The sequence below is a fragment of the Streptomyces sp. NPDC003032 genome, assembly GCF_053591415.1.
In genome coordinates this window covers 53,858-110,035 of record NZ_JBSFTT010000001.1, presented here as the reverse complement: position 1 = coordinate 110,035, position 56,178 = coordinate 53,858, and the positions used below count along the sequence as shown (strand labels likewise).

The 56,178-nt window shown below is 71.6% G+C and carries 49 protein-coding genes, 1 tRNA gene and 1 pseudogene (2 of these 51 only partly in view); 31 read left to right on the top strand and 20 right to left on the bottom strand.

Translation table 11 applies throughout. From position 1 onward, the window contains the following. A protein-coding gene (locus ACWDZ7_RS00540) for a metallophosphoesterase (RefSeq protein ID WP_451793706.1) crosses the window boundary here: on the top strand, positions 1-1,131 show its 3' portion. The gene continues 102 nt to the left of window position 1, outside the view; only the last 1,131 of its 1,233 coding nucleotides appear in the window; the start codon falls outside the window, past its left edge; its stop codon occupies positions 1,129-1,131. Between the two features lie 55 nt (positions 1,132-1,186). On the opposite strand, the gene ACWDZ7_RS00535 is transcribed toward ACWDZ7_RS00540, so the two are convergent. After that, positions 1,187-2,473, bottom strand: coding sequence for an MFS transporter (locus ACWDZ7_RS00535; protein WP_451793705.1), 1,287 nt, complete (start codon positions 2,471-2,473; stop codon positions 1,187-1,189). A gap of 79 nt (positions 2,474-2,552) precedes the next feature. Here ACWDZ7_RS00535 and ACWDZ7_RS00530 point away from each other — a divergent pair, with 79 nt between their 5' ends. Beyond that, positions 2,553-3,131 carry a MarR family winged helix-turn-helix transcriptional regulator gene (locus ACWDZ7_RS00530; RefSeq protein ID WP_451793703.1) on the top strand — a complete coding sequence of 193 codons (579 nt, stop codon included), beginning with the start codon at positions 2,553-2,555 and terminating at the stop codon, positions 3,129-3,131. A gap of 25 nt (positions 3,132-3,156) precedes the next feature. Here ACWDZ7_RS00530 and ACWDZ7_RS00525 read toward each other — a convergent pair whose 3' ends face one another. The 6 genes from ACWDZ7_RS00525 to ACWDZ7_RS00500 form a co-directional block, all read right to left on the bottom strand. Continuing rightward, a complete protein-coding gene (locus ACWDZ7_RS00525; RefSeq protein WP_451793701.1) occupies positions 3,157-3,600 on the bottom strand; it encodes a VOC family protein in 444 nt (147 codons plus the stop codon). A 155-nt stretch (positions 3,601-3,755) separates the two neighbouring features. Beyond that, a complete protein-coding gene (locus ACWDZ7_RS00520; protein WP_451793700.1) occupies positions 3,756-4,526 on the bottom strand; it encodes a succinate dehydrogenase iron-sulfur subunit in 771 nt (256 codons plus the stop codon). After that, positions 4,526-6,280, bottom strand: coding sequence for a succinate dehydrogenase flavoprotein subunit (sdhA, locus tag ACWDZ7_RS00515; RefSeq protein ID WP_451514904.1), 1,755 nt, complete (start codon positions 6,278-6,280; stop codon positions 4,526-4,528). Before sdhA ends, ACWDZ7_RS00520 begins: the two co-directional genes overlap by 1 nt. Before the next feature lie 16 nt (positions 6,281-6,296). Beyond that, on the bottom strand, positions 6,297-6,791 hold the full coding sequence (locus ACWDZ7_RS00510; protein ID WP_451793699.1) for a succinate dehydrogenase hydrophobic membrane anchor subunit: 495 nt from the start codon (positions 6,789-6,791) through the stop codon (positions 6,297-6,299). An 8-nt stretch (positions 6,792-6,799) separates the two neighbouring features. Then, positions 6,800-7,180, bottom strand: a complete 381-nt coding sequence (gene sdhC, locus ACWDZ7_RS00505; RefSeq protein WP_076684883.1) for a succinate dehydrogenase, cytochrome b556 subunit — start codon at positions 7,178-7,180, stop codon at positions 6,800-6,802. A 147-nt stretch (positions 7,181-7,327) separates the two neighbouring features. Further along, positions 7,328-7,891 (bottom strand): 2-oxo-4-hydroxy-4-carboxy-5-ureidoimidazoline decarboxylase, encoded by a 564-nt coding sequence (locus ACWDZ7_RS00500; protein ID WP_451793697.1) that lies wholly within the window; start codon positions 7,889-7,891, stop codon positions 7,328-7,330. A gap of 851 nt (positions 7,892-8,742) precedes the next feature. On the opposite strand from ACWDZ7_RS00500, the gene ACWDZ7_RS00495 reads away from it, so the two are divergent. The 6 genes from ACWDZ7_RS00495 (at position 8,743) to ACWDZ7_RS00470 (ending at position 16,792) form a co-directional block, all read left to right on the top strand. Then, the gene (locus ACWDZ7_RS00495) at positions 8,743-10,344 is read left to right on the top strand and encodes a beta-N-acetylhexosaminidase (protein WP_451793695.1); all 1,602 of its coding nucleotides are present in this window, start codon (positions 8,743-8,745) and stop codon (positions 10,342-10,344) included. A 132-nt stretch (positions 10,345-10,476) separates the two neighbouring features. After that, positions 10,477-11,313, top strand: coding sequence for a DUF4328 domain-containing protein (locus ACWDZ7_RS00490; protein WP_451793693.1), 837 nt, complete (start codon positions 10,477-10,479; stop codon positions 11,311-11,313). Positions 11,314-11,438: 125 nt separating this feature from the next. Beyond that, positions 11,439-11,945, top strand: a complete 507-nt coding sequence (locus ACWDZ7_RS00485) for a hypothetical protein (protein ID WP_451794140.1) — start codon at positions 11,439-11,441, stop codon at positions 11,943-11,945. 147 nt (positions 11,946-12,092) lie between these two features. Continuing rightward, positions 12,093-12,695 (top strand): hypothetical protein, encoded by a 603-nt coding sequence (locus ACWDZ7_RS00480; RefSeq protein WP_451793691.1) that lies wholly within the window; start codon positions 12,093-12,095, stop codon positions 12,693-12,695. Between the two features lie 243 nt (positions 12,696-12,938). Further along, positions 12,939-15,149, top strand: coding sequence for a hypothetical protein (locus tag ACWDZ7_RS00475; RefSeq protein ID WP_451793689.1), 2,211 nt, complete (start codon positions 12,939-12,941; stop codon positions 15,147-15,149). 44 nt (positions 15,150-15,193) lie between these two features. Continuing rightward, positions 15,194-16,792, top strand: coding sequence for an amino acid ABC transporter substrate-binding protein (locus tag ACWDZ7_RS00470; RefSeq protein ID WP_451793687.1), 1,599 nt, complete (start codon positions 15,194-15,196; stop codon positions 16,790-16,792). Between the two features lie 42 nt (positions 16,793-16,834). Here the strand turns inward: ACWDZ7_RS00470 and ACWDZ7_RS00465 are convergent, their stop codons facing one another. After that, complete coding sequence (locus tag ACWDZ7_RS00465) at positions 16,835-19,396, bottom strand: FG-GAP-like repeat-containing protein (protein WP_451793685.1); 2,562 nt, start codon at positions 19,394-19,396, stop codon at positions 16,835-16,837. A gap of 360 nt (positions 19,397-19,756) precedes the next feature. On the opposite strand from ACWDZ7_RS00465, the gene ACWDZ7_RS00460 reads away from it, so the two are divergent. The 3 genes from ACWDZ7_RS00460 to ACWDZ7_RS00450 all read left to right on the top strand — a co-directional run bounded on the left by ACWDZ7_RS00460 (position 19,757) and on the right by ACWDZ7_RS00450 (position 22,230). After that, on the top strand, positions 19,757-20,704 hold the full coding sequence (locus ACWDZ7_RS00460; RefSeq protein WP_451793683.1) for a hypothetical protein: 948 nt from the start codon (positions 19,757-19,759) through the stop codon (positions 20,702-20,704). A 123-nt stretch (positions 20,705-20,827) separates the two neighbouring features. Then, positions 20,828-21,460: an RNA polymerase sigma factor gene (locus ACWDZ7_RS00455; RefSeq protein WP_451793681.1), complete on the top strand. Its 633-nt coding sequence runs from the start codon at positions 20,828-20,830 to the stop codon at positions 21,458-21,460. Then, the gene (locus ACWDZ7_RS00450; RefSeq protein WP_451793679.1) at positions 21,457-22,230 is read left to right on the top strand and encodes a hypothetical protein; all 774 of its coding nucleotides are present in this window, start codon (positions 21,457-21,459) and stop codon (positions 22,228-22,230) included. The genes ACWDZ7_RS00455 and ACWDZ7_RS00450 overlap by 4 nt, the downstream gene beginning before the upstream one ends. A 145-nt stretch (positions 22,231-22,375) precedes the next feature. Here the strand turns inward: ACWDZ7_RS00450 and ACWDZ7_RS00445 are convergent. Further along, a tRNA-Met gene (locus tag ACWDZ7_RS00445) sits at positions 22,376-22,449 on the bottom strand. A 339-nt stretch (positions 22,450-22,788) separates the two neighbouring features. Between ACWDZ7_RS00445 and ACWDZ7_RS00440 the strand changes: the two genes are divergently transcribed. Both ACWDZ7_RS00440 and ACWDZ7_RS00435 read left to right on the top strand, forming a co-directional pair. Further along, positions 22,789-23,511, top strand: coding sequence for an RNA polymerase sigma factor (locus tag ACWDZ7_RS00440; RefSeq protein WP_451793678.1), 723 nt, complete (start codon positions 22,789-22,791; stop codon positions 23,509-23,511). Then, positions 23,511-24,620: a hypothetical protein gene (locus ACWDZ7_RS00435; protein WP_451793676.1), complete on the top strand. Its 1,110-nt coding sequence runs from the start codon at positions 23,511-23,513 to the stop codon at positions 24,618-24,620. Before ACWDZ7_RS00440 ends, ACWDZ7_RS00435 begins: the two co-directional genes overlap by 1 nt. 245 nt (positions 24,621-24,865) lie before the next feature. Here the strand turns inward: ACWDZ7_RS00435 and ACWDZ7_RS00430 are convergent, their stop codons facing one another. Continuing rightward, complete coding sequence (locus ACWDZ7_RS00430; RefSeq protein WP_451793674.1) at positions 24,866-25,792, bottom strand: L,D-transpeptidase family protein; 927 nt, start codon at positions 25,790-25,792, stop codon at positions 24,866-24,868. Between the two features lie 134 nt (positions 25,793-25,926). Between ACWDZ7_RS00430 and ACWDZ7_RS00425 the strand changes: the two genes are divergently transcribed. Both ACWDZ7_RS00425 and leuE read left to right on the top strand, forming a co-directional pair. Beyond that, positions 25,927-27,507 (top strand): acyl-CoA mutase large subunit family protein, encoded by a 1,581-nt coding sequence (locus tag ACWDZ7_RS00425; RefSeq protein WP_451793672.1) that lies wholly within the window; start codon positions 25,927-25,929, stop codon positions 27,505-27,507. A gap of 84 nt (positions 27,508-27,591) precedes the next feature. After that, on the top strand, positions 27,592-28,251 hold the full coding sequence (gene leuE, locus ACWDZ7_RS00420) for a leucine efflux protein LeuE (protein WP_451793670.1): 660 nt from the start codon (positions 27,592-27,594) through the stop codon (positions 28,249-28,251). A 22-nt stretch (positions 28,252-28,273) separates the two neighbouring features. Here leuE and ACWDZ7_RS00415 read toward each other — a convergent pair whose 3' ends face one another. Both ACWDZ7_RS00415 and ACWDZ7_RS00410 read right to left on the bottom strand, forming a co-directional pair. After that, positions 28,274-28,744, bottom strand: a complete 471-nt coding sequence (locus ACWDZ7_RS00415) for a MarR family winged helix-turn-helix transcriptional regulator (protein WP_451793668.1) — start codon at positions 28,742-28,744, stop codon at positions 28,274-28,276. Between the two features lie 60 nt (positions 28,745-28,804). Beyond that, positions 28,805-30,256, bottom strand: coding sequence for an FAD-dependent monooxygenase (locus ACWDZ7_RS00410; protein ID WP_451793666.1), 1,452 nt, complete (start codon positions 30,254-30,256; stop codon positions 28,805-28,807). 38 nt (positions 30,257-30,294) lie between these two features. Between ACWDZ7_RS00410 and ACWDZ7_RS00405 the strand changes: the two genes are divergently transcribed. Continuing rightward, complete coding sequence (locus tag ACWDZ7_RS00405) at positions 30,295-30,954, top strand: TetR/AcrR family transcriptional regulator C-terminal domain-containing protein (RefSeq protein ID WP_451793664.1); 660 nt, start codon at positions 30,295-30,297, stop codon at positions 30,952-30,954. On the opposite strand, the gene ACWDZ7_RS00400 is transcribed toward ACWDZ7_RS00405, so the two are convergent. Genes ACWDZ7_RS00400 through ACWDZ7_RS00390 form a run of 3 tightly spaced genes read right to left on the bottom strand, consistent with a single transcriptional unit; the run spans position 30,926 to position 34,424 of the window. Next, positions 30,926-32,089, bottom strand: a complete 1,164-nt coding sequence (locus ACWDZ7_RS00400) for an acyltransferase family protein (RefSeq protein ID WP_451793662.1) — start codon at positions 32,087-32,089, stop codon at positions 30,926-30,928. The two genes, ACWDZ7_RS00405 and ACWDZ7_RS00400, sit on opposite strands and share 29 nt — an antisense overlap. Continuing rightward, positions 32,086-33,447 (bottom strand): polysialyltransferase family glycosyltransferase, encoded by a 1,362-nt coding sequence (locus tag ACWDZ7_RS00395; protein ID WP_451793660.1) that lies wholly within the window; start codon positions 33,445-33,447, stop codon positions 32,086-32,088. The genes ACWDZ7_RS00400 and ACWDZ7_RS00395 overlap by 4 nt, the downstream gene beginning before the upstream one ends. Then, a complete protein-coding gene (locus ACWDZ7_RS00390; RefSeq protein WP_451793658.1) occupies positions 33,447-34,424 on the bottom strand; it encodes a glycosyltransferase family 2 protein in 978 nt (325 codons plus the stop codon). Before ACWDZ7_RS00390 ends, ACWDZ7_RS00395 begins: the two co-directional genes overlap by 1 nt. A gap of 198 nt (positions 34,425-34,622) precedes the next feature. Between ACWDZ7_RS00390 and ACWDZ7_RS00385 the strand changes: the two genes are divergently transcribed. The 4 genes from ACWDZ7_RS00385 to ACWDZ7_RS00370 all read left to right on the top strand — a co-directional run bounded on the left by ACWDZ7_RS00385 (position 34,623) and on the right by ACWDZ7_RS00370 (position 39,794). Then, a complete protein-coding gene (locus tag ACWDZ7_RS00385; protein WP_451793657.1) occupies positions 34,623-35,978 on the top strand; it encodes a DUF6716 putative glycosyltransferase in 1,356 nt (451 codons plus the stop codon). A 347-nt stretch (positions 35,979-36,325) separates the two neighbouring features. Further along, the gene (locus ACWDZ7_RS00380) at positions 36,326-37,639 is read left to right on the top strand and encodes a cytidylyltransferase domain-containing protein (protein ID WP_451793655.1); all 1,314 of its coding nucleotides are present in this window, start codon (positions 36,326-36,328) and stop codon (positions 37,637-37,639) included. A gap of 14 nt (positions 37,640-37,653) precedes the next feature. Continuing rightward, entirely contained in the window at positions 37,654-38,616 is a 963-nt protein-coding gene (locus ACWDZ7_RS00375) for an N-acetylneuraminate synthase family protein (protein WP_451793654.1), read from the top strand. A gap of 38 nt (positions 38,617-38,654) precedes the next feature. Then, positions 38,655-39,794 (top strand): hypothetical protein, encoded by a 1,140-nt coding sequence (locus ACWDZ7_RS00370; protein WP_451793652.1) that lies wholly within the window; start codon positions 38,655-38,657, stop codon positions 39,792-39,794. On the opposite strand, the gene ACWDZ7_RS00365 is transcribed toward ACWDZ7_RS00370, so the two are convergent. From ACWDZ7_RS00365 to ACWDZ7_RS00355, 3 genes are all read right to left on the bottom strand, one after another. After that, on the bottom strand, positions 39,742-40,317 hold the full coding sequence (locus tag ACWDZ7_RS00365; protein WP_451793650.1) for a carboxymuconolactone decarboxylase family protein: 576 nt from the start codon (positions 40,315-40,317) through the stop codon (positions 39,742-39,744). The two genes, ACWDZ7_RS00370 and ACWDZ7_RS00365, sit on opposite strands and share 53 nt — an antisense overlap. Positions 40,318-40,369: 52 nt before the next feature. Then, the gene (locus ACWDZ7_RS00360; protein ID WP_451793648.1) at positions 40,370-40,828 is read right to left on the bottom strand and encodes a protein-tyrosine phosphatase family protein; all 459 of its coding nucleotides are present in this window, start codon (positions 40,826-40,828) and stop codon (positions 40,370-40,372) included. Positions 40,829-40,927: 99 nt separating this feature from the next. Then, positions 40,928-42,406 carry an MFS transporter gene (locus ACWDZ7_RS00355; protein ID WP_451793646.1) on the bottom strand — a complete coding sequence of 493 codons (1,479 nt, stop codon included), beginning with the start codon at positions 42,404-42,406 and terminating at the stop codon, positions 40,928-40,930. Between the two features lie 159 nt (positions 42,407-42,565). Between ACWDZ7_RS00355 and ACWDZ7_RS00350 the strand changes: the two genes are divergently transcribed. From ACWDZ7_RS00350 to ACWDZ7_RS00300, 11 genes and pseudogenes are all read left to right on the top strand, one after another. Next, positions 42,566-43,456 (top strand): LysR family transcriptional regulator, encoded by an 891-nt coding sequence (locus ACWDZ7_RS00350; protein ID WP_451793644.1) that lies wholly within the window; start codon positions 42,566-42,568, stop codon positions 43,454-43,456. Between the two features lie 317 nt (positions 43,457-43,773). Beyond that, a complete protein-coding gene (locus ACWDZ7_RS00345; RefSeq protein WP_451793643.1) occupies positions 43,774-45,021 on the top strand; it encodes an amidohydrolase in 1,248 nt (415 codons plus the stop codon). Between the two features lie 137 nt (positions 45,022-45,158). Next, entirely contained in the window at positions 45,159-46,244 is a 1,086-nt protein-coding gene (locus ACWDZ7_RS00340; protein WP_451793642.1) for a BMP family lipoprotein, read from the top strand. 217 nt (positions 46,245-46,461) lie between these two features. Then, the gene (locus ACWDZ7_RS00335) at positions 46,462-47,508 is read left to right on the top strand and encodes a BMP family lipoprotein (RefSeq protein ID WP_451793641.1); all 1,047 of its coding nucleotides are present in this window, start codon (positions 46,462-46,464) and stop codon (positions 47,506-47,508) included. A 252-nt stretch (positions 47,509-47,760) separates the two neighbouring features. After that, the gene (locus ACWDZ7_RS00330) at positions 47,761-49,350 is read left to right on the top strand and encodes an ABC transporter ATP-binding protein (RefSeq protein ID WP_451794138.1); all 1,590 of its coding nucleotides are present in this window, start codon (positions 47,761-47,763) and stop codon (positions 49,348-49,350) included. Beyond that, positions 49,347-50,504, top strand: a complete 1,158-nt coding sequence (locus ACWDZ7_RS00325) for an ABC transporter permease (protein WP_451514938.1) — start codon at positions 49,347-49,349, stop codon at positions 50,502-50,504. Before ACWDZ7_RS00330 ends, ACWDZ7_RS00325 begins: the two co-directional genes overlap by 4 nt. Beyond that, entirely contained in the window at positions 50,501-51,763 is a 1,263-nt protein-coding gene (locus tag ACWDZ7_RS00320) for an ABC transporter permease (protein WP_451793639.1), read from the top strand. The genes ACWDZ7_RS00325 and ACWDZ7_RS00320 overlap by 4 nt, the downstream gene beginning before the upstream one ends. Continuing rightward, positions 51,760-52,161, top strand: coding sequence for a cytidine deaminase (locus ACWDZ7_RS00315; protein WP_451793637.1), 402 nt, complete (start codon positions 51,760-51,762; stop codon positions 52,159-52,161). Before ACWDZ7_RS00320 ends, ACWDZ7_RS00315 begins: the two co-directional genes overlap by 4 nt. Positions 52,162-52,261: 100 nt before the next feature. Further along, positions 52,262-53,539, top strand: coding sequence for a thymidine phosphorylase (locus tag ACWDZ7_RS00310; protein WP_451793636.1), 1,278 nt, complete (start codon positions 52,262-52,264; stop codon positions 53,537-53,539). A 10-nt stretch (positions 53,540-53,549) separates the two neighbouring features. Then, positions 53,550-54,124, top strand: a pseudogene (locus tag ACWDZ7_RS00305) (Uma2 family endonuclease). Between the two features lie 66 nt (positions 54,125-54,190). Beyond that, positions 54,191-54,571, top strand: coding sequence for an STAS domain-containing protein (locus ACWDZ7_RS00300; protein WP_451793635.1), 381 nt, complete (start codon positions 54,191-54,193; stop codon positions 54,569-54,571). Here the strand turns inward: ACWDZ7_RS00300 and ACWDZ7_RS00295 are convergent. Both ACWDZ7_RS00295 and ACWDZ7_RS00290 read right to left on the bottom strand, forming a co-directional pair. Next, entirely contained in the window at positions 54,482-55,465 is a 984-nt protein-coding gene (locus tag ACWDZ7_RS00295) for a sigma-70 family RNA polymerase sigma factor (protein WP_451793634.1), read from the bottom strand. The two genes, ACWDZ7_RS00300 and ACWDZ7_RS00295, sit on opposite strands and share 90 nt — an antisense overlap. A gap of 150 nt (positions 55,466-55,615) precedes the next feature. After that, a protein-coding gene (locus ACWDZ7_RS00290) for an MFS transporter (RefSeq protein ID WP_451793633.1) crosses the window boundary here: on the bottom strand, positions 55,616-56,178 show its 3' portion. The gene runs 724 nt beyond the window's last position; 563 of the gene's 1,287 nt are visible here — the last part of the coding sequence; the start codon falls outside the window, past its right edge — the gene reads right to left on this strand; its stop codon occupies positions 55,616-55,618.

Here is a 56,178-nt window from a genome sequence, read left to right as displayed (position 1 = left end):
CCCGGCCTCGCCCGCCGCGCGGGCACGGTCGTCTTCGTCGCCGGTCCGCTGCTGATGTTCGCCGCGCTCGTGGCGGAACGGACCGGTGCGCCCTTCCTGCTCCAGCAGGTGCTCGCCTGGCCCGGCTTCCTGTGGCTGGCGGTCTCGCTCTATCTTCTGCTCGCGCTGCTGGCAGGGGAGTTGGTGCGTCCCTTGGTGCGGCGGTGGGCGGAACGTACGCCCTCCGGGGACGAGGGCGCGGCGGAGCCCTCCGAAGACGGGCCCTCCCAAGAGGCTGTCTCCGTAGAGGCCGCCCAGACCCCCGCCCCCTCCCGCCGTCTCTTCGTCTCCCGTGTCGTCGGGGGCGCCGCAGCGGCCGCCGCCGTGGGGACCGTCGGCTACGGGACGTACGGTGTGCTCCGTGGGCCCAAGGTGAAACGGGTCACCGTGCCGCTGGCCAAACTGCCGCGCGGGGCGCACGGGTTCCGGATCGCCGTGGTCAGCGACGTCCACCTCGGGCCGATACTCGGACGCGGCTTCACGCAGCGCGTGGTCGACACCATCAACGCCACGCAGCCCGATCTGATCGCGGTGGTCGGTGACTTGGTGGACGGCAGCGTCGAGGACCTCGGCCCGGCCGCCGCACCGCTCGCCGGGCTGCGGGCGCGGCATGGCGCGTACTTCGTCACGGGCAACCACGAGTACTTCTCCGGAGCCGAGCAGTGGGTCGAGCATGTGCGCGAACTCGGTCTGCGCCCACTCCAGAACGCCCGTACGGAGCTGCCCTGGTTCGACCTCGCCGGCGTCGACGACGTGGCGGGCGAGAGCGAGGGCGAGGGGCCCGACTTCGTCAAGGCACTCGGCGACCGGGACCGCTCACGGGCCTCCGTGCTCCTCGCGCACCAGCCGGTCGTCATCCACGACGCCGTCGAGCACGGCGTCGACCTGCAGCTCTCCGGCCACACGCACGGCGGCCAGCTGTGGCCGGGCAACTTCGTGGCGGACCTGGCCAATCCCACGCTCGCGGGTCTTGAGCGGTACGGCGACACGCAGCTGTATGTGTCGCGGGGCGCGGGCGCGTGGGGGCCGCCGGTGCGCGTCGGGGCGCCGTCGGACATCACGGTGGTGGAACTGGCCTCGCGAAACGCCTGAGCCGCGCGCCGACTCCCGAGGCGGGGCGCCGCCGGTCCACCGTCAGTGACGACCTCTAGCCGGCTCCGACGGCGCCAGGCTCCTTTGACGGAAGGTCCGGCTCCGGTCCGTCCGCGCGCGTGGGGAGGGTGAAGCGGCGCACGCCCGGCACCGCCGCCGTCCCCGCGCACGCCGTGCCCACGACCGCGGCGGCGATCCACAGCGGAGTCGCGGTGCCCCAGGCGCTCGCCATGAGCGGCGCCAGGACGTAGCCGAGCGGCATCGCGGCCATCGAGAGCAGCCAGTCGTACGAGGTGACGCGGGCCAGCACCGAGGACGGTATCGCCGCCTGCACCGACGTCGCCCAGACGGGGCTGAGGAAGCCGAGGCCGGCCTGGGCGAGGCCGTAGGCGGCGATGACGGCGGGCGCGGGGGCCTCGGCGGCGAGCAGCGCGAGCGGCAGCGCGTACGTCGCGAGGCCCAGATTGGCCATGAGGATCGGCCGCTTGGGCCGCGCCCGCCCGGCGAGCAGCGAGCCGAGCAGCAGCCCGACCGCGCCCGCCTGGAGGATGCCGATCCACACCTCCTCGCCGCCGAGCTCCGCGACGGCGAGGGCGGGACCGAGAGTCATGAGCACGGCGGCGGCGCAGTTCCAGGCGGCGTGGGCGATCAGGCTCGTCCAGTACCAGTCGCGGCGCCGCACCTCCTGCCAGCCCTCGACGAGGTCCTTGCGCAGGGAGCGGTGCGGTCCCGTCGGCACCTCGCGGCGGATGCGGACGGCCGAGAGCAGACAGGCGCTGACGGCGAAGGAGGCGGCGTCCAGGACGAAGGCCCAGCCGGGTCCCGCCGAGGTGATCAGGAGTCCGGCGAGGGCGGGGCCCGCGAGCGCGGTGCTGCTCCTGACGACGCCGAACAGGGAGTTGGCGCCGTGCCGGTCCTTCGCTGTCACCGTGCCGGTGATCAGCCGCGGCAGCGTCGGCAGGGCGAAGGCGGACGCGGCGCCGCCGACGGCCTCGGCCGCCGCGATGTGCCACAAGCGCGGGTCGCCGCCCAGCAGTTCGACGCCCACGAAGAGCTGGACCCCGCAGCGCAACAGGTCGGTGGTGAGGGCGATGGTACGGGCGTTGAAGCGGTCCGCGACGACCCCGCCGAGCGGCAGCAGGAGCAGCCGGGGCCCCATCGCGCAGCCGAGCACGAGGGCGAGCGCGGAGCTGGAGCCGGTGGCGCGGAGAACGGCGAGGGCGAGAGCCGCGGGGATGACGGCGTCGCCGATCAGGGACAGGGTGCGGCCGAGGAAGAGCAGCCGGAAGGGGCGGTTGCACAGCAGCGGAGACGACGGGATGCGGGGGAGCAGCAGCGGCATGCGGGGACAGTATTTCGCTTCCGAAGTATTCGTCAACGAAATATCCGATGCCGAAGGGGAGGGGGTTAGTGTCGTCGGCATGGCGGAAAAGCAGAGCCCGGATCACGGACCCGACACGGCGGATCAGCGGGAGGACGCGGCCGACGGGCAGCCGGCCCGGGACTGGACCGACGGGCACGTCGAGCGGTGGCTCCCCGTACTGCCCACGCTCGACCCGGACATCGAGGGCGCGGTCACCCGCATGAGCAAGCTCACCGTCCATCTGCGCCGCGTGCGCGAGCAGTCGCTCGCCGACTTCGAGCTGGACCGCCAGGAGTTCGACACCCTGCACAAGCTGGCGGGCCGCGGCGGCGCGGCGAGCCCCTCCGAACTCGCCGCGGACCTCGACCTGGCCCCGGCCTCCGTCACGGGCCGCCTGGACGGCCTGGAGCGCCGCGGCCTGGTCCGCCGTACGCCGTCCAGAAGGGACCGCCGCCGGGTCGACGTGGAGCTGACCGAGTCGGGCAGGGCGACGTGGCGCGGGGCGATGGCCGTCCTCGGCCACGAGGAGGAGCGCCTCCTCGGCGTGCTCGACGCGGCGGAGCGCACGCGGCTCTCCGACATGCTGCGACGGATCATGCTGGTGGCGGAGGCCGACGGGGGCGCGGGCTGGCGCTAGCTCCGCGCTTCAGGAACTCCGCGCTTCAGGAACTCCGCGCCAGCTCCGGGCGCTTGAGGTAGTCCGTGAAGCCGATGACGTTGCCCCACGGGTCGGCGATCTCCACGGTCCACCCGGTGGCGACGGAGAACGGCTCGGCGAGCAGCACGACCCCCGCGTCCGCGAGCGCCCGCGCCTTGGCCCGGGCGTCCCGGACCTCCAGCCACACGCGGGGCGAGGGCCACGGCGGCGTACGCGGCATGATGCCGTCCTCCACGCGCAGCAGTAGGCCCGGGGTCTCCTTGCCCACCTTCAGGATGGCGAGCCCGATCTCGTCGAGCCGGAACGAGACCGGGAACCCGGCGCGTTCGTAGAACCCGACGGCCTCCCCGAGGTCGCCGACGGGAAGCAGGACGTTGTCGAAGCCGAGCAGCTCCGCGGAGGGCTCAACGGACAGGCCGACCGACTGGTTGTCTGACATATCTGACATTCCGTCAGCGTAGGACGGCGGCCGCCGTGCGGGCGCAGGCGCGCGAGGACCATGCCGTGAGCGCCCCCATCTGGCCCGCACCGGAAGACGATGACGAAGCGGCCCCGCTCCGGAGGAGGAGCGGGGCCCACAGTGACGTACAGGCGGAAGCCGGGTCAGTAGCGACGCGTGATCAGCGCGCGCTTGACCTCCTGGATCGCCTTCGTGACCTCGATGCCACGCGGGCACGCGTCCGTGCAGTTGAACGTCGTGCGGCAACGCCACACGCCGTCCTTGTCGTTGAGGATCTCCAGGCGCTGCTCGCCCGCCTCGTCACGGCTGTCGAAGATGAAGCGGTGCGCGTTCACGATCGCGGCCGGGCCGAAGTACTGGCCGTCGTTCCAGAAGACCGGGCACGAGGACGTGCAGGCGGCGCAGAGGATGCACTTCGTCGTGTCGTCGAAGCGCTCGCGGTCCTCGGCGCTCTGCAGACGCTCGCGCGTCGGCTCGTTGCCCTTCGTGATGAGGAAGGGCATCACGTCGCGGTACGCCTGGAAGAACGGGTCCATGTCGACGACCAGGTCCTTCAGGACCGTCAGACCCTTGATGGGCTCGACCGTGATCGGCTTCTCGGGGTTGATGTCCTTGATCAGGGTCTTGCAGGCGAGCCGGTTGCGGCCGTTGATCCGCATGGCGTCCGAACCGCAGATGCCGTGCGCGCAGGAGCGGCGGAACGTCAGCGTGCCGTCCATGTCCCACTTGACCTTGTGGAGGGCGTCGAGGACGCGCTCCTTGGGGTCGATCTCCAGCTGGAAGTCTTCCCAGACGGCATCCGCCGAGACCTCGGGGTTGAAGCGGCGGACGCGGAGGGTGATCGTGATGTACGGGGAGTCGGCGAAGCCCGCCTCGGGCTTGGCGTCTTCCTTGTCGAGGGTCGGGGTTGCCATCAGTACTTACGCTCCATCGGCTGGTAGCGGGTCTGGACGACCGGCTTGTAGTCGAGACGGATCGTCTCCGTGCCGTCGTCGCCGACCTCGCGGTACGCCATGGTGTGGCGCATGAAGTTGACGTCGTCGCGGGTGGGGAAGTCCTCGCGGTAGTGGCCGCCGCGGGACTCCTTGCGGGCGAGCGCGGACTGCGCCATGACCTCGGCGAGGTCGAGCAGGTTGCCCAGCTCGACGGCCTCCAGGAGGTCGGTGTTGAACCGCTTGCCCTTGTCCTGGATCGAGACGTTGAGGTAGCGCTCGCGGAGTTCCGCGATCTTCTCCACCGCCGTCTTGATCGTCTGCTCGGTGCGGAACACCATGACGTTGGCGTCCATGGTCTCCTGCAGCTCCTTGCGGAGCTCGGCGACCCGCTCGGTGCCCGTGGCGTCGCGCAGCCGCTCGACCTGGGAGACGACCAGCTCCTCCGGGTTCTCCGGGAGCTCGACGAAGTCGGCCTTCGCCGCGTACTCGGCGGCGGCGATGCCCGCGCGCTTGCCGAAGACGTTGATGTCCAGGAGCGAGTTGGTGCCGAGGCGGTTGGCGCCGTGGACCGACACGCAGGCCACCTCGCCCGCCGCGTACAGGCCCGGGACGACCGTCGTGTTGTCCGCGAGGACCTCACCCTGGACGTTCGTCGGGATGCCGCCCATGGCGTAGTGCGCGGTCGGCTGGATCGGGATCGGGTCCGTGTAGGGCTCGATGCCGAGGTAGGTGCGCGCGAACTCCGTGATGTCCGGGAGCTTCGCGTCCAGCTGCTCCGGCGGGAGGTGCGTGAGGTCGAGGTAGACGTGGTCGCCCTCGGGGCCGCAGCCGCGGCCCTCACGGATCTCCGTGTAGATGGAGCGCGAGACGACGTCACGGGACGCGAGGTCCTTCATGACCGGCGCGTACTTCTCCATGAAGCGCTCGCCGTCCTTGTTGCGCAGGATGCCGCCCTCACCGCGGGCGCCCTCCGTAAGAAGGATGCCCATGCGCCAGATGCCGGTCGGGTGGAACTGGAAGAACTCCATGTCCTCCAGCGGCAGCCCGCGCCGGTAGCAGGCGGCCTGGCCGTCACCGGTGAGCGTGTGCGCGTTCGAGGTCACCTTGAAGAACTTGCCGGTGCCGCCCGAGGCGTAGACCACGGACTTCGCCTGGAAGATGTGGATCTCGCCGGTCGCCAGCTCGTACGCGACGACGCCCGCGCTCTTCTTGACCCCGTCCACCTCGACGATGATCTGGTCGAGGACGTAGAACTCGTTGAAGAACTCCACACCCTCCTTGACGCAGTTCTGGTAAAGGGTCTGGAGGATCATGTGGCCGGTGCGGTCGGCCGCGTAGCAGGACCGGCGGACGGCGGCCTCGCCGTGGTTACGGGTGTGACCGCCGAAGCGGCGCTGGTCGATCGTCCCGTCCGGGGTGCGGTTGAACGGCAGCCCCATCTTCTCCAGGTCGAGGACCGCGTCGATGGCCTCCTTCGCGAGGATCTCGGCGGCGTCCTGGTCGACCAGGTAGTCGCCGCCCTTGATCGTGTCGAAGGTGTGCCACTCCCAGTTGTCCTCCTCCACGTTGGCGAGCGCGGCGGCCATGCCGCCCTGCGCGGCGCCCGTGTGGGAGCGGGTGGGGTAGAGCTTGGTGAGCACGGCGGTGCGGCTGCGCTTCGTCGCCTCGATGGCGGCGCGCATGCCGGCGCCGCCCGCGCCGACGATGACGGTGTCGTACTTGTGAATCTTCACTGAGGTCGCCTCGGCTTTAGCGGATGTTCGGGTCGAAGGTGAAGATCACCAGCGTGCCCAGAAGGATGGTGAACACCGTGGCGGTGTACAGCAGGCCCTTGAGCCACAGACGCGTGTTCGGGCGCTCGGCGTAGTCGTTGATGACCGTGCGCAGGCCGTTGGCGCCGTGCAGCATCGCGAGCCACAGCATCAGCAGGTCCCAGACCTGCCAGAACGGCGAGGCCCAGCGGCCGGCGACGAACGCGAAGCCGATCTTCGAGACGCCGCCGTCGAGCACCAGCTGGATCAGCAGGTGGCCGAGGACGAGGACGACGAGCACGACACCGGACAGGCGCATGAAGAGCCATGCGGCCATCTCGAAGTTGCCGCGGGTCGAGCGCGGGGTCTTGGCGGTGCGCTTGCGAGGCGCCTCGATGAGCGGGGCCGGGTGGTCCACGTCGTAGAGCGAGGCACCCTCGACGGGGCCCACCCCGGACGAGCCGGACTTCTCAAGCGTGGTGTCAGCAGACATGTCTGGCGTCAGCTCCCGAAGACTTCGCGGACGGCGTGGCCGAGGACGGGGTAGAGCGCCCCGACCATCAGCACGACCCAGATGCCGACGACGGTCCAGAGCATCTGCTTCTGGTAGCGGGGACCCTTCGACCAGAAGTCGACGGCGATGACGCGCAGGCCGTTGAGCGCGTGGAAGAGGATGGCGGCGACCAGGCCGTACTCGAGGAGTGCGACGAGGGGCGTCTTGTAGGTGCTGACGACATCGTCGTACGCCTCCGGGGAGACGCGGACGAGAGCGGTGTCGAGCACATGCACGAACAGGAAGAAGAAGATGAGGACGCCGGTGACTCGATGAGCCACCCATGACCACATTCCTTCCCGGCCGCGGTACAGCGTTCCAGCCGGCACGGAAGAACCCTCCGGGAGCGGGGATTGGGGCCGGCCGGCTTCTTGTCGGACGAGCCCGGCCGGGTACGGTCCACCGGCCGCTCGTCATCGTATCGACGAGTTGTCGGTAGCCCTGCGCCGGGTCCGCAGGTGTGATCAAACAGGCAATCAAACAGGCACGTACGGGCTATCAGGGCGCGCTGCCGAGCGAGTGCCCTGGGCGGTGTGGCGCCTGGTCAGGCGCGTCAGACGGCCGCGGGCCAGCCGGCGCAGCTCTTCGGCGGCGACGGCGCGTTCCTCCTCCGGATCGTTGCCGAGGCGTGACCGGAGGGTGGAGAGCAGGTGGTCGAGGGCCTCGTTCGGGGCGACGTCGTCGAGACAGACCACGAAGACGTGACCGAAGCGGCTCTCGTACGCGGCGTGGGCGGCGCGGAGGGCGGTGTGGGCGGCGGTGTACGTGGCGTGGGGCGTCCCGGGGGCGGTGGTGTACGCCGTCCGGGGCGCCCCGTGGTGGGGTGCCCCGTGGTCGGGTGCCGGCGGGGTGAGGGGTTCGCGGGCCAGGGCCTCGGCGAGGTCGGCGGGTGAGAGGTCGTACGTCGCTTCGTCGGAGGCGGCGAGCAGCGCGTCGAGGTCCGGATAGGGCCGGTGGGCGGCGACGCGGCGGGCCCAGCGGAGGCTGCCGCAGCAGGTGAGCAGCGCGGCTTCGGCCGCGTGCGGCGTGGCGCGGTTCAACTGTTCCGGCGTGGCCTCCGGGGCGGCGGCGTGGGCGGCGTCGCCGGGGGATCGGGGGGAACGGTGCGGGGACAGCGGGTGCTCCTGGGCCGGGGGCGGGGTGGTGCGTGTGTCTTGTTGGGGGCGGTGCGTGGACGGGACTTGGACGGTGCGTATGGGGACGTAACGCTAGCCAGGGGCGGAGAGAGACGTCCGGTGGGTGAGCGAATTTTCACTCGGATGGGGGAGATTCGCTTCGCGGGTTGACGGGGGCTCGCGGGGGCGCCTCGCGGGGGCGCGTCGTAGCGTGGCGGTATGGCTGTGACTTCTGGTGCGGGGTGGTGGGGGCGGACGTGGACGTGCGCCGGCGCCGCGCGACGGGGCGCTTATCCGCCCGTTTGCCTGGGGGTGCCTGGTGGGCGTGTTCGATCTGCGGGTGGGTGGTCGGTTGCGCTGAGGGTGTCTCCCACCCACCCGCCCGTTTACCTCGGGTTGCCCGGTGGGCGTGCTGGGTCTGGGGTGGGTGTTCGGTCTGCGGGTGGGTGGTCGGTTGCGCTGCGGGCGTCTCCCGCCCACCCGCCCGTTTGCTTGGGGTTGCCTGGTGGGCGTGTTCGATCTGCGGGTGGGTGGTGGGAGGTATTGCGGGTTGCTCCTGCCCGCCCGCCCGTCTACCTCGAGTTGTCCGGTGGGTGTGTTCGCTTCGCCAGGCGGTGGTGGCTTGTGATACCGGGTGGACGGGTGCGTGGGTGGGGGAGGCCGCTGCGGAGCGGCCGGGTTTTTTCGGGGTGTGGAGGTTGCGGCCGATCCCATGCACCGCAGAGGCAGGACCGGGGCGCCGAGCCATCGCACCGGCACCCTCTGAGGAGGCGGCGGTGAAGCGTGGGCCCGTCGCGGCCGGCGGTGCCGTCGTCGTCGCCGGAGCCGTCGCGCTGACCGTGGCGTTCTGGCCCGGCGCAGACGCGGGTGGAGGCCGGACGAAACCCGCGGATTCGCCTCCCTCGGCCGGAAAGCCCACCGCGTCGCGCACACCGGGGCCCAGCAAGGGGTACCCCCTGTCGAAGGCCCCGGCCACCATCCCCGCCGTGCGCGAGCACACCGCCGCCCGCGGCCCCGGCTGGCGCCCCCAGGAGAACGCGGGCCGCGTGGTCGTCCGCCACCAGGATCTCGCCGACGAGGGCCGCCTGCTCGCCGGAGAGCTGCGGCTGAAGTACGCCGGTGAGAAGACGCCCCGGCGGGGGGACGTGGAACTGGCGCTCGCCCCGGACGAGGACGCGGACCCGGAGTCGTACACCCTCTCCGTGAAGAACCGCAGGGTCCGCATCACCGCCCCCGCCGAGGCCGGTGTCTTCTACGGGACCCGCACCCTCAAGCAAGAGGTGAAGGCGGGCCGGACGGCCCCCGAGGGCGTCGTGAGGGACCGGCCCGCCAAGCCGCAGCGCGGCTTCATGATCGACATAGCCCGCAAACACTTCGACGCGGAGTGGATCGAGGACCGCGTCCGCGAGCTGGGCGACCTCAAGTACAACCAGCTCGGCCTGCACTTCTCCGACGACCAGGCCTTCCGCATCGAGTCGGACTCGCACCCCGAGATCGTCTCCTCCGACCACCTCACCAAGGCCCAGGTCCGCCGCATCCTGAAGCTGGCCGCGAGCCGCCACATCACGGTCGTGCCGGAGATCGACTCGCCCGGTCACCTCGGCGCGGTCATCCGGAAGCACCCCTCGCTCCAGCTCCGCGACGCCCGCGGCACCGCGACGCCAGGCGCCGTCGACATCACCGATCCGGAGGCGGCGGAGATCGTCGACGACCTCCTGGAGGAGTACGCGGAGCTCTTCCCCGGCCGCTATTGGCATCTCGGCGCGGACGAATACCGCGCCCTCATGGTCAAGAACCCCGAGGCGTCCTACCCCCGGCTGGCCGCCGCCGCCCGCGAGCGGTACGGGCCCGAGGGCCGTGTGCAGGACCTGGCGACGGACTGGCTCAACGACCGGGCCGAGGCCGTACGCCCGTACGAGAAGAAGCTCAAGGCGTGGAACGACGGCTTCTTCCGCGGCGGCCAGGTCCAGCCCGCCGACGACCTGGAAGTCGCGTACTGGACGGGCAAGGAGATCGGCGCCCGCGACCCCGTGGAGTATCTCAAGGCCGGGCGCGAGCTGGTCAACTACAACGACGAGTACCTCTACTACGTACTCGGGCAGCCCAACGCCTTCCGCTACCCGACCGGACAGCGGATCTACGAGAGCTGGACCCCGCTGGTGATCCGCGGCACGCGGCCGGTGAGCGAGGAGTACGACGACCAGATCCTCGGCGGGTCGTTCGCGGTCTGGTGCGATCTCGCCGGGTCGCAGACGCAGGCGCAGGTCGCCGAGGGCATCCGCATGCCGCTGCGGGCCACCGTCCAGAAGCTGTGGGACCCGAGAAGGCCCGCGCTTTCGTGGAATGACTTCGTCAAACTCGCTGATACCGTCCGGTAGCCGCCGCCGGTAGCCGCCGGGCGCGCCCTGGGGAGGGACACGGGCGGCTCTTCGTATGTGTTCTGTCAATCCATTGTGTTCTGTCAATCCATGCTCGCGTATGCCCGTGAACCCGTGGGGGGTCGCTCAGTAATGCTGTGCACGTCATGTCAGTTCAACACGGCGACGACGTCGCAGGGGCTCTGCGACGTCTGCGTCCAGGCGGCCGCCGCGTCCGCGCCGCCGCCGGTCCCGCCGCCCGCCCCGGCCGGTGCCTGGCTGCGCTCGCCGGTCGGGCTCGGCCGGGCCGTCGCGGTGCTGCTCGGCGTCGTCATCGCCATCGACCTGTACGCGCTGTGGGCGGGCACCGTGATGCGCGACGTGATGAACGATGTGATCGCGGGCGAGTACGGGGCGGACATCGAGCGGGAGGCGGAGCACGCCGACGTGCTGTACGCGCACAGCGGGTCCGCGCAGATGGTGGCGCTGATCGCGACCTGCGTCGTCTTCCTCGTCTGGTTCCGCCGGGTGCGCGTGAACGCCGAGGTGTTCGAGCCGTACATCCATCGGAAGACGCGCGGCTGGACGGTGTGGGGCTGGTTCGTGCCGGTCGTGAACCTCTGGTTCCCGCGGCGGATCGCCCTCGACATCTGGGACGCGAGCGGCGACCGTTCCGTGGCCCTGGACCGTACGCTGACGCTCGACCCGTCGGCGGCGCGCGGCCCGCACCCGCTCATCAACGCGTGGTGGACGCTGTGGGTGGTGAACATCTTCGTCGGCCGCTGGGCGTCCCGGACGTACGGGGACGCCGAGGAGGCCGAGGAGATCAGGTCGGCGGTCAACGGCCTGATGCTCACGGACGCCCTCGACATCGCGGCCGCCGTGCTGGCCATCGTCTTCGTGCTCCGTCTCACGCGCATGCAGGACCGCAAGGCCAGGCTGGGCCCGCCCCTGGCGCAGCCGGCGCCGGAGCCCTTCGCCGCTCCGTGATCGCCCCCTTCCGGTGGCGAACTCGCGTAACCGCGTGGTGTATTCGGCCAGGAGGGGAGAACTGCCACCGGAGTGGGCAGAACGGCTTGAACGCGGTCGGTACGGAGTACAGCGGGGGGACGCGCATGGGCTACTGGGGCTACTACGTCGTGGGCAGGAGCGAGCGGCCGCTCGCGGAGTCCACGGCGCTCGCGGGCGTACGGGACGACCTCGCCCTCCTCGACCGGCGGGCCGACGGCTGGCAGGTGTGGGAGGTGCCGGGCGGCGACGGCGCGCGCGACGTCGGGAACATGAACGCGCTGGCCCTGGAGACGGGCGCGCCCGCGCTCTTCGGATACGTGATGGACAGCGACTGCGTGGTCATCGAGGCGGCGGCGCCCGAGAGCGGGGCGTGGACGACATGCCTGGCGCGGCGCGCGATGGCCGCGTACCTCGGCGACGGCGAGCTGACCGTGGAGGACTACTTCCTGGAGCCGCGCGACGCCGCCGGACGCGCGGTCGCCTGGGCCGCCGAGTCGGGCAGGACGGTGCGGGCGGCCGCGCTGCTCGACGTGCTGAACGCCGACGCCGAGCCGTCGGCGGAGCAGCTCTTCTTCCGCTTCCTGGACCGGCTCGGCGTCGTGCCGCAGTGACGGCCGCGGTGACGGCCGCGGTGACGGCCGCGGTGACGGCCGCGGTGATGACCGCGGTGACGCGGCATTGACGTGCAGTGACGTTCCCGGGGCAGCGCGCGCAGTAAGGATGAAGCGCAGGTAGGTCCGTGACGGGAGACATACAGCATGAGCCTGGTGGAGCTGATCGCTCAGGCCGACGAGCGAGGCCTCGCGGCCAGCGGGCTCGCCTGCCTCGACCGCTGCGTGCCGGTCCTCGGCGGCGAGGACGAACTGCTGCGGCCGCTGTGGGCGAGACTCGCGGAGGGCGCCGACTGGGGCGGGCCGCTGGCCGAGGCGCGCGCCGCGCTCACCTCCGCGCCGGGCACCCCCGGCCGGCCCTCCGAGGAGGCCGTCGCGCTCGCCCGCCGCATGCTCGACGCCGTACCCGCAGCGCGCTCGGGCCCGGCGGTACGGGAGTGGGCCGACGGCTGCTCCGTCGCGGCCCTCCAGGTCCACCGCCTGCTGGACACCGCGCCCACCGGCGGTGCCCGCACGGTGGCGGCGCGCTGCGAGGGCCGCACGGACGGCATGACGCCGCTGGTCGCGGCCGAACTCCGGCGGCAGGTGCAGATCCTGGAGCTCCTGTCCAACAAGGGCGCGGGGCCGGCGGGCGGTCTGCGGCAGGCGCTGGACGTCTCCATGGAGGGACGGCGGGTGCTGCGGGCGGTGGTGTCGCGGCGGGAGCGGGAGCGGGAGCGGGAGCGGGAGCAGGGGCTGAGGCGCGGCTGACGGGTGCGGCTCGACTCGCCTCCCCGCGAGCCGTACGTGGTGAATGCGGCGCAGATACCGAACAGCCCCGTGCCCCCTAAACCGGCGATTTCCTTGACGCCGGTTGCGTCGGCGCGCCGGTGCGTAAGCGTGAATCAGCCGAATTCCAGGGGGTTTTCAAAAGACTCCCTAAAGTCCGGGGGCTTGGCTAACCTGGCGTGCCACCAATTGACCAACTGGCCGCCATGGCCGCGGAGAGCGCCCGTGCCTGATGAACTCGGATTCGAAGAGCTGCTCGGTGACGGCGGCCTGGTCGCCCGGCTGCTCGGGAAGACCGCGGCCGGGCGCAAAAAGGAACCGCTCTTCGGGCCCGATCTGCCGGTGGTCCTTCTCGTGGGCGGGCCCGGAATGGGCAAAGGGCGGCTTCTGAGGTGTGTGCGGCGGCACTTCGGGCCGCGCGTCCCCACCGCGTACGTCGACTGCGCCCGGACCGAATGCCGCGAACAGGCCGAGCAGCGGCCCGGCAGCCGCTCCGAGGTGACCGAGGTGCTGCGCACCATCGCCTTGCAGTACGGCGACTGGGACGGGGACGGCGGCGCCATCGCCGTGCCCCGGCTGTACGCGGGACTCGCCGCCGCCGCGGGCAGCGACGGCCTCGCCAACCCCGCCGCCCTGGTGGACGAGGTGCGCCGCCTCGACGAGCTGCTGCCGCCGCGCTCGTTCTGGCGAGGGGTGGTCAGAGGGGCGGCCCAGAACTATCTGGGCTTCGTCGGCGGACTGATCGTCGATCCCGTGGTCGGGCCGTTCGTCAACGCCCTGATCGAAGGGCTGTTCGCGCGGACATCCGCCGAGGGCAAGGCCGCCCTCGCCGAGACCTACGGCGACTACCCCGGAGCGGGCGGCCAGCCGCGCGCCGGGCTGCGTGCTCTGGCCGCCGACTTCCAGCAGGGCTTCGAATCCCGCCGCATCGCGGAGAACTTCCTGCTCAGAGCCCTGCGGCAGGATGTCGACGCCGCCTACCGCTCGGTCCACGGCCGCCTGACACGTGTCGGCCGCCCCGCCCTGCTGCTCGACCACGCGGACAACCCGCTCGGCAGGAAGCTGGTGAAGCCGACCCTGGAGGACCGGGAGCTGGGGCGCCACGACCGCCTGATGGTCTTCGCCACCGCGCGCCGCGAGGACGGCGGCCGCTTCCTGCGGCACGCGGGCAACTCCCCGGCCACCCCGGCCGTGTGGGAGCCGGTCCTCGGCGGACTGCCCGAGTGGAGCCGTCCGGCGGCGCACGTGCCGGACCACGCACCACTGTGGCGCGGCGTCCTCCTCGTACGCATGCCCAAGCTGACGCGCGAGCAGCAGAAGGCCGAGACCGGCAGGCTGCGCACCCGCCAGGAAGGCGCGGGCAACGCCACGCGGCTCCGGATCGACAGCGGCATCCACCGGCTCAGCGCCGGGCGCCCGCTGTTCGTGACGCGGCTCGGCGAGGCCACCGCGTCACTGACCTTCGACGAGCCCGCCGACTGCGGCGACTGGGCGCTGCTCGACGCCCGCGTGCCCGCCGGGGAGGACGACCAGGGGCGCCCGGTGGCCGACCGGCCGGTGGCCGACGTACTCCTCGACGAACTCGTCGTCCGGCAGCTCCCCGAGGAGCTGCCCCCGGAGCACCGGGGCCACTGGCTGGACCTGCTCAGCCACCTCTCGGTGGCCCACGACGCGGAGTGCGCCCAGACCCTGATGCGGGCGGCGCAGGAGGGCCGCGACGAGCGCCTGTCCGCGTACCGCATCGCCGAGCTCCTGGAGGACAGCGGCTGGCCGCACTGTCCCCGGCACTTCATCGGCGACCTGGGCCTGCGCCGCCTGCTGATGCGCAGGCTCCACCGGATGCGCGCCGACGGCGCCGCCTGGCACGCCGACCACGCCCTGCTGCAAGGGCACTACCGCGACCTCGGCGACCACCACCCCGACGAGCTGTTCGTGACCGCCGCCGCACACCGCATGCACCACCTGCTGGCCTCCGACGGCGCGGAACTCGTCACGCGCTACCTCTCCGACACCTTCCTCGACCGCCCCACCCGCGACTGGTGCGGGGAGCTGCTCGCCATCGCCGACGCCCCCCTCATCGGGGCGCCCGACGACCGGCTCGCGCACGCGCTCGGCGAGACCCAGGTGCGCGGCGACACCCGGCGCCGGAAGGTGGACCGGCTGCTGCACGCGGCATGGCTGAGCGAGGAGCGGACCCGGCCGCTGGACGAGACCGTGCCGGGCGCCCTGCGCGGCCCGCTGCGTGAGCTGAGCGAGGAACTGGCGGGGGTCGCCGACGAGGCGGTACGGGACCAGGGGCCCGAAGGGGCCGACGCGGCAAGGGCGGCCGACGGGGCCGCGTTCCTCGTCCACGTGGCCCGCGACTGGGGGGACCGGGCCGACGACAAGCAGCCGCTGAAGCGGTGCAGGTGCACGGAGCACATCGGGTTCGGCTGAGCACGTCACCGGAAGTCACCGTCCGGAGAGGGAGGGCAGCGGCGTTGAGAGGGTTCAGGGACTGGCTGTACAACACGTTCTGGGCGACGTTGAGGCGCAAGATCCTCACCGTCCTCGGTCTCGTGACCGTGGGCGTACTCGCCTACCTCTTCCTGCCGCGCCCGTGGGAACAGGAGACCGAGAGCTGCGCCACCGGCGTGGAGAAGCACGACGGCGAGTGCATCGGTGTCAACGGCACCGGCTACGACTTCGGCACCCCGGAGATCACCGAGGTGGCCCGCGCGATAGCGAAGGAGAACGAGGAGTTCGTCGGCGACAAGCCGCACATCACCGTCGCCCTGATGCTGCCGCTCCAGTCCGACATGGCCGCCGAGCGCAAGCAGCTCCGCAGCGAGATCCAGGGCGCCTACCTCGCCCAGTACCGCGCGAACCGCGAGGAGAGCACGCCCCTGCTGCGTCTGGTCCTGGCCAACCCCGGTGACGCGTACGGTCAGCAGGAGAAGGTCGTCGACCAACTGGCGGACATGTCGACCGACAAGCGCGACAACCTCCGTGCCGTGACCGGCTTCAACCTCAGCCTGAACGCGACGAAACAAGCCATCAAACGCCTGACCAACGAGCTGCACATCCCCGTCCTCGCCGCCCGCGTCAGCGCCGACGAACTCGCCAATCCGGAGAACAGCACCGGCAAGGACCCCTATCCCGGCCTCGCCCGCATCATCCCCACCAACCGCCAGCAGGCGGACGCGCTGGCCAATTTCCACGGCAAGCTGGACGACGACCAGACCGTCCTGGTCAGGGACAAGCGGCCGCACGACATCTACAACGAGTCGCTCGCCAAGGCGTTCAGCCGCGACGAGAAGGGACCGCCGGGACCCAAGGAGCAGCCCTTCGAGTCCCCCTCGATCACCGACCCGGGGGACACGGGCAACGACTTCACGCTCATCGCCCAGAACATCTGCCAGTCCTCGGCGCACTACGTCTACTTCGCGGGCCGCCCCGTCCACCTGCGGCTCTTCGCCCTGAAGCTGGCCGACGTGCAGTGCAGGGGGAAGAAGTACACGATCGTCAGCGGCTCGGGCGCGGCCACGCTCAACCGCTATATGAGCGGCGACGACTGGGACAGGCTGCGCGGCGGCGGGAAGGAACCCGTCATCACGGTGCAGTACGCGGCCCCGGGCCACCCCGACGCCTGGAACCGGGAACTCAGCCACAAGGACGGCGCCAAGGAGCGCCCGGCCCGCTTCACGGAACCCCAGCAGGAGCTGAACGAGCTGCGCGCGCTGATCAAGAAGGGGAGCGCCGGGGACATCGGGGACGTACGCCTGGACGACTCCCGCACCATGCTGGTGTACGACGGCACACGCACCATCGCCCAGGCCGTGCTGCTCGCCAACGCCCAGACCGAGGGCACCGTGCCGCCGCTGAAACGGGTCTCCGACATGTGGCAGCGCCTCGAAGCGGTCAACCGGGTCCGCGGGACCAGCGGCTGGATCTGTCTGACCAACGCGGGCAACGCGTACGACAAGCCGGTGGCCGTGGTCGAACTCGACCCGCGTACCGAGGACTTGCGGTACGTCGGCATCGGCTGGCCGGAGGGCAAGGCCCAGCCCGCGGACTGCCGGGTGCCCAGCGACACGTGAGGCGCCGCTCCCGGGGCGGCCCGGGGAGCGGCGCGTGAGCTGTTACGGCGTCAGCGTCTGGCCCAGACGGGCACCTGCCGGGGTCCCCAGCGTCGTACGTCCGTAGTAGACGCCGCTCGATCCGGGCACGCCCGAACCGCCGCTGTCCAGCTGGAGAATCGTGCCGTCGCCGGCGTCCTCGCCGTCGACGCCGATGGCCAGGTCCGCGCGGCCGGAGCCGGACAGGTCCGCCAGCGTGACCGAGGAGCCGAGGCGGTCGCCGGACTCCGTGGAGCCGGGGACGCCGGGCTCGTCCTGCGAGAAGGCCTTCGCGCCCGTGCCGGTGAGGCCGGACGAGGAGCCCTTCAGGAGCAGCGACGTACCGGCGTCCTTGCGGCTGGCCCCCGAGCGGGTGATGTCCTCACCGGGGGCGCCCGTGAGGACATCCGCGTAGCCGTCGGCGTTGTAGTCGCCCGCCGCGACCGACCAGCCCATCGCGTCACCGGACTCGGCCGCGCCGACCACGCCGCTGGTCGCCTGGTCGACCGTCCTCATGCCCGCCGTGGTGAACCCCGTCGACGTGCCCGGGACCACCGTCACCTGGCCGCCCGCGCGTGCGCCCGACTCGGCGGTGTACGGCTGGCCGATGACCAGGTCGTCGTAGCCGTTGCCGTTGACGTCGCCGACGGCGACCGAGCGGCCGCCGGGCACGGAGAGGACACCGACCCGGCTCAGGCCCGAGCGGCCGCCCCGGAACCAGGTGACCTTGCCCTTGCCGGCCTGGTCGCGGTAGGTGAGGGCGACGTCCGCGTAGCCGTCGCGGTTGAAGTCGCCGGACGCGGCGTCCGCGTACGAGATCGCCGTGTCCCGCGAGGTGAGGCTGCCGCCCGACCCGCGGTCCTCGTCGAGCCGCGCGGCCCACGAGCCGCCCGTGCCCGTCGCCGCCGCGAAGACGTCCGCCTTGCCGTCGGCGTTGAAGTCGCCGGACGCGACCGCCGAGCCGAACCTGGCCTTGGAGTAGTGGAAGTCGTCCGAGAGCTGCATGTCCGTGCCGGACGTGAAGGACGGGCCGTACAGCATGGTGACCGCGCCGCGGTCGGTGTTGCCCGAGCCGTCGTCCTCGCCCGGGGCGCCGATGACGAGGTCCGCGTACCCGTCGGCGTTCAGGTCGCCCCACGCGGTGGCGGACGCCCACTCGTCGCCGCGCTCGGAGACGCCGGGGACGCCGGTGCTCGTCTGCGTCAGGGAGATCTTCGCGCCGCCCACCGGGCCGTCGAGACCGCCGGGTATGACGGTGAGGCGCCCGCGGTCGCCCGACGCCTTCGGGGTGCCCGCGACCAGGTCGGTGATGCCGTCGGCGTTGAAGTCGCCGGTCGGGACGGCGGAGTTCCGGCCCGCGCCGCCCGCGTAGCGGCGGATCTCGCCGAGCTGGGCGTACAGGTTCTTGCCGGGGCCCGAGGCCGCCTGGGCGTCGCGTTGGCCGGAGACCGTGTGCAGCGAGGCCTGCTCGCCCTTCTTCCACACGCCCGTGTCGTCGGAGGCGGTCAGCGTGACCTTGCCGGTCGGGCTGCCGTCGTACTGGCCGAGCTTCCAGGCCGCCACGCGCGCCACCGACTCCAGGGCGGCGCGGGTCGGCCTGCCCGCGGGCCTGCCCGTCGCCGGGTCGCCCTCGAAGTCGCCGAGGACGGCGATGCCCGCCGAGTCACCGTCGAAGCCGTGGGTGTGCGCGCCGCGCACGGGTATGTCGACGCCGCCGGCGCGGCCCTCGAATACGCGGCCGCACTTGTCCACGAGGAAGTTGTAACCGAGGTCGCTTTGGCCCTCGGTCTCCACCTGGTACGCCAGCAGGCCGCGGACCAGGGCCGGGGACTGGGCGCAGCTGTAGTCGTTCGAGCCGACCGTGTGGTGGACGAAGACCGCCTTGACCTTGTCGATGTACTCCGGCGGGCCCTCGACGAGTGACTCGTCGGCGCCCCAGGCCGCGCGGCTGATGATGGGTGGCTGGGTGACGGTGGACGGTGGGGGCATCGGGGGCGTCGGTGGCGTCCTTGGTGGTGCCGGTGTGTCGGACGGGAGCGGGGAGGAGGGCGTCTCGCTTCCGCTGCCGCTGCCGCTGCCGCTGCTTCTGCTTCCGGACGCGTCGGTCGCGCCGCCGTCCAGGGACGGGTTCTTCGCCTCCTCGGACGTCACACCCGGGTCCACGAGACTGACCTCAAGCCCCTCGGGAAGCCCCGTACTCGCCGTGCCGTCGGCCGCGACGACGCGGACCTCCACGCCGTCCGAGGGGCCCACCCACAGCGGCTCGGACGCGGCACGCATGCCCGCCTCCGCCTCAGCCTCCGCCTTCTCCGGCGGATGCGGTTCCAGATCCAGGCCGCGCCAGCCGCTCCACTCGCCGGAACCGAGCGCGCGCGTACGGACCTGCGCGCTGCCCTTCAGCTCCTCGGTGGCGCCGCTCCACGAGACGCCGAGCAGCGAGAACTGCTCGGTCGACGTGCGCGGCAGCTCCCGCTTCGCGGCGCCGTCGCCCTTCAGTGCGAGGTCGTGCACGCTCACCGGCCGCTTGGCGCGGGGATCGGCGCCGGTACGGCCGTCGGTGCCCGGGTCGGCCACCGCGTACGTCACCGCCCCCGCACCTCCCAGCACGACGGCACCGATCGTCAGCCACGCTCTGCGCTGGAGACTCAGTGGTCTGTACGCATGCGTGGTACGCGCCTTTTCACGCGGTTTGCGCGGGCTCAATTGCCCCACCCCTCAGCGAATTCCAAGTAAACGAGCAAGTAACCAAGCAAGTGACCAAGCGAGTTCCTACGACCGGCATGGCGGGCAAAGGGTTGTACCCGTGAGGGCGTTTTGCCGCGTGATGTTTGCCGCATGCCCGAGGTGTGACGCGGGGCCCCGTGAACGCGCTGGCTCGTGTGACAGTTGTGAACTGGTGGAGCGGCGGAGTGGGCGGGGACTCGGGTGACTCGGGTGAGGGAACAGATGGCGCGTCGCGTGAACGGCCGGGCGGGGACACGCAGACGGTGGATGCGGGTGGCCGCGCTCTCCGTCGCGATGGGCACGGCGGCGGGCACGCTGGTGTCCTGCGGCTCGGACGGCTCGGTGACGTACTCCGGCGGCACGTTGGAAGAGATGGGCCGGGCGGATTCGACGGCCGATAGTTCCGGTGGTGCCGGTCGTGCCGGCGGTGACGCGGAGCCCGCGTCCCGCGACGAAGCGCGTGGCAGGGAACTCGCCCTGAAAAGCATGGAACTGCTCAGAACCGCCGACACGGTGCGCATCGGCGTCGACAGGGTGACCCCCAAGGGACACCAGAAGGTCTCCCTGCACATGGACCGGCAGAGCAACTGCACGGGCACCTTCGACTCGGGCCCGACGCAGCGCGGCGACCTCATCATGATCGCGGGCGGTGCGACGTACGTACGGTTCAACGACGACGCGCTCGACGCGATCCGCGAGATGGGCGAGCTGCGCGGCCCCGAGACGGCGGCCCGCGTCCGCGAGCGGACGGCGTTGGCGCGCGGGAAGTATCTGAAGATTCCGGTGGGTTCGACCGGCGGCGGCCCGTCGATGCCGATGGGCAGCTGCGACCTCGACAAGATCACCGAGAAGATCGGCACGCCGGAGCTGGGCGGGGTCATCACCGCCCGGCCCACGGCCCGGCGGTACGGCACGGACGTCACCCCGCTCGTCGAGAAGAAGGACGGCGAGGAGACGAACGTGTACGTGGCCGCCTCGGGCAAGCCGTACATCCTCGGCGTCGAGGCGACGAAGGGCGGCGGCATGTTCTCGGGTGGCGACCAGACCATGAAGATGCGGATGTCCGACTACGACGAGCCGGTCGCCGCGGTGGCGCCGGCGCCCGCCCTGACCGTCGACATCTCGCGGATCAGCCCCGGCGGCGCGGGCGGCGGACTGTTCGAGGTCTGAGCGCGCCGAGGAAGTACGCCCCCGCACGCCCCCGCACTGTGACATTTCCGCGCTCTGCGACGCTGGTGACCGTGGGGGCATCGGCAGAGTTGACCGTGCCGCGTTCGGCCGGATGGGAGAGCGTTGGGCCAGGGTGGGGAGCCGCGTCGCGCGCGGGCGCACGACGTGGAGCTGGGCAGGGCCGTAGTGGCGGCCCAGGAAGGCGACGAGGCGGCCTTCGCGGTCGCGTACCGGATCGTCCAGCCGGGACTCGTCGGATATCTGCGCGGCCTCGTCGGCACGGACGGCGAAGCGGCCGAGGACGTCGCCGCCGAGGCCTGGCTGGAGATCGCCAGGGACCTCGGCCGGTTCCGGGGGGACGGGGCGGGCTTCCGCGGCTGGACCGCGACGATCGCGCGGCACCGGGCCTTCGACCACCTGCGCCGCCAGAAGGCGCGGCCGCGCCCCTCCGCGCTGGAACAGGACCTGCTCGAACTGCCCGGCGCGCACAGCACGTCGGCGTCGGCCCTGGAGGCGGTCTCGACCGAGCGGGTGCTCGCCCTGGTCGCGACCCTGCCGCGCGACCAGGCGGAAGCGGTACTGCTGCGGGTGGTCGTCGGCCTCGACGGCCCGGCGGCGGCACGCGTCCTCGGCAAACGCCCCGGGGCGGTGCGGACGGCCGCGTACCGGGGCCTGAAGAAGCTGGGCGAGCGGCTGGGGCTCGACGGCGACGGTGTGACGGATGACGGTCCTGGCACGCTGGGGGAGTCGAGATGAACGCAGACGAACCCTTGGGCCCCGACGGTGCACGGGACCGTCCCTCTCTCCTCGACGTGCTCGCCGAGGCCGTGCGGTCCGGCGCGGACGCCGGGGTGGACGCGGACGCGCAGAGGGACGCGGTCGCGGCGTTCCGCGCGGCGCGCGACGCGGGCGCACACGGCGCGCGGACCCGCCGCCGCGACGACTGGCGCCCCCGTGAGCGCCGCCGCGTCCGCTTCTCGCTGCGGGCGGCCGGGGGTGTCGTGCTGGCCGGGGGTCTCCTGGGCGGCGTAGCACTCGCGGCCTCGGGCACCCTCTCCGACGACCCGCCCCACGAGAACCGCCCCCGGCCGATTTCATCACCCCCGACGACCGGAACGACGGACACCCCGGACCGCAGGCTCCCTTCACGGCAGGGCTCCGGGCTCCCGAAGGAAACCCCGAAGCTTCCCGGGGACGGGCGCGAGGGGAAGCCCGGGGTGCGGGGGACGGACAATCCCGGCCCCGACGGGAAGGGCAAGCCCAGGGCCGAGAGAAAGGCCAATCCGGGAACCGAGGGCAAGGGCAAGCCCGAGGGGAAGGGCAAAGGCAAGGGGAAGCCGAAGGACGAAGCCAAGCCCAAGGCAAAGGGCAAGCCGCCTCAGGGCAAGGGCAAGGGCAAGTCCGAGGCCAAGAGCAGGTCCGAGGGCAAGGGCAAGACCGAGGGCAAGGGCAAGACCGAGGGCAAGGGGACGTCGAAGGACAAGGGGACATCGAAGGGCAAAGGCAAGAACGGAGCCAAGCAGTAAGTGACCGGAGCGCTCCCCGCAAGGCCGACGGCCGGTTTCCGCGCTGCTCACGCCTGGGAGCGGGCACGGCGAGGGCGGCACCGCGGCGGCGGCGCTCCAAATACTTCGGCCCCTCCCGACTCACGTCGGAAGGGGCCGGTTCTCGTAGCGGGGACAGGATTTGAACCTGCGACCTCTGGGTTATGAGCCCAGCGAGCTACCGAGCTGCTCCACCCCGCGTCGGTGACTCCACCCTACGTCACGAATGTCGGCGCGGGCGCCACTCAGGACTTCCCACTCCCTGGCCTCGGATGTCGCGCATCACCGCAGGCTGGAGCGGTATACCGGGGAACCGACCGGGGCCGCCACCCCCCACAGGAGAGGCCCCGGCCGGCACACGGTACGAACCGCGTGCGGTCCGTACTCCCTTCAGCGCCGCCCGTGCGTTTTCTGTCACACCGCGTTCTGTCACCCACTAGTTGCCCTTTGTACAAACATGGACGTGGGGCCGGACAAGGCCGTAGCGTGCTGCTTCGCGCCGGGGCCGGGCGCAGATCTCCGAGTGGCAGGATTGAGAGAGTGCTGGGGGACGACGCGGAGCTGACCGCCGCGGTGCTTGCGGCACAGGACGGGGACGAGACCGCGTTCCGGACTGTGTACCGCGCTGTGCACCCACGGTTGTTGGGATACGTACGTACGCTGGTCGCCGACCCGGACGCCGAGGACGTCGCCTCCGAGGCCTGGCTTCAGATAGCGCGTGATCTGGACCGGTTCAGCGGCGACGCGGACCGGTTCCGGGGCTGGGCGGCGCGCATCGCGCGCAACCGCGCCCTCGACCACATACGTATGCGTGGGCGCCGCCCCGCGATAGGCGGCGACGAGTCGGAGCTGACCGGGAGGCCGGGGGAGGCGGACACCGCCGGAGAGGCGATGGAGTCCCTCGCCACCGGCGAGGCGCTGGCGCTGATAGCGAAGCTGCCGCAGGACCAGGCCGAGGCCGTCGTGCTCCGAGTCGTCGTGGGTCTCGACGCCAAGAGCGCCGCCCAGACGCTGGGAAAGCGCCCCGGAGCCGTCCGTACCGCGGCGCACCGCGGCCTGAAGCGGCTCGCCGAACTGCTGGGCGCGGACCCCGCGGACCCCGCGGAGCCCCCTGGCGCGCTCGGCGCCGTACCCCCTCAAAGAGACCCGCAGAGAGACCCGCAGAGAGACCCTCAAAGAGACCCGCAGAGAGCACCGTGCGGCCGCGCGGTGACGTCCGCCGGTGTGACGCAATCGCGTACGCGGACGCAGAAGGACATGTGATGGCCGACGAGCAGGACAAGTGGCTGGACCGCGACGCGGCGGAGCGTTTGCTGCGCGGCGAGCCCCTCGAAGGCGTCGACCCTCACGCGCGCGTACAGGCCGACCGGCTCGCCCAGGCGCTCGGCGCCCTGGCCGCCACGGACCGCCCGGACGCCCCCGGCGAAGGCGCCGCTTCTGCCGAACTCCCGGGCGAGGCCGCCGCGTTGGCCGCGTTCCGTGCCGCCCGGGCGGCGGGCTCGGACTCCGCGGAGGCCGGTCACCGCTCGGCCGCGTACGCGACGTCCGCCCATGAGGCCGCCGCCGCCGAGACCGTACGCAGGAGCCGCGCCGCCGACCGGCCGAGACCGAGCCGCTGGGGAAGACCGGTGCGCCTCGGGCTCGCCGCGGCGCTCGCGGGCTGCATGGTCGGCGGTGTCGCCGTGGCCGCGGGGACGGGCGTGCTGCCCTCGCCGTTCGGCCGGCACGACGGGCCGAGCCCGGCCGCGTCCGCCTCGCCCGTCGCCTCCACCCCCGAAGAGCCGCGGGTCTCCCCGTCGGACGAGGCCCGGCAGCCCTCCGAGGAGCTGCTGCCGGACGACACCACGGCGCCCGACGACGGGCCCACGCGCGAGCCGCGGACCCATACGCCCCCCGAGGCGGAGGCCGGCGGCGACCACTCCGACGGCGCCACGCGGCTGCCCGGGGACGAGGGCACGCCCGGCGCCGACGGCGGCAAGAACTGGTACCGCAGGGTGGTGGCCGCCTGCCGCGACCACCGCAGCGGCGCACTCCAGGGCGAGAAGCGACGCCGCCTCGAAGAGGCCGCCAAGGGGCACTCGCGGGTGGAGGAGTTCTGCGGCCGCGTCCTCGGCGGCTCGGGCGGCGGCGGCCAGCAGGGCAACGGCGGCGGCCAGGGCGGTCGCAACGGCGGCGGCCAGGGCGGTCGCAACGGCGGGGGCAACGGCGGCGGCGGTGACGAGAACAACGGCGACGGCGACGGCGAGAACGGCTCGGGCGGCGAGGGGGACGGCAGCTCCGGCGGTGACACCGGCGGCGCCCCCGTCCCGCCCCCGGCCCTCCCCGCCCCGACCCCCACGGGCTCGTACAGCGCCCTTCCGGCCCTGCGCTGACGCTGAATCCGGACGGGACGAACCGCCGCCCGCCGCAAGGTGTGACGTTTTTCGACCTGGTGACGCAGTAAGAAGTGAGCCGACTGGTCATCGGCCCGCGCACGAGCCGGGGGTTCCCCCCGTACCTTCGGCTCCGTGCCATCGGCGTGGGCGGGATACGTTCCCCCGATCCCGCCCACGCCGCTTTTCGTATCCCTGTCCCCTGTCACCAGTAGATCTACTTGTAGCCCCTGTCACCAGTAGGACTACTTGTAGATGACGACCCGGTCGCCCATCCGCACCTGGGCGAAGAGGCTCGCGATCTTCCTCTCGTCCCGGACGTTCACGCAGCCGTGCGAACCGCCCGCGTACCCCCTGGCCGCGAAGTCCGCCGAGTAGTGCACCGCCTGGCCGCCGCTGAAGAACATCGCGTACGGCATGGCCGTGTCATAGAGCGTCGAGACGTGGTGCCGGGACTTCCAGTAGACGCTGAAGGTGCCTTCGCGCGTCGGCGTGTACTGCGAGCCGAAACGTACGTCCATCGTCGACACGGCCTTGCCGTCGACCATCCACGTCAGCGTCCGGCTGCTCTTGGCGAGGCACAGGACCCGGCCGGTCAGGCACCGCTTGTCCGGCTTGGCCGGCGGGATGCCGCCGCCCGCGTACAGCTCGTCCCGCGTCGGCTCGCGCGTCATGCCGAGCAGCCGCTGCCAGGTGACGGTGTCGGTCCTGCCGGTGGCGGGCAGACCGCGCTTGCCCTGGAACGCCTTGACCGCGCCGGCGGTGTGCGCGCCGTACGTCCCTGTGGGGTGCACGCGGAACCAGCCGATCTGCCGGAGCCTGGCCTGTAGCTCCCGCACCTTGCCGCCGCGTTCCCCCGCCCGCATGAGCGTCCGGGGGGCGGGCGCGGGATGAGCGCTGGGCCGGGAGGCCGAGGGGGCTGGAGGGGCCGGTGCGGGGGGCGGCGCGGTCGAGGCGCGCGTCGAGGCGCGTGGCGAGGGCGGGGGGAGCGTCGGCGCGGCGGAGACGTGCGGCTTCGCGCCGGCGCCCCGCGCCCCTTCCTCACCCGGCCGCCCGCCATCCGGGTCGACCACCACCGGCTTGCACCCCGCGACCAGCGCGAGCACCGTCACGGCCCCCACAGAGAGCGCGCCCTTACCCAGGCCGCCCTTTCCCATGCGGGGCTTCCTCATGCCGGGCTTCCCCATGCCGGGCTTTCCCGTTCCACTTCTGCCCATCACGCCCCCTGAGCTCCTGGACAACACTTCTCAGTGTTTCCCGGTTTGCCGCGCGTGACGCGTCCGGGAGCCGGGCGCAAGCTGGACGCATGACACACGAGTCGGAGTCCGGACTTCCCATCGAACCCGTGTACGGCCCCGAGGCCCTGGAGGGCTGGGACCCGGCGCGGAAGCTCGGCACCCCAGGTGCGTACCCCTTCACGCGCGGTGTCTACCCGACGATGTACACCGGTCGGCCCTGGACGATGCGTCAGTACGCGGGCTTCGGCACCGCCGCGGAGTCCAACGCCCGCTACCGGCAGCTGATCGAGCACGGCACGACCGGCCTCTCGGTCGCCTTCGACCTGCCGACCCAGATGGGCCACGACTCCGACGCGCCCCTCGCGCACGGCGAGGTCGGCAAGGTCGGGGTCGCCGTCGACTCGGTCGAGGACATGCGGGTGCTGTTCGACGGCATCCCGCTGGACAAGGTCTCGACGTCGATGACGATCAACGCGCCCGCCGCGCTGCTGCTCCTCATGTACCAGATTGTCGGCGAGGAGCAGGGAATCGCGGTGGACCGGCTCACCGGGACGATCCAGAACGACGTACTCAAGGAGTACATCGCGCGGGGTACGTACATCTTCCCGCCGCAGCCCTCCCTGCGTCTGATCGCGGACATCTTCCAGTACTGCAAGGCCGAGATCCCGCGGTGGAACACCATCTCGATCTCCGGCTACCACATGGCGGAGGCGGGCGCCTCGCCCGCGCAGGAGATCGCGTTCACCCTCGCCGACGGCATCGAGTACGTCCGTACGGCGGTCGCCGCCGGCATGGACGTGGACGACTTCGCGCCGCGCCTGTCCTTCTTCTTCGTGGCGCGTACGACGATCCTGGAGGAGGTCGCCAAGTTCCGCGCCGCCAGGCGTATCTGGGCCCGGGTCATGCGGGAGGAGTTCGGCGCGCGGAACCCGAAGTCCCTGATGCTCCGCTTCCACACGCAGACCGCGGGCGTCCAGCTCACCGCGCAGCAGCCCGAGGTGAACCTGGTCAGGGTCGCCGTCCAGGGCCTGGGCGCGGTCCTCGGCGGCACCCAGTCGCTGCACACCAACTCCTTCGACGAGGCGATCGCGCTCCCCACCGACAAGTCGGCCCGGCTGGCCCTGCGTACCCAGCAGGTACTGGCGTACGAGACGGACGTGACGGCGACGGTGGACCCCTTCGCAGGGTCGTACGTCGTGGAGAGCATGACGGACGACGTGGAGGCGGCGGCGCTTGCCCTGATGCGGCGGGTCGAGGATCTGGGCGGCGCGGTGCACGCCATCGAGCGGGGCTTCCAGAAGAGCGAGATCGAGCGCAACGCCTATCGCATCGCGCGGGAGACGGAGAGCGGCGAACGCGTCGTCGTCGGCGTCAACCGCTTCCAGCTCGACGAGGAGGAGCCCTACGAGCCGCTGCGCGTCGACCCCGCCATCGAGGCCCGGCAGGCCGCCCGCCTCGCCCGGCTGCGCGCGGAGCGCGACGGGGCGACGGTGAACGCGGCCCTCGCCGCGCTCCAGGCGGCGGCGAAGGGGGAGGCCAACGTCCTCCACCCGATGAAGGACGCCCTGCGCGCCCGCGCGACGGTGGGCGAGGTGTGCGGGGCGCTGCGGGAGGTGTGGGGGGCGTACGTCCCGGTCGACGCGTTCTGAGACGACGAGGGGCGTGACGGCGGGCTTGGGCCGTCTTCCGGATATCCCGCGCCCGATGTCGTACGCCCGTGCGAAACTCCGCCCATGCTGGGTGTCACCGAACTTCCGACCTATCTCGCGGGCCTCGTCCTGATCATTCTGCTGCCGGGCCCGAACTCGCTGTACGTGCTCTCCGTGGCCGCGCGCCGGGGCGTACGCACCGGTTACACCGCCGCGGCGGGCGTCTGGTGCGGCGACGCCGTGCTGATGACGCTGTCGGCGGCCGGCGTTGCCTCGCTGCTGCAGGCCAACGCGCTGCTCTTCGGGATCGTGAAGTACGCGGGCGCCGGCTATCTGACGTGGCTCGCGGTCGGCATGCTGCGGGCCGCCCTCGCGATGTGGCGGGCGCGGCACGAGAGGGCGGCGCGGGCGGACCCGGCGGGCGGCGGGGGCGAGGGCGCGGCCGAGCGGCCGTTCCGCAGGGCGCTGGTGATCAGTCTGCTCAACCCGAAGGCGATTCTGTTCTTCATCGCCTTCTTCGTGCAGTTCGTCGACCCCGGGTACGCCTACCCCGCGCTCTCCTTCGTCGTACTCGGCGTCCTCGCACAGATCGCGAGCTTCCTCTACCTCACCGTCCTGATCTTCGGCGGCACCAAGCTCGCGGCCGCCTTCCGCCGCCGCAAGAGGCTCTCGGCGGGAGCCACTTCGGCGGCGGGCGCGCTGTTCATCGGGTTCGCGGTGAAGCTGTCGCTCAGCAGCGTGTGAGGCCGCCGGGCCCGGCGTTCGCTCAGTGGTGCCAGGCCGAGCCGCCCACGTTGTGGATCATCCGCTGGAGGACCTTCAGCGTGCGGACGTACTCCTCGTCCGTGATGCCCTCACGGATCTCCGCGAGGATGCTCTGCTGCCGCTCGGCCACGCGGCCCCGCAGCGCGCGGCCCGCGTCGGTGAGGGCGAGGCGGCCCGCGGCGTCCTCGGTGAGCAGCCCGCGGTCGTGCAGGGCGCCGATGTTGTGCCGCAGGGAGCTGTCGCCGGTTTCGAGGTAGCCACGCAGGACCGCCACGACCTCGGCGCCGTCGCGGCCCTCCGGCGGTGCGTCCACGAGCTGGTTGAGGACCCACCACTGGGGCTGGGTGAGGCCGAGTTCCGCCAGGGCGGTGCGGATGTGGGTGACCACGGCTGTGGCCGTGGCGGAACTCCAGTAACCGATGGGCTGGTTGAGGAGGTCGGCGTCGCTGTGTGAGTACGTGAAGGTCGTCATGGGTGTGAAGGTAGGACCTCAAGTCTGCTTGAGGTCAAGCCGCACATCGCGGACTTGAGGTCACGCCGCACATCGCGTCAGGTACTCCACCAGGTCATCCCGCGCCTCCTCGCCCGCCCACCCGACGTACCCGTCCGGCCGGATCAGGAAGAGGCCCTTCCCGTACGGCTCGTACGCGGGTACGCGCTGGACCCGCACCACATCGCCGTCCACCGACGGCAGCTCCGCGTCCGTGCCCACCGCGAGCAGCGTGAAGTGCGGACCCCGGAACGCGTCGAACAGGGTCCCGGAACCGCACGGCCCGTCCGGTGCGCGGTCGCCCGCCCGCAGCGCCTCCTCCGTGAGGCCCTCGCGGGTCTCCACCGCCAGTGACGCCTCGCGGTAGCCGATGCCGAGCTGCCGGGTGGCCGCGCCGCGGCGGGCCTCGCCGCGGTGGATGCGGGTGGACAGGCCCAGCATGCGCGCGGCGTTGGGCAGCCGCTCCTCCTCGTAGGTGTCGAGCAGGGCCTCGGGCGCTCCGTGCCGCAGCACCGCGCCCAGCTTCCAGCCCAGGTTGTAGGCGTCCTGGACGCTGGTGTTCAGGCCCTGGCCGCCCGCCGGCGAGTGGATGTGCGCCGCGTCCCCGGCGAGGAACACCCGGCCTTCGCGGAAACGGTCCGCCAGTGCCGCGCGCGGCCGGAAGTCGGAGGACCAGCGGACCTCGGTGACGTCGTCGCCGCGCAGATGTGTGCGGGCGGCGACGAGGCCGCGTACGCCCGCGAGGGAGAGGTCGGGCGCCGTCCCGGCGGGGAACCGCGCGGTCAGTTGGAAGTCGTCGGTGCCGGGCAGCGGGCAGATCGCCGTGTACAGGCCGCTGTCGTCGGCGGCCGGGAACATGTGCCAGTTGTCGCGGTCCAGCGCGGGGACGCGGATGTCCGCCACCAGGATCGGGTTCGGGTCCACCGTCTCGCCCGCCATGGTGATGCCGAGCGTCCGGCGCAGCGTGGAGCGGCCGCCGTCCGCCGCCACCGCGTACGCCGCGCGCACCGTCCCGCCCGTCGACAGCGCGGCCGTGACCCCCGCGGCGTCCTGCGTCAGGCCGGTCACGGACGTGCCGAACGCGACGTCACCGCCGAGCCGGCGCAGGCGCGCGAGGAGGATCTCCTGGGTGCGCCACTGGGGGAGCACGCGGGGTTCGGTGTACGGGGCGGTCTCCGTCGGCTCCGGTTCGTCGAACATGCGGTACTCACCCTGCCGGCGCCCGCCCCGCCACACCATGCCGACCGGCATCGGGCCGCCCGCCGCGCGGACCGCGTCGGCCACGCCGAGGTCGTCGAAGACCTCCAGGGTGCGCGGCTGGAGGCCCTTGCCGCGCGAGCCGGGGAAGAGGACCGGAGCCCGCTCGACGACGAGGGCGCGGACCCCACGCCTGGCCAGGTCGCAGGCGAGGGTCAGCCCGGTGGGACCGGCGCCCACGACGAGCACGTCGCTCTCCACACACGGGCCGACGTCCTTAACGCTGTTAAGTTCCATGTGGAAGAGCCTGAGCTTAACGGTGTTAAATTGTCAAGGTGGCTACGACGAAGCTGGACCGCACCCGCGTGGCGCGCACCGCGCTCGGCCTGCTGAACGAGACCGGCCTCGAAGGGCTGACCCTGCGTGCCATCGCCCAGCGCCTCGACGTGAAGGCGCCCGCCCTGTACTGGCACTTCAAGGACAAGCAGGCGCTGCTCGACGAGATGGCGACGGAGATGATGCGGCGCATGGCCGACGACTTCCTGGCCATGCCGGCCGACGACTGGCGCGGCGCCCTCACCGGCGCGATGCGCGGGCTGCGCGGCCATCTGCTGCGCTACCGCGACGGCGCCAAGGTGTTCAGCGGCACCCAGTACACGGACCTGTCGTACGTGGCCCCCCTGGAGACCTTCCTGCGCACGCTCGTCGCGGCGGGCTTCGCACCGGACGCGGCCGCCCGCGCCTGGTTCACCGTGTACGGCTACACCATCGGGTACGTCATCGAGGAGCAGGCCACCGCCCCCGGCCCCGGCCGCGGAGAGAGCGGCTACGACCTCGCGGCGCGCGCCGAGCGCCTGGCCGCCTATCCGCTGGCCGCGGCGGCGGGCGAGGAGATGTTCCGCGGCCACGACCGCGGCTTCGAGGCGGGCCTGGCCGCGGTCGTGGCGGGGATCGGGGCGACGCTCCTCACTTCGGGGGCGTCGGGCTCCGATTGAGGCCCCTGCGGATCATTGGCGTCAGCCGCTCCTCGACGTACCGGTTCAGGAGCCACGCCAGGGCCAGCATCCCGGAGATCGTCAGGGCGAACGTCGCGTACGACGGCAGTCCGAGGCCCCGGTGCAGCGCCTGAACCGCCACCCAGCCCAGGTGCTCGTGCACCAGGTAGAAGGGGTAGGTGAGGGCGCCCGCGACCGTCAGCCAGCGCCAGTTCACCCGGTCCAGGTGGCCGAGCGCGATCAGGAGCACCGCCGCGAAGCCCGCCGTGACGACCCCGATGATCACGAGCGAGGAGCGGTACGAGAAGAAGTCCGGGTTCGGCGCGTGCCAGAGCCCGGAGACCGCGTAGTGCTGGCCGATCAGCCAGCTCACGCCCACGATGCCCCACGCCGTGAGGTCGCCGCGGTCGCGGTGGACGAGGTGGATGCCGATGCCGCCGATGAAGTAGGGGGCGTACTCCGGCATGAGGACCAGGTCGAGGAGCGGCAGGTCCGCGGTCGCCGCGACCGCCGCCGCCAAGGTCCACACCGCGCAGAACAGCACCACCCGGGCGCGGGTCGCGCCCGGCAGTACGACACACAGCGCGAACAGCGCGTAGAAGCGCAGCTCGGCCCAGAGCGTCCAGCACACGCCGAGCACCCGGTCCACGCCGAGCGGCTGCTGGAGCATGGTGAGGTTGACCAGCGCGTCGCTGGGCGAGACCGCGTCGTACGCGACGACCGGCAGCGCGAAGACCGCCGTCACCAGGACGATCGCCGCCCAGTACGAGGGCAGCAGGCGGGAGGCCCTGGACGCGAAGAACGAGCGCAGGGGCCTGCCCCAGCCGCTCATGCAGATGACGAAGCCGCTGATCACGAAGAAGATCTGCACGCCGAGGCAGCCGTACGCGAACCACTCGTGGGCGGTGGGGAACTGGAGCCTGGGGGAGCTGCCCCAGGCCCTGGATATCTCGCCGTCGCGGCCGCCGTAGTGGTAGGCGGCGACCATGAGCGCGGCGACCAGGCGCAGCCCGTCCAGCGCGCGCAGCCGGGGCTTCGCGCGGGCGGGAACGATGGTGGCTGTGGGCGTGGCCGTGCGCGCCGAGGTGCCCGCTCCCGGGGACGCGCGCGGGAGCGTTTGTGCGGGGGCCGTCATCCGAGCGCGGTCCGCTTGATGGAGCGCCGCACCGAACGGGCGCGGCGCGCGACACGACGTACCGCCGCGTTGCGCGGGATGAACGCGAGCTGCGAGGGCAGCGCACCGGGCAGGGCGAGCGCGGTGAGGCGGCGCCGCTTGAAGTAGCGCCAGGTGCGGGCGGAGAGGTTCCGGGCGAGATAGCGCTCGGCGTCGGGGCGCAGCCGGGGGTAGATCTGCGGCTGCATCGCGAAGCCGACGGCCTTGAGGAGGTTCGTCAGCTCACCGGTGCCCATGCCCGCCCGCCGCTCCGAGACCGCCGCGCGGTCGGTCAGCTCGGGCAGCAGCGCGTCGACGATCGTGACGGGGACGCGGTTGCTGTTCTGGTAGGGCGCGAGGCGCTCCAGGAGAAGGTCCGTGCCGGTGCGGGCGACGGGCAGGTCGTAGAGCGCGGATGCCGTGACCAGCGCCGTGGAGAAGCAGCCGACGACGAGCGCGGGCCGCGTCCGCTGGTAGAGCACCTCGGCGAGCACGGGCGATTCGAGCACCGTCAGCTCGACGCCGATCGCCCGCGCCTCCTTCTCCAGGGTGCGCGACCAGCGGGCGGGCGCCGTGGGGTGGGGCTTGAACACGACCTGGGTGTACCCGAGTCCGGCGGCGCCGCGCACCATGCGGACGTGCAGCTCCTCCTCTTCCTCGGCGGTGAGGATGGAGAGGGCGGAGAGGTACTGGCCGAGGACGAGGACGGGCGCGTCGAGGCTGGGCAGCGCGTCGCCCGCCGCCTCAGCCTCTTCGTCAGCCAGTTCGGCGAGCACCTTCACGAACGCGTCGGCCGGTACGATCTCCGGCTCGACGCCGAACTCGGTGAGCAGCAGCGGGGTGAGCCCCGGCACCAGGTCCAGGTGGAGCAGGCGCCGTACGCGCGTGCCCACCAGGGGGTCGAGCTTGTTGCGGGTGGGGCCGTAGCTCATCAGGCCGTCGGCGTAGACGTCGACGGGCGCGCCGGTGAAGATCTGCGTGAGCGCGAGCGCCGGATTGACCTGGATCGACTCGACGGCCAGCTCGACGTCGTCGTCGCCGAGATCCCAGAGCATCCGCACGTACCGCTCCCACAGCACGACGTCGTCGCCGCGCGGGGACCAACCCCCGGGGTGGAACGGGGCGATGGCCTCGTTCCAGGAGCGTACGTCGTCGAAGCGGCCGCGCAGCCGCGCGAACCCCGGCATCGCGTCGAGCGAGGTCGTGGTCTCCGGGGTCGCCGCGTTGTTGCTGATGAGCAGGATGCGGCGGTCGGCGGGGCCGAAGCGGTCGGCGTCCAGGGCGGCGGCGAGCGTCGCGGCGCCGTACAGCGTGGACGCCAGGAAGATCTGGGTCGCCATTACGCGGCCACCTCCGGCGACACGGGCCGGCGGCGCAGCCTGCGCAGCCGGGTCGCCCGCTGGACGTCCATGGAGTCGAGCGCGTCGTCCAGCACGCCCTGCGGCATCCGCTTCAGCGCGGCCGCACTCATTGACTTCAATTTGCGCGCCACGGGTGGCTCGAACCTTTCGATGGATCCCAGATGGTGGGAGATGATCGCGCAATAGGTGCGCACGGCCTTCGGCAGGAGTCTGTCGGCGTCCCGGTCCGCCGCGGTTTCCCGTACCACCTGGTCGAATGCCTTGATGAAATCGAGCTGCCGTACGTCGCCGATCTGGGTGAGCGACGAGGCGACCCCGCGCCGGTAGAACACGCCGAGAAGGCCCACCGCGGCGAAGGATTCCGCCTCGCGGTGCAGCCGCCAGATCCAGGGCCGGTCCTCCGCGGTGCGCAGGCCGTCGGTGAAGTGCAGCAGGCCCGCGTCGGCGAGCCGGCGGTGGTAGATGCCCGCCCAGGCGTACGCGTAGTCGACGGACGTCGACCGGTCGGCGGGGAGGATCACCTCGCGCGGGTCCAGCACGACGCCGCGCCTGCCGTGCGGGACCCGGTGGACCGAACGGGCCCGCGCGGTGCACTGCACATGGTCGGTGCGGACGAAGTCGCAGCCCAACCCCTCGATGGAGGCGAGGAGTTGTTCGTAGTAGCCGGGAGCGAGCCAGTCGTCACCGTCCAGGAAGGTGAGGTACTCGCCGCGCGCCGCGTCGAGGCCCGTGTTGCGGGCGGTCGCGAGCCCTCCGTTCTTCTCATGTCTGAGGTGGACGGCGCCGGGAAGCTCGCGCGCCGCACGCTCCAGGATGTCCGGGGTCTCGTCGCGCGAACAGTCGTCGACGAGAATGAATTCGAAGTCGTCGCGCGCGTTCGCGCGCAGACTCTTCAAGGTGTCGGGCGCGTATTGCTGCACGTTGTAGAACGGCACGATGACGGAGAGCTTAACCACGAGGGTGACGTTAGGTGTCGGTCCGTCATTCGTCTCGACCCGCAGTGGGATGCCAGGTGAACGACGCGTGGCGGAATGGTTAACCGGGCTGCCGGGAAGGCGTTTCACGGGCCGATTAGCCATTCGTCGGCATGCTGTTAACCGTTTGTTGCACCTGAGTTGGGCCGCGAATCGAAATGGCTTCCTAGCGTCTGGGACGTGCCAGCAAGTAACCGAAACCCGCTGCGGGTGGCCGTGCTCGCCGATTCCGATACGCGATGGAAATGGGGCGCTCTTACCGCGAACCGCATCGTATCGGACAGTCGGCCCGAGTCCGACGGTCACCGACTCAGCGGGTACCTGCTCCGCGGCCGGGCCACCCCCACGCCCCGGCAGCTCGAAGAGGTGGGTGTGCGCGCGGACTCCCTGCGCGAGGTCACCGTCGTCGAGTTCCTGCGCGGGATGGAGCGGGACGCGCCCGACGTGATCGTGCTCGCCCTGGTGGGCGGGGCGGTCCAGGCCGTGCTGCACGGACTCGCCCGCGTCACCGAGGACGCCCGCCTCACGGGCGCCGCCAAGAAACGTCCCGTCGTCGTCACCGGCTATGTCGGCGTCGTCTACGAGAAGCTCGCCGACGGCCTTCTCCTGCGGCACGGGGCGGACGTCGTCCTCGCCAACTCCCGCCAGGACGCCGAGCGCTTCCGCGCGGTGTACGAAGGGGTGGGCGCCGACGCCTCGTCGGTCACGGAGGCCGCCCTGCCGTTCCTCGGCGGCGCGCCCTACCGCACCGAGAACGACCCGTACACCGTCGTCTTCGCCGCCCAGCCCTCCGTCCCGGACAGCGCCGCGCACCGCACCTACCTGCTGCGCCGCCTCGCCGAGCACGCCCGGCTGCACCCCGACCGCGAGGTCCTGCTCAAGCTGCGCAGCAAGCCCGGCGAGCACACCACGCACATCGAGGAGCTGCCCTACCAGAAGCTGGCGCAGCGGATCGACGGCGGACTGCCCGCCAACTGCCGCCTCGTCTACGGGCACATGGGCGAGGTCCTGGACCGCACCGACCTGCTGGTCACCGTCAGCTCCACGGCCGCCCTCGAATCCCTGCACCGGCGCATCCCCACCGCCGTCCTCACCGACCTCGGGGTGCGCGAGGCGCTCGGCAACCACCACTTCACCGGTTCCGGATGCCTCGCCTCCTGGGACCAGTTGGACGCGGGCCACCTGCCCGTGCCCGACGAGCGGTGGCTGGCCCGGCAGGGCGTCGCCGCCGACGGGGCGTACGAGCGGGCCTTCGACGAGGCGAGGCGGAAGGTCACCGACCTCCTCGCCGACGCGGCGGCCGGCCGCATCCCTCCCCTGAAGCCGTACTACGGCCTCACCACCGCCCGCGGCTATCTGCCCGGCATCCTCGCCCGCCACCACCTCGGCCCCGACGGCTCCCCGCTGCCGGGCGCCCCCACGGCCGACAGGGACCCCGGCCCCGTACGACAGATCGTGCGCCGCGCGGCCCGCGGGGCCTACCGCCACGGGGTACAGCGCGTGGCCCCCGTCATCCGACGGATGGGCGAACTGTGACCCGCGACGACCGCCCCGCGGCCGAGGAGCCCGCTGCGACCCGCCACGACCGTCACCGGTCGGAGGAGCCCGCTGTGGCCTCCTACGACCGTTCCGCGGCCGAGGGGCGCGCTGCGACTCCCCGCGGCTGTCCCGTGGCGGACGGGCGCGCTGTGGCTTCCCGTGGCCTTCCCGCGGCGGAGGAGCCCGCTGGGACCTCCTACGACCGTCCTGCGGCCGAGGGGCGCCCTGTGGCCTCCCACGACCGTCACCGGGCGGCGGAGCCCGCTGTGACCTCCCGCGGCCGCCCCACGGCGGACGGGCCCGCCGCGACCTCCCCCGACCTTCTCCCACTCCCAGGAGCCCCCATGTCCCACCCCGGCCCAGCGAGTACGCCGGTCCGTCGAGTCCTCGCCGTTATTCCCGCCCGCGGCGGCTCCAAGGGTGTGCCCGCCAAGAACCTCGCGCCGGTCGGCGGCGTGCCGCTGGTGGCGCGTGCCATCCGGGAGTGCCTGGGCGCCCGGCTCGTCACGGACGTCGTGGTCTCCACGGACGACCAGGTGATCGCCGAGGCAGCCCGCGCCGCAGGCGCCGAGGTGGTGCTTCGCCCCGCCGCGATCGCCGGGGACACCGCGACCAGCGAGGCCGCCGTCCTGCACGCGATGGACGCCCACGAGGCCCTGCACGGCGCCCGCGTCGACGTCGTGCTGCTCGTGCAGTGCACCAGCCCCTTCCTCACCCGCGAGGACATCGACGGAGTGGCGGCCGCCGTCGTGGAGAACGGCGCGGACACGGCCGTCACGGTCGCCCCCTTCCACGGCTTCATCTGGCGGGACGCGGCGGACGACGCGGACGGCACGGACGGCACGGCCGATGTTCCCGCGCAGCGCACGGACTCCGTGGGCGGCACGGCGACGCTCGCCAACTCCACCCGCACCCGCGGCGGCTACGGCGTCAACCACGACAAGTCGTTCCGCCCGCGCCGCCAGGACCGCCCCCAGGACCTCCTGGAGACCGGCGCCGCCTACGCGATGGACGCGGCCGGTTTCCGTACCCACAAGCACCGCTTCTTCGGCCACACCGAGCCGGTCCGCACCGACCCGGCCCGCGTCCTCGAGGTCGACGACCCGCACGACCTCGCGCGGGCCCGCGCGCTGGCCCCCCTCTTCGACACGGGCCACGCGAAAGCCCGGCCCACCGCCGCCGACATCGACGCGGTGGTCCTCGACTTCGACGGCACCCAGACCGACGACAGGGTGCTGATCGACTCCGACGGACGGGAGTTCGTCTCCGTGCACCGCGGGGACGGCCTCGGCATCGCGGCCCTCCGCAAGAGCGGCCTGCACATGCTGATCCTGTCCACGGAACAGAACCCGGTCGTCGCCGCGCGCGCCACGAAGCTGAAGCTTCCGGTCCTGCACGGCATCGACCGGAAAGACCTCGCACTGAAGCAGTGGTGCGAGGAGCAGGGCATCGCTCCCGAGCGCGTGCTCTACGTCGGCAACGACGTCAACGACCTCCCGTGCTTCGCCCTCGTGGGCTGGCCCGTGGCGGTCTCCAGCGCCCACGACGTCGTACGCGACGCGGCCCGCGCGGTCACCACCGTCCCCGGCGGTGAAGGCGCGATCCGAGAGATCGCCACCTGGATCCTCGGCCCCTCTCTCGACTCCCTCCACAGTTAAGGAAAGTTCCCGCCATGAGCACCCTCACCTCCGTCACCCCCCTCGACGCCAACTCCCGCCTGCGCCGGTTCGGTTCGAAGACGGCCGGTCCCGGCCGGCCCGTGTACATCACCGGCGAGATCGGCATCAACCACAACGGTGACCTGGAGAACGCCCTCGCGCTCATCGACGTGGCCGCCGACGCCGGCTGCGACGCGGTCAAGTTCCAGAAGCGCACCCCGGAGATCTGCACCCCGCGCGACCAGTGGGACATCGAGCGCGACACCCCCTGGGGCCGCATGACGTACATCGACTACCGCCACCGCGTGGAGTTCGGCGAGTCCGAGTACCGGGCGATCAGCGAGCACTGCGCCAAGCGCGGCATCGACTGGTTCGCGTCCCCGTGGGACACCGAGGCCGTCGCCTTCCTGGAGAAGTTCGACCTGCCCGCCCACAAGGTCGCCTCCGCGTCCCTCACGGACGACGAGCTGCTGCGCGCCCTGCGCGCCACCGGCCGCACGGTCATCCTCTCCACCGGCATGTCGACGCCGAAGCAGATCCGCCACGCCGTCGAGGTCCTCGGCTCCGACAACATCCTGCTCTGCCACGCCACGTCGACGTACCCGGCCAAGGCCGAGGAGCTGAACCTGCGCGTCATCAACACCCTCCAGCAGGAGTACCCGAACGTCCCGATCGGCTACTCCGGCCACGAGACCGGCCTCCAGACCACCCTCGCGGCCGTCGCCCTCGGCGCCACCTTCGTCGAGCGCCACATCACCCTGGACCGCGCCATGTGGGGCTCCGACCAGGCCGCCTCCGTCGAGCCGCAGGGCCTCACCCGCCTGGTCCGCGACATCCGCACCATCGAGGCCTCGCTCGGCGACGGCGTCAAGAAGGTGTACGAGTCGGAGCTGGGCCCGATGAAGAAGCTGCGCCGCGTCGCGGGCGTCGTCGCGGAGGCCGACTCCTCGGCGGCCACCGAGCAGGTCGCGGTCTGAGCCCCCGGCCCGCCTTAACGGGAGACGGACAGACGACGATGAGCCCCCGAGTCGGCCGAGCCGCCGACACCGCAGCGGCAGCCGCGCCCGAGCGCACCACGCTCGCCTTCGTGGAGAGCCCGGTCCAGCTGCTCAACGTCCTGGAGTGGGCGCACGCCGCGGCCGCGACCGGCCCGACCGGGGGCCTCACCGTCGTCGTCCTGTCGCCCAACGACCCCATGACCCGCGGACAGTTGCGCCGCATGGCGCAGCTCGCCCGCGACGAGGGCGTCGAGGTGCGCTGGGAGGAGGCACGCGGCGGCGCGAGCGCCCCCTTCCAGACGATAGGAGGCCTCGCGGGCGCGCTGCGCAGGGCCGACCGGATCGTCATAGGCGACCCGTTCTCCCGCTACGTGCAACTGCTCCTGACGATCACCCGTGCCCGCTCCCTCGTCGTGGTGGACGACGGCACGGCGACGATGGAGTTCATCTCCCAGCTCGCCCGCGGCGAACGCCTGGTGCGCTGGCACCGCAAGGGCGGCCGCCCCGGCCCACGAGACCTGGTCTTCGCGCCGGTCTCGGCCTCGGCACGGCGCCGCCTCACCCCCGGCGCGTCACGCACGGTGGAGGTCTTCTCCGCCATGCCGATCGACCAGGTGCCGCCCGGCGTCGACGTCACGGTCAACGCCTTCGCCTGGACCAGGGAGCGCTTCGGCCCGCCCCGCATCACGCGCGGCGCCGACCTGGTCGGCACCTCCCTCGTCGAGACGGGCGTGGTGGACCCCGACCGCTATGTCGAGGCGGTCCGGGCGCTCTCCCTCACCCACGGGGCGACCCGCTACTTCGCCCACCGCCGCGAGAGCTCCGAGAAGCTCCACCGGCTCGCGGTGGAGACGGGCCTCCAGGTGGTCCGCCCCGACCTGCCCCTGGAGCTGATCGCCCGCCGCGGCCCCATCGGCCGTACGATCCTCAGCTTCCCCTCCACGGTCGTCCACACGCTGCCGCTCGCCCTCGCGGGCACGGAGGTGAAGGTGGCGGTCTGCGACATCGACCCGTCCTGGCTCACGGAGAACGCGTCGCCGCGCGCGCAGGGCTTCCTGTCCGGGGTGACGGGGACGGCGCGGGACGTGCACCGGCTGACGTCGGTCATCTCTTCGGCAGGTAGTCCTCGAAGCGTGGGGTCCCCGGCTCCGGGGTGAGCCGGGTGGCGCGGGCCACGAAGCTGATCGCGTGGTACCAGCCGGCCAGCATCAGCAGGTCGAGCAGCTGCTCCCGGGTGAACTCGGCGGCGAGCCGCCCCCACAGGGCGTCGTCGATGTCGCCGCCCGCGTGCACCGCGTCGCTCAACTCGACGAGCAGCCGGTCGCGTGCGGTGGTCCAGCACGGGTCCGTGCTGGACCCGTGGGTCAGGGACGCGACCTGCTCGTCGCTCAGTCCGGCCTTCGCGGCGAAGCGGGCGACGTGGACGGCCCATTCGTACTCGGAGCGGCACAGGGCGCAGACGCGGTCGATGACGATCTCCCGGTCGCGCAGCCCGGCGCTGAAGTTCCGCCCCAGTTCGTAGGAGCCCCAGCCGTGCATCGCGGCGGCCATCGGCACGTTGTGCGCGAACATGCGGAACAGGGCGATGGGTTCCTGCCCCGGCGGCATCATGCGGCGCAGGACGGCGGCGGCCTCCGGCGGGTAGGGGGCTCGGAGGGGCGGTATCCGCTCGTCGGTCACGGCTTCCTCTCGGCTGTTCCTGGTGTTCCTGCGGGCCTTGCGGCCCGGTTCCTCAAGCCTGCCCCGCGAAGCGCTCCACGTACCGCCGCTGCCAGGGCGTCTCCACCGCACGCCGGTCGTAGTGCGTACGTACGAAGGCGACCGCCTCCCGGGCAGGCACCCCGTCGAGTACGGCGATACAGGCGAGGGCGGTACCGGTCCGCCCGCGCCCGCCCCCGCAGGCCACCTCGACGCGCTCCCCGGCCGACCGGTCCCACACCTGGCGCAGCAGCTCACGCGCCCGCGCGCGGTCACTCGGCAGCCGGAAGTCGGGCCAGCGCAGCCAGGCCTGCTCCCAGGGGAGTCGCTCCGGCTCCTTGCCGAGCAGATAGACGCCGAAGCCGGGCGCCGGTCCGTCCGGCAGCGGCCGCCGCAGCCCACGCCCGCGGACGAGCCGCCCGGAGGGCAGTCGAAGGACTCCGGGGGCAGTGGGCTGCCAGGTCGCTGTGATCGCGCTGCGGTCCTCGGTCATGGCCGGTCGGTGCTCCCCGTGGCGTGGTGGCGGTGGACGCTCATTCTCACGCCCGAATCCGTCCGGCGTACAGCAATCTTCGGACCCCGGTCCGGGCCATCAGCCCGCCACCGGAAGATCGGCGCCGGCGCCGTCCACGGCGGGCGCGCCCGAGGCCACCGGCACGCTCTTCCTCGCACGCAGCCCGAAGGCGCTGATCAGCGCGGCCAGCAGGGCGGCGCCGAGCGGCACCCACAGGGCCGCCCGGTAGCCGTCGAGCAGGTCCGCCGGCGAACCGGACGCCGTGGCAGCGACGTTGACGGCCGTGACCGCCGAGAGGCCGAGCGCGGCGCCGAACTGGAAGGACGTGTAGAGCAGCGCGCCGGCCAGGCCCTGCTCCTCCTCGGTGATCCCGTCCGTGGCGACGATGGTCAGCGGCCCGTAGGCCAGCGAGAACGCGACGCCGATGACGATCATGCTCGGGAGCATCATCGCGTACGTCCAGTCCGCGCCGACCGGCAGGAACAGGGCGTACGCGAGCGCGGCCAGGAGCAGCCCACCGAAGATCACCCGGGCGTTGCCGAAGCGGTCGACGAGCTTGGGGGTGAGGAGAGGGGAGAGGATCGCGTCGACGCCCATGATGAGCATGGCGAAGCTGGTCTGGAGCGTCGACCAGTCCCGCAGCTCCTGGAGATAGAGCACGACGAGGAACTGGAAGCCGAAGAAGCCCGCGGCGAAGAGCAGCCCGGAGAGGTTGGCGCGGACCAGGTTGCCGTTGCGCAGGATGCCGAGGCGCACCAGCGGGGCCGCCGAGCGGCGTTCGATGGCGACGAACGCGGCGAGGAGGGCGAGACCGGCGCCGATGGTGGCCGCGGTCCAGCCGGGCGAGGCGTGCGTGGCGCGCTCCACGCCGAGGACGAGCAGCACGATGGCGGAGGTGACGGTCAGGCCGCCCGCCAGGTCGAACCCCTGCCCGGCCACCCGCTGCGGACGTGCCGACTTCGGTACGAAGGCGAGGGCGGCGGACAGGATCAGGGCGGAGAGCACGACCGGCGCGAAGAACACCCAGCGCCAGCCCACCGAGGTCAGCAGCCCGCCGACGACGAGCCCGACGGAGAAACCGCCGGCCGCGGTACCGGAGTAGAAGAGCAGGGCCTTGTTGCGCTGCGGCCCCTCCTCGAACCCGGTGGTGATGATCGAGAGCCCCGCGGGCGTCATGAAGGCGGCGGCGATCCCGGTGGCGAACCGGGCCACGATCAGCATCCACCCCTCGGTGGCGAACCCGCCGAGCCCGGAGAAGACGAGGAAGACGGAGAGCCAGAACACGAACATCTGACGGCGCCCGAAGAGGTCGGCGGCGCGCCCGCCGAGCAGCATGAACCCGCCGTACCCGAGGACGTACGCGCTCATCACCCACTGGAGGGAGCCCGTGGACAGGCCGAGGTCGGCGCGGATGGAGGGCAGGGCGACGTTGAGCATGGCGACGTCGATGCCTTCGAGGAAGATCGCCCCGCACAGGACGAGGAGGACGCCCCATTGGCGCGGGGTCCAGCTGGTGGTGGGCCGTTCTCCGGCGGATCTCCGGGCACTGTCACTCATGGCGACTCAACTCTCCTGCTACGGGCAGCCGTTGCTGCCGGTGCTGCCGTTGTTGTTGTCTGCTCAATCACCCTCGGTCAGGCGGGGGAGAGGAACAACGGCGAAGATCGCAACGTTCGTTCAATCAGGCTGAACGATCCGACGATCACGGGGGCACCGATGCCGATCGAGCGCGATGAACTGGAGTGCTTCCTCCTCCTCGCCGAAGAGCTGCACTTCGGCCGCACCGCCGAGCGGATGCGGCTCTCCAAGGCCCGGGTGAGCCAGCTCGTGCAGCGGCTCGAACGGCGCGTGGGCGCACCGCTGTTCGTCCGCACCAGCCGCCGCGTCGCCCTCACCTCGCTCGGCCGGCAGCTGCACGCCGACCTCGCGCCGCATCACCGCGCCATCGAGGAGGCCCTGGAGAGGGCGGCCGCCACCGCGCGCGGCATCGACGCCGTGCTGCACGTCGGCTTCTCCAACCCGCTCACCGGCGAGATCGTGATGAAGGCGACGGAGGCCCTGCGTGTCAGCCACCCCGGCCTCGCCGTGGAGGTCTGCGAGGTGCCGCTCGGCGACCCTTACGGGCAGCTGCGCAGGGGCGAGTTCGACGTGCAGCTCACCGAGCTTCCCGTACGGGAGGACGACCTGGGCGGCGGACCGCCGCTGCTCGCCGAGGAGCGCGTACTGGCCCTGCCCGCCGCCCACCCGCTGGCCGCGCGGGACACGGTGACGCTGGAGGATCTGGCCACCGTCCCCCTCCTCACCCTCGCGGGCGAGGTCCCCGACTACTGGCTGGAACACCACGTCCCCGCCCGCACACCGAGCGGCCGCCCGATCGAGCGGGGCCCCGGCGTGATCAACCTGCAGGAGGGACTGATGCTGGTCGCGGCGGGCCGGGGCGCGCTGCTCGTCCCCGCCCACACGGCGACGTACTACGCCCGCCCCGGCGTCACGTACGTCCCCTTCGCGGACGCGGCGCCGACGGGCTACGGCCTGGTGTGGCGCCTGGGGCACGACACAGGGGCGGTGGCGGCGTTCGCACGGACGGCACGGGAGGTGGCGGGGTGACCTGATTCGAATGCGTGTTCCCATCTGGAGCAGGGGGATGGGCCGGGTGTGACCCGCGGTACAGCGCGGACCCCGTTTGTCATGTTTTGCTGTAGAGAGCTGATCGCCCGGCCGCCTCTTCCGGGAGCGGTCGCCCGCGCCCCCTACAGGCGTCGGACGACTTACGCATCCTCCATGGCGGCGTGAAAGTTTACCCATCCCGATCGGCGGCCATGCGCCACGAGGCCACTATTTCTTCCCCTATCGGGCTGAACTTTTGTTGATCGTGGGTTAGTTGGCCGTTGCGTCGCCCTACCCTTCAAAGGGTGAACCAACTGATGTCCCGTGCGTCCGAAAAGGTGTCCGACGGCATGTCCGGAATGGAGTCCGCGCCCGCGGAAACACTCCCCGGCGCGCTGCCCGAAGCGCTGCGCGCCGAACTCGTCGCCTTCCGCCGCGACCTGCACATGCACCCGGAGCTAGGCAAGCAGGAGTTCCGTACCACCGCGGCCATCAAGGCCCGCCTCGAGGAGGCGGGTCTCGCGCCCCGTGTGCTGAGCGCCGGCACGGGCCTCGTCTGCGACATCGGCGAGCCGGACGGGGCACGCCCCATGCTCGCCCTGCGCGCCGACATCGACGCCCTGCCCATCCCCGACACCAAGCTCGGGGTGCCCTACCGCTCCACGGTGCCCGACCGCGCCCACGCCTGCGGGCACGACGTGCACACCACCGTCGTCCTCGGCGCCGGTCTGGTCCTCGCCGGTCTGGCGAGCAAGGGGCGGCTGCCCTTTCCGGTGCGGCTGATCTTCCAGCCCGCCGAGGAGGTCCTGCCGGGCGGCGCCGCCGACGCCATCAAGGAGGGCGTCCTCGACGGCGTGGGGAAGATCATGGCCGTGCACTGCGACCCCCGCGTCGACGCGGGCCGTATCGGCCTGCGGCACGGCCCCATCACCTCCGCCTGCGACCGCCTGGAGGTCTCGCTCGACGGGCCCGGCGGCCACACCGCCCGCCCGCACCTCACCACGGACCTCGTCACCGCCGTCGCCAAGGTCGCCACCGAGGTCCCCGCCCTCGTCGCGCGCCGCGCCGACGCCCGCTCGGGCCTCTCGCTGACCTGGGGCCGCATCGAGTCCGGACACGCCCCGAACGTCATCCCGCAGCACGCCGAGCTGTCCGGGACCGTGCGCTGCCTGGACCTCAGGACCTGGCGGGAGGCGCCCGACCTGGTGCACGACGCCATCCAGGAGATCGCCGGCCTCTACCGCGCCGTCTCCGAGGTCGACTACGTCCGCGGAGTCCCGCCCGTCGTCAACGACGGCGGCGTCGCCGACCTGCTGCGCGACGCCATGGTGGAGCGGCGCGGCCTCCATTCGGTCGAGGACACCGAACAGAGCCTCGGCGGCGAGGACTTCTCCTGGTACCTGGAGCACGTGCCCGGCGCCATGGCCCGGCTCGGCGTCCGCAAGCCGGGCGAGCGCACCGTCCGCGACCTCCACCAGGGAGACTTCGACGCGGACGAGTCGGCCATCACGGTCGGCGTCGAACTCTTCACCGGGGCCGCACTGTTGGACGCCGCGCGCACGTGACCCGGGACATGACCGGCGCTCGGCACGAATAGGTAACGGCCGGGCGGAAACCCGTTCCCCCGCCTTTCTACGCGCGTTAATGTGCGCCGAAATCAGCGCCGTCAACGGTGCGTTGGGGAACGTGAGGAGTACGTCCTATGCGTCGTGTATCAAGACTTTCCCAAGTGGCCGTGGCGGTGGCGTCACTCGCCCTCGCGGCTTCCGCGTGCGGCAAGACCAGCAGCGAGGCCTCGCAGGAGGACGGCGGCAAGGAGAAGGGCTCCGGCAACTCGTCGTCGTACAAGGGCAAGGGCATCGGTCTGGCGTACGACATCGGCGGGCAGGGCGACCAGTCGTTCAACGACGCCGCCTACGCGGGCTACTCCAAGGCCCGCAAGGAGTTCAAGATCGGCGGGGTGGACATGGAGCCGGGCGACGGCGAGTCCAGCGCCGACAAGGTCCAGCGGCTCGAACAGCTCGCCAGGCAGGGCTACGACCCCGTCATCGGTGTCGGTTTCGTCTACGCGCCCGCGGTGGAGGCGGCCGCCAAGAAGTTCCCGAAGACCACGTTCGGGATCATCGACGACAACACCGTGAAGGCGGACAACGTCGCGGGCCTCGTCTTCCACGAGGAGCAGGGCTCCTATCTGGCGGGCGTCGCCGCCGCGAAGGCCAGCAAGGCCAAGCACGTCGGATTCGTGGGCGGCGTGGACATTCCGCTCATCCACAAATTCGAGGCCGGATTCGTACAGGGCGCGAAATCCGTCGATCCCAAGATCGAAATTGAGAAGCGGTATCTGACGGAGAAGCCCGAGGAGGGCGGATTCTCCAGCCCGGACAAGGGGCAGAACGCGGCGAGCGGTCAGATCGAGGCCGGCGCTGACGTGATCTACCACGCGGCGGGGCTCTCCGGGCAGGGCGTCATCCAGGAGACCGGCTCCCAGAAGAAGTGGGCGATCGGCGTCGACTCCGACCAGTACCGGCAGAAGGCCCTCGCCAAGTACAAGGAGTACATCCTCGGCTCGGCCCTCAAGGACGTCGGCGGCGCGGTGTACGACCTGACGAAGTCGGTCGTCGAGGGCAAGCCGATGAAGGGCGAGCAGCGCTACGACCTGGGCTCCGGCCGCGTCGGCTTCTCCGACTCGAACCCGAGGTACACGGCGATGAAGGACGTTGTCGCCGCCGTGGACAAGGCGAAGAAGGACATCATCAGCGGCAAGGTGAAGGTCAAGACCGTTCCGTAGGGCGTTGTACGTAGTACGTCGTGTGGCGACTGGGCGCCTCCCATCCGGGGGGCGCCCACCGCGCGTTCGCCCCCCGGACGCCTCGTGGCCACAGCTCGATAACGGACCGGACAGAAGGGTTCTTATGTGAGGTCTACGCGCGTTACGCTGCGGCGAAATCAGCGCCGGGTGTGGCGCGTACGTGCTTGTGCTTGCTTGTACTAAGGAGTTCTTCTCTATGCGCCGGGTGTCTCGAATAGCTGTCGCGGGCGCCGCGACCGCAGCCCTCGCCGTCTCCGCCTGTGGCGGCACGTCAAGCGACGCCGCCGCGACCAAGGACGACAAGAACAAGGGCGTCGCCATCGCTTACGACGTCGGCGGCGCCGGCGACCAGTCCTTCAACGACGCCGCGACCGAGGGCATGAAGAAGGCCGCCAAGGAGTTCAAGACCGGCGAGAAGGCCGTCGAGCCGGTCGACGGCGAGTCCGACGCCGACAAGGCGCAGCGCCTGACGCAGCTCGCCAAGCAGGGCTACAACCCCGTCATCGGTGTCGGCTACGCCTACGCACCGGCGATCAAGGAGGTCTCGGCGAAGTTCCCGAAGGTCTCCTTCGGCATCGTCGACGACGAGACCGTCAAGGCCGACAACGTCTCCGACCTGGTCTTCAGCGAGCAGGAGGCGTCCTACCTCGCGGGCGTCGCCGCCGCCAGGACCACCAAGTCCAAGACCGTCGGCTTCGTCGGCGGCGTGGACGTCCCCCTCATCCACAAGTTCGAGGCGGGCTTCGCGCAGGGCGTCAAGGACACGAACCCCAAGGTCAAGCTCGTCAAGCAGTACCTGACGGAGAAGGCCGAGGACGGCGGCTTCACCAGCCCCGACAAGGGCAAGACCGCGGCCCAGGGCCAGATCGAGAAGGGCGCCGACGTGGTCTACCACGCCGCGGGCCTCTCCGGTCAGGGCGTCATCGAGGCCGCCGCCGCCAAGAAGGTCTGGGCGATCGGCGTCGACTCCGACCAGTACAAGCAGGACGCGCTCGCCAAGTACAAGAAGTACATCCTGACCTCGGCGACCAAGGACGTCGCGGCCTCGGTCTACAACCTGGCGAAGGCCGTCGAGGACGGGAACGCCAAGGGCGGCGTCGTCCGCGCCGACCTCAAGTCGGGCGGTGTCGCGCTCGCCGACTCGAACCCCGAGTTCATGAAGATGAAGGACGTCCAGGCCGCGATCGAGAAGGCCGAGGCGGGCATCAAGAGCGGCAAGATCAAGGTCAAGACCACGCCGTAACGGCCTGGCCGCGGCACCGTCTGCCGTAACGGCGGCGTGATTCTCGTGTGACGGGGTGTGGGGGACGATGGTTCTCCCGCGCCCCGTTCGCGCGGGCCGCGTTCTCGACCTCCCCTGGCGTGAGATCCCATCGCACCAGGGACTTCCCCAGTAACACCACCCAGCACCACCTAGTAGCAGGGGCACTGCGCGCGTAGGCGGCCCCTTTCCTTCAGGCCCTTCAGGCCCTCTGGCCCCCGAGGAGAGTGCGCCATCGACGCGCCCACCAACCCTCCGCCCATCGCCGTCGAACTCGTCGGCATCACCAAGCGCTTCCCCGGAGTCGTGGCCAACCACGACATCCACCTCACCGTCCGCAAGGGCACCGTGCACGCCCTCGTCGGCGAGAACGGCGCCGGCAAGTCGACCCTGATGAAGATCCTCTACGGCATGCAGAAGCCGGACGAGGGCACCATCAACGTCGACGGCGAGCAGGTCGCCTTCACCAGCCCCGCCGACGCCATCGTGCGCGGCATCGGCATGGTGCACCAGCACTTCATGCTCGCCGACCAGCTCACCGTCCTGGAGAACATCGTTCTCGGCAGCGAGAAGCTGCACGGCATCGGCGGCGCGGCCCGCCGCAAGATCGCCGAGATCTCCGACCGCTACGGACTCGGGGTGCGCCCCGACGCGTACGTCGAGGACCTCGGCGTAGCGGACCGCCAGCGCGTGGAGATCCTCAAGGTCCTCTACCGCGGCGCCACCACGCTGATCCTCGACGAGCCCACGGCCGTACTCGTGCCGCAGGAGGTCGACGCGCTCTTCGACAACCTCCGCGAGCTCAAGTCCGAGGGCCTCTCGGTCATCTTCATCTCGCACAAGCTCGGTGAGGTGCTCTCCGTCGCCGACGACATCACCGTCATCCGGCGCGGCACGACCGTCGGCACGGCGATCCCGTCCGAGACGACGCCGCGCCAGCTCGCCGAGCTGATGGTGGGCAGCGAACTGCCCACCCCCGAGACGGCGGAGTCCACGGTCACCGACCGTCCGATGATCCAGGTGGAGAGCCTCAAGCTGCTGGCCGACGGCGAGTCGGGCCGCGCCCTGCTCGACGACATCTCCTTCACGATCCACGAGGGAGAGGTCCTCGGCATCGCGGGCGTCGAGGGCAACGGCCAGACCGAGCTGATCGACGCGCTCATCGGCCTCAAGCACGCCGACTCCGGCGCGATCCGCATGGCGGGCGAGGACATCACCGCCGTACCCACCCGCAAGCGGCGCGAGGACGGCATCGGGTACATCCCCGAGGACCGCCACCGCCACGGCCTCCTCCTGGAGTCCCCGCTGTGGGAGAACCGCATCCTCGGCCACGTCACGGAGAAGCCGAACGCTCGCGGCTTCTGGCTCGACCCCAAGGGTGCCCAGGCCGACACCCGCCGCATCGTCGAGGAGTACGACGTCCGTACGCCCGGCATCGACGTGACGGCCGCCTCGCTCTCCGGCGGCAACCAGCAGAAGCTGATCGTCGGCCGCGAGATGAGCCACAAGCCGCGCTTCCTGATCGCCGCCCACCCCACCCGCGGTGTGGACGTCGGCGCGCAGGCACAGATCTGGGACCAGATCCGCGAGGCCCGCCGCGAGGGCCTCGCCGTGCTGCTGATCTCCGCCGACCTGGACGAGCTGATCGGCCTCTCCGACACCCTCCGCGTCATCTACCGCGGACGGCTCGTGGCGGACGCCGACCCGGCCACCATCACGCCGGAGGAGCTGGGGTCGGCGATGACGGGTGCCGCCTCCGGTCACCTGGAACACGTCGAGTCCGGTGACGGCTCCGAGGAGTCCGAGGAGGACGAGACCCGATGAAGAAGTTCGACAAGGAGCGCGTGCTCCTCGCGGTGGCCGCACCGGTCATCGCGCTGTTCGTGGCCGTGGCGCTGACCTCGGTCGTGCTGCTCGCGTCGGGCAAGAGCCCGATCGAGCCGTACACCCTGATGCTGGAGCAGATCTCCTACTCCGACGTGCAGGTCCTGACCATCAACCAGGCCGGCATGTACTACCTGGCGGCGCTCGCGGTGGCCATCGGCTTCCGCATGAACCTGTTCAACATCGGCGTCGACGGTCAGTACCGCCTCGCCGCGATGGTCACCGCCGTCGTCGGCGCGCACGTCGCGCTCCCCGCCGCTCTGCAGATCCCGCTGCTCATCGTGGTCGCCATGCTCACCGGCGCCTTCTGGGCCGGCATCGCGGGCATCCTCAAGACGACCCGCGGCGTCAGCGAGGTGGTCGCCACGATCATGCTCAACGCCATCGCGACGAGCGTCATCGGCTACCTCACCCTCACCGAGAACTTCGGCGTCCCGGTCGGCAACAACCAGACCACCGGCGTGATGAAGGAGTCCGGCTGGTTCCCCGGCATCAAGCTGGCGGGCGGTGAGGTCTACGGCTTCGTCTTCGTCGCGATCCTCGCGGGCGTCCTGTACTGGCTGGTCCTCAACCGCACCCGCTTCGGCTTCGACCTGCGCGCCACCGGCGCCTCCGAGTCGGCCGCCGCGGCCTCCGGCGTCAACGCCAAGCGCATGGTGCTGACCGCCATGCTGCTCTCCGGCGCGGTCGCGGGCCTCGCGGGCCTGCCGATCCTGCTCGGCGACACCCACACCTACAGCCTCAGCTTCCCCGCGGGCCTCGGCTTCACCGCCATCGGCATCGCGCTGCTCGGCCGCAACAACCCGGTCGGCATCGCGCTCGCCGCGCTGCTCTGGGCCTTCCTCGACAAGGCCTCGCCCGCCCTGGACTACGCGACCCCGGTCTCCTACGACAAGGAGATCGCGGTGATCATGCAGGGCCTCATCGTGATCGCGGTCGTCGTCTCGTCCGAGACCGTACGCCGCTGGGGCCTGAGCCGTCAGCAGCGGCGCGTCGGCGAGGAACTGGCCGCCGCCGCACGGGCGAAGGCCGACAACGGCAGCAACGGCAACAACGGCAACAACGACACCGCGAAGGAGGTGGCTGCCCGATGAGTACGGCATCCGTGGCCAAGCCCCCGGCCAAGCAGCCCGCCGCGGGCCGCCGCCGCGTCTCGCTCCCCGTCCTCCTGCTCTCCATCGCGGGCGCCCTGGTGCTGATCTCCGTGGTCCGCATCATCACCGGCGCCGACGGCATCACGTCCACCGGTCAGATGTCGACGGCGCTCAAGCTCGCCGTGCCGATCGGCCTCGCGGGCCTCGGCGGCCTGTGGGCCGAGCGCGCGGGCGTCGTCAACATCGGCCTCGAAGGCATGCTGATCCTCGGCACCTGGTTCGGTGCCTGGGCCGGCTTCCAGTGGGGCCCGTGGGTGGGTGTCCTCTTCGGCATCCTCGGCGGCGCGCTCGGCGGCCTGCTGCACGCGATCGTGACGGTCACCTTCAACGTCAACCACATCGTCTCCGGTGTGGCCCTGAACATCCTCGCCCTGGGCGTCACGCGCTACCTCGCGACCTTCGCCTTCGAGGGCGAGGAGGGCGGTACGTCGAAGCAGTCGCCGCCCGTCGACTCCCTCGGGGACTTCTCCGTGCCAGGTCTGTCCGACTGGCTCATGGACCTCAACGGCAAACACTGGTTCCTCGTCTCCGACCTCGCGGGCCTGCTCGGCGGCCTCTTCACCAACCTCTCGCCGCTCACCGTGGTCGCCGTCGCGATGGTGCCGCTGAGCTGGTGGGTCCTGTGGCGCACCTCGTTCGGCCTGCGGCTGCGCTCCTGCGGCGAGAACCCCATCGCCGCCGAGTCGCTCGGCGTGAACGTCTACAAGTACAAGTACCTGGCCGTCGTCATCTCCGGCGGCTTCGCCGGCCTCGGCGGCGCCTTCCTCTCGCTGGTCGCCTCCAACATCTACCTGGAGGGCCAGACCGGCGGCCGCGGCTACATCGGCCTCGCCGCGATGATCTTCGGCAACTGGATGCCCGGCGGACTCGCGCTCGGCGCGGGCCTCTTCGGCTACACCGACAGCCTCAAGCTCCGGGGCGGCGGTACGAACGTCCACGCGCTCCTGCTGCTCATCGCGGTCCTGCTGGTCATCGGCGCGATCTACCTCGCCTGGCGCAAGCGGTACGTCCCCGCGGTGATCACCGCGGCCGTCTCCGCGCTGATGTTCCTGTGGTACGGCTTGACCGACGAGGTCCCGAACCAGGTCGTCACCGCCACCCCGTACGTGGTGACCCTGCTGGTCCTCTCGCTCTCCGCCCAGCGGCTGCGGATGCCGAAGGCGGACGGAATGCCGTACCGAAGGGGACAAGGCAAGTGACGACCACCGCTGCCGACGCCGACTGGGACGCCCTGCGGGAAGCCGCGCGCGAGGCCATGTCGCGTGCGTACGCCCCCTACTCCGGTTTCCCGGTCGGCGCCGCGGCGCTGGTCGACGACGGCAGGACGGTCTCCGGCTGCAACGTCGAGAACGCCTCCTACGGCCTTGGCCTCTGCGCCGAGTGCGGCCTGGTCTCGCAGCTCCAGCTCACGGGCGGTGGCCGTCTCACCCACTTCACGTGCGTGGACGGCAAGGGCGAGATCCTGATGCCGTGCGGGCGCTGCCGCCAGCTCCTGTACGAGTTCGGGGGCGCCGAACTGCTCCTGGAGACGTCGTCGGGTGTGCGGTCGCTGGGCGACATGCTGCCGGACGCGTTCGGGCCGCAGCACCTCAACTGAACTCCGGCCCCCGCCTGTTGGCGGGGGCCTTCTTCGCGGGCGGGCTCTATGCGCGTAGAGTCGGGCCGGTACGACGCCTTAACTGCTGGAAGGACATGCCATGGACGTCATTTCCGTCATCCGCACCAAGCGCGACCGGGGCGAGCTGAGCGACGAGCAGATCGACTGGGTCATCGACGCGTACACGCGCGGCGCGGTCGCCGACGAGCAGATGTCGGCCCTCGCGATGGCGATCCTGCTCAATGGCATGAACCGCAAGGAGATCGCCCGCTGGACCGCCGCGATGATCGCGTCCGGCGAGCGCATGGACTTCTCCTCGCTGTCCCGCCCCACCGCCGACAAGCACTCCACGGGTGGCGTCGGCGACAAGATCACGCTGCCGCTCGCGCCGCTGGTCGCCGCGTGCGGCGCGGCCGTCCCGCAGCTGTCGGGCCGCGGCCTCGGCCACACCGGCGGCACTCTCGACAAGCTGGAGGCCATCCCCGGCTGGCGCGCCCTGCTCTCCAACGAGGAGATGCTGAACGTGCTGGACGGCGTCGGCTCGGTGATCTGCGCGGCGGGCGACGGCCTGGCCCCCGCCGACAAGAAGCTCTACGCCCTTCGTGACGTGACGGGCACGGTCGAGGCGATCCCCCTGATCGCCTCCTCCATCATGTCCAAGAAGATCGCCGAGGGCACGGGCTCGCTCGTCCTCGATGTGAAGGTCGGCACCGGCGCCTTCATGAAGAACCTCGACGACGCCCGCGAACTGGCCGCCACGATGGTCGAGCTGGGCACGGACAGCGGTGTCCGCACGGTGGCCCTGCTCACCGACATGTCGACGCCGCTCGGCCTCACGGCGGGCAACGCCCTTGAGGTGCGCGAGTCGGTGGAGGTCCTCGCGGGCGGCGGCCCGGCCGACGTCGTCGAGCTGACCCTCGCGCTGGCCCGCGAGATGCTGGACGCGGCCGGCCTGAAGGACGCCGACCCCGCGAAGGCCCTCGCGGACGGCTCGGCGATGGACGTGTGGCGCCGCATGATCGCGGCCCAGGGCGGCGACCCGGACGCGAAGCTCCCGGTGGCACGGGAGCGGCATGTGGTCACCGCGCCGTCGTCGGGTGTGCTGACCCGCCTCGACGCGTACGACGTCGGCGTCGCCGCGTGGCGCCTCGGCGCGGGGCGTGCGCGCAAGGAGGACGTGGTCCAGGCGGGCGCGGGCGTGGAGCTCCACGCCAAGCCCGGCGACTCCGTCGAGGCGGGCGCCCCGCTGATGACTCTGCACACGGATACGCCTGAGCGGTTCGCGTACGCGCTGGAGTCGGTCGAGGGCTCGTACGACATCGCATCGGCGGGGACGGACTTCTCGCCGGGGGCGATCGTGCTGGACCGGATCGGCTGAGAGCTCGGCTCTGCGGGTTCTTTGCCGTCTGCGGGCGCGTGGGGGCTGGTCGCGCCCGCGCGGCGGAGCCGCATATGGACACAGCCCCGCGCCCCTTCGGGCACCCCTCTGGCCAGGGCTTACTCGTACGGGCGAACGGGATCGGTGGACCGCCGCCGGTCCCGTTCGGCAGCGCCGCCTCTATTCCGTACTCCCAGAGGACTGGGGGATCTACCAGACGCTGTCCGTTGCCGTGCCATCGAGGCTGGGCGTGTTCATCCCGGATCTTGTCGTGGTTCCTGTTGTGGAAGCCGGGGTCCCGGCACCTACATTTCAGCGGGCGCCGCCGAACTCGTCGTCGAGGTGACATCGCCGTCGAACGCCCACCACGACCGCATCAGTAAGCCCGCGAGCTACGCAGCAGCAGGTGTCCCCCTCTATCTCCCCATCGACCGCTGGGCGCCAGGCGGCCCTAAGGTCACCCTCTACGGCGAACCCCGAGGCGACGTCTACCGAGTCCTGCGCGCCTGCAAGTTGGGGGAGCCCATCACGCTCCCCGAGCCCTTCGGACTGGACCTCGACACCAGCGCGTTCCCCACGGACTGACGTGGGCAGGTCCCACCCCGGGCGCGATCACCGATGAGTTCCGCCCGCCGCGCCGGTCAACCCTGCGTGGCCGATCCCGAAGAGAACCTCATCCGTATCGCAGGGCCCCTGCGCCCCGACGACATCCCGCCCCTGTGCGAACAGGTCACGGCCGCCCGGCACGGGCCCGGCGACGGCGAGACGGCCGACGTGATCTGTGATGTCTCCGCCGTCACCACCGCCGACCTCACCACCGTCGACGCCATCGCCTGCCTGCACCTGGCGGCCCGCAGGGCCGGGGGCCGGATCCGGCTCAGGAATCCCAGCCCCGGCCTGCTCGCCCTCCTCGGTCTTGTCGGCCTCGTCGAACTGCTCGGGCTAGTCGTCGAGATGGAGGGGCACCCCGAAGAGCGGGAACCACCGCTGGGTGTCCAGGAAGCAGTGGAAGCCGGCGATGCGGCCCTCTGAGATCTCGACGACCTGGATGGACCAGGGCATGAAGCCGCCGTTGTCGGGGTCCGGCTTGTACTGGGCGAAGCCCGGTGTGCCGTTCACATTCACCGGGAGCAGGCGGCCGTTGGCGCAGGCGGCGCCCATCGTGGACATGAAGCCCGTGATGTCCGCCGTGCCGCGCAGCCACAGGTCGAACGGCGGCATCGTCATGACGGCGTCCTCGGCGAGCAGCGCGGTCAGCGCCGCCATGTCGTACCCCTCGAAGGCGGCGACATAGCGCTCCAGGAGCTTCTGCTGCTCCTCGTCCAGCGGGTCGGAGACGGCCGTGTCGTCCGCCGACCGCTCGGCGAGGGTGGCGCGGGCCCGCTGGAGCGCGCTGTTCACCGAGGCGACGGAGGTGTCGATCAGCTCGGCGACCTCGCTGGCCTTCCAGGCGAGGACCTCGCGCAGGATCAGCACCGCCCGCTGCTTCGGCGGGAGGCTCTGCAGGGCGGCGACGAACGCAAGCCGCACCGACTCCTTGGCGACGGCGGCCTCGGCGGGGTCGCTGGGCAACGGCAGCATCCGGGCGTCCGGCATCGGCTCCAGCCACGTGTTGTCCGGGCGCGGGGTGAGCGCGGCCTGGGCCAGCGGGGCGGCGGCGGTCAGGTCCATGGGGCGGGCGCGGCGGTTGCCGGCGTTCAGCATGTCCAGGCAGACGTTCGTCGCGATGCGGTACAGCCACGAGCGGACGCTGGAGCGGCCCTCGAACTTCTCGAAGCTGCGCCAGGCACGCACCATCGTGTCCTGCACGGCGTCCTCGGCCTCGAAGGCCGAGCCCAGCATCCGATAGCAGTATCCGGTCAGTTCGACGCGGTGCTTCTCCAACGTGACGTCCAGGTCGGTCGTCGTCCCTGCGATGTCGCTCATCCCCACCCACCCCTGCGGCTACCGAGAAGGGCCCGCCAGTGAGGCCCAACACATCGGAAGCTACCGCAGCCCACTGACAACGGCCCCCGGAGTGGGAAAACCCGCAGGTGAAGAGGGGCGGGAGTCTGAAAGAACAGCAGGAGCGCGCAATCAGCAGGCGCGCGCCACGAGCCCGCGTCGCCGTTCCGCCCGCGCCGCGTGCGAGCCCCACACCGTCACCGACACGACGCCCAGCACCGCGAGGAGACCGAGCCCCACCGTCCCGGCCCAGCCGCCCGCGTGGAAAGCGACCGCGCCGAGCGTGCCGCCCGAGCTGGAGCCCAGGTAGTACGCGGACTGGTACAGGGCCGACGCCTGCGCCCGCCCGGTCGTGGCCGTACGGCTCACCGACGAGGACGCCACCGCGTGCCCCGCGAAGAACCCGGCGGTGATCAGCACGAGCCCCAGCAGGACCAGGACAAGCGAGGAGGAGAGGGACAGCAGCAGGCCGCCCGCCGTCGTGCTCACCGCCAGGTACAGCGCCCCGCGCCGCCCGAGCCGGGCCACGAGCTTGCCGGCCGCCGCCGACGAGACCGTACCGACGAGATAGACGAGGAAGATCGAGCCGATGACGCCCTGGGGGAGCGAGAACGGCGCGTCGGTGAGCCGGTAACCGATCACCGTGTAGACCGCGCCGAAGACGGTCATGAACAGCGCCCCGATCGCGTACAGCC

Coding starts and splice junctions, on each gene's coding strand:
- ACWDZ7_RS00430 (WP_451793674.1), bottom strand. CDS start 25,792: ATGAGGAAGCCCCGCATGGGAAAGGGCGGCCTGGGTAAGGGCGCGCTC.
- ACWDZ7_RS00325 (WP_451514938.1), top strand. CDS start 49,347: ATGAAGAAGTTCGACAAGGAGCGCGTGCTCCTCGCGGTGGCCGCACCG.
- ACWDZ7_RS00490 (WP_451793693.1), top strand. CDS start 10,477: ATGCTGTGCACGTCATGTCAGTTCAACACGGCGACGACGTCGCAGGGG.
- ACWDZ7_RS00525 (WP_451793701.1), bottom strand. CDS start 3,600: ATGTCAGATATGTCAGACAACCAGTCGGTCGGCCTGTCCGTTGAGCCC.
- ACWDZ7_RS00485 (WP_451794140.1), top strand. CDS start 11,439: ATGGGCTACTGGGGCTACTACGTCGTGGGCAGGAGCGAGCGGCCGCTC.
- ACWDZ7_RS00340 (WP_451793642.1), top strand. CDS start 45,159: ATGCGTCGTGTATCAAGACTTTCCCAAGTGGCCGTGGCGGTGGCGTCA.
- ACWDZ7_RS00535 (WP_451793705.1), bottom strand. CDS start 2,473: ATGCCGCTGCTGCTCCCCCGCATCCCGTCGTCTCCGCTGCTGTGCAAC.
- ACWDZ7_RS00295 (WP_451793634.1), bottom strand. CDS start 55,465: ATGAGCGACATCGCAGGGACGACGACCGACCTGGACGTCACGTTGGAG.
- ACWDZ7_RS00380 (WP_451793655.1), top strand. CDS start 36,326: ATGTCCCACCCCGGCCCAGCGAGTACGCCGGTCCGTCGAGTCCTCGCC.
- ACWDZ7_RS00400 (WP_451793662.1), bottom strand. CDS start 32,089: ATGACGGCCCCCGCACAAACGCTCCCGCGCGCGTCCCCGGGAGCGGGC.
- ACWDZ7_RS00335 (WP_451793641.1), top strand. CDS start 46,462: ATGCGCCGGGTGTCTCGAATAGCTGTCGCGGGCGCCGCGACCGCAGCC.
- ACWDZ7_RS00520 (WP_451793700.1), bottom strand. CDS start 4,526: ATGGCAACCCCGACCCTCGACAAGGAAGACGCCAAGCCCGAGGCGGGC.
- ACWDZ7_RS00510 (WP_451793699.1), bottom strand. CDS start 6,791: ATGTCTGCTGACACCACGCTTGAGAAGTCCGGCTCGTCCGGGGTGGGC.
- ACWDZ7_RS00375 (WP_451793654.1), top strand. CDS start 37,654: ATGAGCACCCTCACCTCCGTCACCCCCCTCGACGCCAACTCCCGCCTG.
- ACWDZ7_RS00480 (WP_451793691.1), top strand. CDS start 12,093: ATGAGCCTGGTGGAGCTGATCGCTCAGGCCGACGAGCGAGGCCTCGCG.
- ACWDZ7_RS00435 (WP_451793676.1), top strand. CDS start 23,511: ATGGCCGACGAGCAGGACAAGTGGCTGGACCGCGACGCGGCGGAGCGT.
- ACWDZ7_RS00360 (WP_451793648.1), bottom strand. CDS start 40,828: ATGACCGAGGACCGCAGCGCGATCACAGCGACCTGGCAGCCCACTGCC.
- ACWDZ7_RS00410 (WP_451793666.1), bottom strand. CDS start 30,256: ATGGAACTTAACAGCGTTAAGGACGTCGGCCCGTGTGTGGAGAGCGAC.
- ACWDZ7_RS00350 (WP_451793644.1), top strand. CDS start 42,566: ATGCCGATCGAGCGCGATGAACTGGAGTGCTTCCTCCTCCTCGCCGAA.
- ACWDZ7_RS00460 (WP_451793683.1), top strand. CDS start 19,757: ATGGCGCGTCGCGTGAACGGCCGGGCGGGGACACGCAGACGGTGGATG.
- ACWDZ7_RS00345 (WP_451793643.1), top strand. CDS start 43,774: ATGTCCCGTGCGTCCGAAAAGGTGTCCGACGGCATGTCCGGAATGGAG.
- ACWDZ7_RS00530 (WP_451793703.1), top strand. CDS start 2,553: ATGGCGGAAAAGCAGAGCCCGGATCACGGACCCGACACGGCGGATCAG.
- ACWDZ7_RS00355 (WP_451793646.1), bottom strand. CDS start 42,406: ATGAGTGACAGTGCCCGGAGATCCGCCGGAGAACGGCCCACCACCAGC.
- ACWDZ7_RS00395 (WP_451793660.1), bottom strand. CDS start 33,447: ATGGCGACCCAGATCTTCCTGGCGTCCACGCTGTACGGCGCCGCGACG.
- ACWDZ7_RS00425 (WP_451793672.1), top strand. CDS start 25,927: ATGACACACGAGTCGGAGTCCGGACTTCCCATCGAACCCGTGTACGGC.
- ACWDZ7_RS00370 (WP_451793652.1), top strand. CDS start 38,655: ATGAGCCCCCGAGTCGGCCGAGCCGCCGACACCGCAGCGGCAGCCGCG.
- ACWDZ7_RS00415 (WP_451793668.1), bottom strand. CDS start 28,744: ATGACGACCTTCACGTACTCACACAGCGACGCCGACCTCCTCAACCAG.
- leuE (WP_451793670.1), top strand. CDS start 27,592: ATGCTGGGTGTCACCGAACTTCCGACCTATCTCGCGGGCCTCGTCCTG.
- ACWDZ7_RS00450 (WP_451793679.1), top strand. CDS start 21,457: ATGAACGCAGACGAACCCTTGGGCCCCGACGGTGCACGGGACCGTCCC.
- ACWDZ7_RS00320 (WP_451793639.1), top strand. CDS start 50,501: ATGAGTACGGCATCCGTGGCCAAGCCCCCGGCCAAGCAGCCCGCCGCG.
- ACWDZ7_RS00310 (WP_451793636.1), top strand. CDS start 52,262: ATGGACGTCATTTCCGTCATCCGCACCAAGCGCGACCGGGGCGAGCTG.